We start from the raw sequence: 57,671 nt of genomic DNA on the forward strand, positions 1-57,671 counted from the left end.
GTCTTTCATGCGAGCTTTTGTCTCTGCATTCACAACGCGTGGTCCAGAAACATAATCTCCCCATTGCGCTGTATCAGAGATAGAGTAACGCATTCCTTCAAGTCCACCTTCATACATCAAGTCAACAATCAATTTAAGTTCATGCATACATTCAAAATAAGCAACTTCTGGTTGGTAACCAGCCTCTGTAAGAGTTTCAAATCCAGCTTTTACTAAGCTACTTACACCACCACAAAGGACAGCTTGCTCACCGAAAAGATCTGTTTCTGTTTCTTCCTGGAATGAAGTTTGTAGAATTCCAGCACGTCCCGCACCAATTCCTTTAGCGTATGCAAGAGCGGTTTCAGTTGCTTTACCAGTATAATCTTGATAAATACCATAAAGTGCAGGTACACCAGCACCTTCTTCAAAAGTACGACGAACAAGATGTCCAGGTCCTTTTGGCGCTACTAAGAATACATCTACATCTGCTGGAGGTACGACTTGATTAAAATGAACATTAAAACCATGTGCGAATACTAATGCATTACCAGCTTCTAAGTTTGCTTCAATACTTTCCTTATAAATAGTAGGTTGATTTTCATCAGGTAATAGAATCATAACAACGTCTGCTGCTTTAGTAGCTTCAGCGACTGTTTTAACTTCTACACCGTCTTCAACTGCTTTGTCCCATGATTTACCTTTGCGAAGACCAACAACAACATCAAAACCACTTTCTTTTAAGTTTAATGCATGTGCATGACCTTGAGAGCCATATCCAATAACTGCGATTTTTTTAGATTTTAGAACCTCTTCTTGAATATCGTTGTGATAAAGTACTTTTGCCATAATGAATACATCCTCTCAAATTTGTTTTATTTTTATATAGTAAATGTAAGATACATGTTACTTCTGTCTTTTAATGGAGCAATGAAAATGACGTATTTTCTTGTGCAACCTGTGGCTGTTGACCACGTTGGAATGCTGTTACGCCAGTACGAGCTAATTCTTTAATACCATAAGGTCGTAAGAGTTCAATTAACGCTTCAACCTTTTCTGGTTTACCAGTTACCTGAACAGATAATGTATCTTTACTTACATCAATAACAGTTGCACGGAAAGGTTCAATAATACCTTGTATTTCAGCACGTAGCTGGCTGTTACTAACGATTTTAATTAGTGCAAGCTCACGTGCAACAATGGCTTTATCTGTAATATCAGAAACCTTTAGCACGTCGATTTGTTTATTGAGTTGTTTTGTTACTTGTTCTAGTTTTTGATTATCTTCTACATCGACAACAAATGTTATTTTTGAAACTCCATCGACCTCAGTACGACCGACAGAAATACTTTCAATATTGAATTGTCGTTTTTGTAATAGTCCAGTAATTCGGTTTAAGACGCCACTACGATTCTGAACAGTGGCTGTTATAATTCGTTTCATGGTTTCACTCCTATCATTTCATGAATACCTTTGCCAGGTGCAATCATCGGATATACATTTTCTTGTTGTAAAACCCGACAATCAATTAGCACGGGTCCGTCATAAGCGATAAGTGCTGGTAACTTTTCTGCTAGTTCTTTTTGTGTATCTATTTTTACCCCTTTAATTTCATAAGCTTCAGCAAGCTTAACGAAATCAGGCTGGATGGCAAAAATCGATTCAGAATAACGTTTCTCATAAAATGATTCCTGCCATTGTCTAACCATTCCTAAAGCAGAATTATTAACAATGATGATTTTCACTGGCAAGCCACGTTCTTGTAAGATTGATAGTTCTTGTAGTGTCATTTGAAAACCACCGTCACCAACAATCGCTACTACTGTGTCTTTAGGGGCTGCTAATTGCGCTCCAATAGCTGCTGGAAAACCAAATCCCATTGTTCCAAGTCCACCGGAGGTAACCCAACGATTTGGTTGACTGAATTTGTAATATTGTGCTGACCACATTTGATGTTGACCAACGTCTGTTGTAACAATTGCATTGCCTTCAGTCGTTTTGTAAACTTGTTCAATTACCCATTGCCCAATCATTTCAGATTCAGGTTTGTTATACCAAAGTGGATAATCTTTCTTGTTTTCTTGAACATGATCCAACCATTCATCATAATCTGGTGATGTCTTAATCTGTGTAAGCATTTGTGTTAGTGCTAGTTTAGCATCAGCAACAATTGGAATATGCGTTGTGATGTTTTTACCAATTTCAGCAGGGTCAATGTCAATATGAGCAATGATCGCTGCTGGGGCAAAATGGTCTAGATTACCTGTTAGTCGGTCGTCAAAACGTGCGCCAATATTAATTAACAAGTCACTTTCATAAATTGCCTTATTTGCTGCATAAGTTCCGTGCATCCCAGCCATACCTAGAAATAAGGGATGTTCGCCAGGAAATGCACCTAATCCAAGTAGAGTAGAAACAACTGGAATTTGATGTTGTTCTACAAATGCTTTGATTTCTTCAGATGCTTTTGCGGTAGATATACCAGCACCAGTAAGGATAAGTGGCTTCTTGGCTACTTTTAATGCCTCACCCAATTTTTTTACTTGCATTGGGTTCGGTTTAATTGTTGGTTGATAGCCTGGTAAGTAAAAATCTGTTTCATAATGATCTTCACAAGGATTAGCTGCTAAATCTTTTGGAATATCAACTACAACAGGACCAGGACGACCAGTTGAAGCGATATGAAAAGCTTCTTTAACGATACGAGGTAAGTCCTTGATCGATCTTACTTGATAATTATACTTCGTAATAGGAGTAGTAATCCCCATAATATCAGCTTCCTGGAAAGCATCGGTACCAATGACACCTTGGTTAACTTGCCCTGTGAAAACTACCATTGGAAGTGAATCCATCATTGCATCGGCAATTCCTGTAACCAAGTTAGTCGCACCAGGACCAGAAGTAGCAATTACGACACCTGGTTTTCCTGATACACGTGCATACCCTTCGGCAGCGTGAATGGATCCTTGCTCATGTCGTGCTAGAATTTGATTAAATGATCCTTTAGCTCTATATAATGCGTCGAAAATTGGTAAGACAGCACCACCAGGATAACCAAATAATGTGTCTACACCAGCATCAATTAAAGATTCAACTAAAAGATCCGCCCCTGTTTTCGGTGTTTTGTTAGTTGCATTGACTTGTTCTTCCTGTTTCATTGTCATTTTCGCCATTTATAATCCCTCCTGCATATTTTAAAAGTGTTTTAATATAAAAGAAAAAAGACCTGTTTTCTCCAAATAAACTGCAGCTATATCAATTGCAGTATTACAAGGGAGAAAAGGTCTTTGCTTTTCACGGTACCACCCTGATTCACAACACTTTTACAAGTGTTGTCTCAATGAAGTAAGCTATAATAGCTTACTTCTTTTTTTTAACGAGTGAACTGTAATTCACCCGGCCAAATCTACTTAGGTTAACCCTGTTCAATATAGCACTCCGAGACGATGTCAGAATAAAATGTATTTCCGGGCTTCCAGCAACCCCGGCTCTCTGTAAATACAAGAACTTATTCCTTTGTTCTCTTCATCGATTTATTTATTTCATATCATTTAGCTTATCCTTCTTCATCCATTATACCATCAGTATTGTTAGATGTGACAAGTTTTGTTTAATTAGGTCAAGTGTAACATATTCTTTCATTTTGGTTAAGTTGTACGTCTGTTCGAAATTTTTAAAAAATTCTTTCAAAAGTTAGAATAAATAATTTATTTGGTTTTCGACAATCATACAACCATTTTGAGGTGAGGTCAACAGGTTTAGTGAAAATTTTCTGATATTTATAAAAAATGTGTGTTTTATTAAATAGAATAGTTAAGTAGTAATACCGATAAATCCTTGTTATCACTAATGTTGATGCACCTTTTATCATGTTGAATTGTAGATATTGCTTGTAAGAATATCTTACGAGAGCTACTTGTTAATTGTTAGTGTATTTTATTAAAAATAGGCAATTATCCATGGTATGATATGTAGTGAAGAGGAAGGAGAATGTTCATGAAACAATTAGCTATCATTCCTTGTGGTAAAAAAAAGATCTGGGATAGTGATTCTTCTCAAGGACCTACAGTCGTGAAAGATGCATATATTGGTGTGTTGCACCGGATGTGTGAACAATATGCAGAAATGTTTTGTAATCAATGGGTAGTGCTATCAGGCAAACACGGGTTAATGCTACCTTATGAGATAATCCTTGAAGATTATAACGTGACATTTGAAAAGAAGTATTCTGAGGAAGTTATTTCGATTAAAGAATTACAAGCTCAACTAATTGATAAAAAACTAGATACGTTTGATCAAATTATTTCCTTAACCGGTAAAAAGTATCAACCTATTATTGAAGAAACGTTTGGACCTGATCAGAATATTCGTTATCCATTATTGGGTACAAAGGGAATAGGAGAGATGCAACAGCGATTAAAATATGCGATTGAAAATAATAAAATCTTACATTAAAACTTAATGACAAAGGAAGTAGAATTCCTCTAACGAAATAAAGTATGATTTCTCTAATAAAATTAATTAGAGAATTCATACTTTTTCATTGCCTGAGGTTCATTTACTCGCTTGGAATTGAACTGGAAAAGATGATAAGCACAACAAAAAGAATAGGTATAAGAGAAAGGACAGTAGTAAAAGGGATGAATGGTGCTAGCATAGAACCAATACTTGCCCCAATTAATAGTACGAAAGAGTATAGGGCCACCGCAGTAGATTTAAATACAGCCGCATGTTTTCCTACAAGCAATACAACCATTGGGATAGTTAATGAAGTAGAGGCAATCATAAATAGGGAAGCAATTAAGATAGTAAAGACATTTAACGAAACAACAGCTGGAATAAATCCCACTACCATAATACCTAATTGAAACCGCAATACAGATTTCACACCCCACTTTTTAACGAAAAAACTAGAGAAAAACGCTGGTGAAATGCCAATTAAGCTTATGAAACGAAGGATTTGTGCAGAAAATGGGAATTTATGCGAGTCATTATATAAATGAATTTCAAATGAGCCATAAAATAACATAATAGTGAATAGTAAGAAGAAAGTAATCCGGTATACCTTTTTCAATGTATGATCACGAAAACATGCTAAAATTATAGGTTGGATTTTTTTAGTATTATCTGTTTGTACAGTATTGGATTGTTTGAGTGTAAGAAATAGACCAATAAAACAACTGAAATAAAAGCAAAAGAAGGCTATAAAAACAACGTGATACGAACTCAATTCAGTAAAGAATACAGCGGTCATTTGACCGAAAACACCTGCGAATAAAAAGCCAGTATTAATCATAGCGATGATAAATGTCTGAGAAGTATCTTTAAAATGCTTAAAGCAATAAGCAAAAGTTACAGGAGCAAAGCTTGCTGCCAGAAATCCTTGAAAAGTTCGTAAAATAATTAAACTAGTAAATGAATTACTAAAGCTAAGCAATAAGGTAACCCCTGCCAACAATGTCATTCCGGTTAACAAGATTTTTCGTAATGAAAAGTGATCAGCCAATAGACCAAAGAAAACTAGTCCTAGCGCATAAGGGATAACAAATAATGTGCTAGGCAGAGAGGCAAAGTGTAGGGACACATTAAATTTGTCTGCCAACAATGGTTGAAGCGGGATCATGAGATAAATACTACTTGCTATAAAAATAGAACAATAGATTAAAACAATCGCAGTAAAAGTAACTTTAGTCATCGAGCATCACCTCAAAATTAAATGGACTAATGTACTATATTAATCTGAAAATAAAGTGTGCCAGTATATAAGATATTTTTTCAGATAGGATAGTGTATTTAGAAAGCGAAGTAGGTAGATAAAAAAGTCGACGGACACTTAAGCAAAATAAATGTTCGACGACTTTTTCGGTGAATCTGGTTTCTTTTTCAATTATTATCTAAATTAATTATCCTGTATGCACGTCACCTTTTGGATAACGAATGTGTGTATTGTGGGGTCTTGCTAATAAAAATGCAAATGTTAATGGTCCTAAACGACCAATGAACATAAGTAAAATGAGTAGTTCTCGACCGATATCTGTTAAAGAACCGGTTAATCCCATTGATAATCCAACTGTTCCAAAAGCTGAAACAACTTCAAATAGAATTACTAGAAAGTCTGCCTTTTCCGTAATTGTTAAGGCTAGTGTGAAAATGAAAATGACTGCAAAGCCGATACTAATAATAGCCAAAGATCTTATAATTATATCTCTTGGAATAGTACGTTTAAATATAACAGGTCCTTCTTTAGTAGTTAAAAAAGCATAAGTGGATAACAGTACGACGATAATCGTTGTAAGTTTTACCCCACTAGCAGTAGAACCACTACCTCCTCCAATAAACATTAACATAATGGTATAGAGCAAGGAACCATCCTCCATTGAACCGATATCAATCGTATTAAATCCTGCAGTACGAGGTGCAACAGCTTGAAAATAAGAAGCAAGCACTTTATCAAAATGACTAAATGTACCAATTGTTAATGGATTATTATATTCGATAGCTAAAATTACGAATAAAGAAATCAAATTAATCGCAAATGTTCCAATTAGCATTAATTTCGTATGCAGGGTTAGGGGATGCCAATGCTTATTGACTTTTAGATCTGCAATAACGGTAAATCCAATCCCACCAATGATAAATAAAATGGTAATGACAATATTCACTACAGGATTAATTGCATGTCCCATTAAGTTATCAGTCCATGTTGAGAATCCAGCATTGTTAAATGCTGAAATACTATGAAAAATACTGTGAAACAAACCATCTGACCAACCATATTTAGGTACCCAATCTAGCGCAAGAATTAAAAAGCCAGAAGCTTCTACAATAACAACAAAGCTCATTAGTAATTTAACTAAACGAACGATTCCGCCAGGTGTGTCTTGGTTAAAACTCGAAGACAAGAATAGACGTTGTTTAAACGTAATTTTCCGACCGATTACTAGTAGTGTAAACATCGCAAATGTCATTAAACCAATTCCCCCAAATTGGATCATAATCATAATGACTGTTTGGCCAAATCGAGTAAAAACAGTTGCTGTATCGACAACAATTAGCCCTGTTACTGTAGTAGCAGATGTTGCTGTGAATAAAGCATCCAACCAGTTGATAGGAGCTGTGGTTGAAATGGGAAGTTTTAATGCTAATGTGCCTAATATAATCACTACTAAAAAACTAATGGCCAATACTTGGGGTGGTGAAAATGTTAAAAGTTTTGATTTTAGATTTTTCATGTTATACCTCATTATCAATTTTAAAATGTATTGTTGTACTTACATAGAAGTATTCTATCACTTTTTTTAATAAATGAAAGACACTTTTGCTAGTCTTTATATCAATTATATTAGAGAGGGCGATAAGATCATGCCGTTCCACAAAAGCTCCTTCAAGCAAATACTATAGTAGCGTTACTATCTACTAAATGTAACGCAAGGAGGTGATTCAAAGTGGACAAAGGTACGATTATACGAACACTTACTTTACTTGTTGCTTTAACGAACCAAGTACTCGTACTGTTTGGTAAATCGCCATTACCAATATCTGACGTAGTCTTGGAACAATTCCTTTCTACTTCCTTTACCATAATCTCATCTTTGGTTGCTTGGTTTGGAAACAATTATGTAACAAAAAAAGGAAAAGAACAAAAGGAATGTTTGAAACAACATGGACTATCGAAGTAATAAAGGAGGGAAATTGCTTGATGCCAGTTCTAATTATTGATCCAGGTCACGGTGGAGATGACCCGGGAGGCGGCTCAAATGATAAGTGGGTCGAAAAAGATCTCGTATTGCAAATATCATTATATCAATCGAAGAGATACAAGGAATTAGGTATCCCAGTAGAACTAACTAGAAATACAGACCAAACACTATCTCCTACTGGAAGGGTAAGAACGGTGAAAATGAGTGGTGCGCGTTATTGTCATTCTAATCATATTAACGCAGGAGGTGGGGACGGAGCTGAGTTCATTCATTCAATTTATAGCGATGGAAGAATGGCTAAAAGCTTAGCATCTAAATTAAAAAGTACAGGGCAAAATGTACGACGTATTTTCACTAGAACGTTACCGAATAGTAAAAGTAAAGACTACTATTTTATGCACAGAGAAACGGGAGAAGTAGAAACAATCATTATTGAATACGGATTCGCTGATTCACTAAAAGATGACCGTACCCAACTTGAAAAAAACTGGGAGATGTATGCAGAAGCAGTTGTGCAAGGCTTTTGTGAATTTGCAGGCTATGATTATTTTGCCCCTGATCAGCATGAAAAAATAGCACAAGATATACCTTGGTATATTGGTAAACGGCTTGAAAGTAAGGTAGATAATCTACGCTATTATAGAGAACCTTCTTGGGAAGACAGTGCCTGTGTAAATACAATCAATAAAGGAATTGGTTTTCCGGAAATTGCAGAGAAAGTAAATGTTGGAAAAGGTGCGCAATATAAAGTAATAAATTCTAAAGGCGAAATTTATTATATTACTGCGCATGAAAAGTATGTCCATGTTGAGTAAAGGACGCTGCGGCGTTCTTTTTTATTTTTTTACTAAAAAGTAGTAAGATAGAAGCATAATGAGTTTAGGGGTGATGGAATGGAAAAGGAATATAAGCAGGTTTGGAATTTAGACACCTTGTTTACTGGTGGCAGTAATTCTGAAGAATTCGCAAATTATATGAAGGAATTAGAGAAGCGTTTAGAAATGTTGAAGAATGATGTTGAGCAAACTCAAGGCAAAATGATTGATGGAGATACGTTAGAAAGAATAGTAGAACTAATCCGGTTATGTACGATGCAATTAGAGGAAATGTCTTCGTTTATTGGTTGTTTAACAGCAGAAAATACACAAGATAAATATGCCAAAATACTTGTAGGGAAAAGTAATAGTTATCAAGCGGTGTTTGATAAGATTTTGACGAATGTTGATAATATGCTTACTGAAATTCCAACAGAAAGATGGGTGTCTATCCTTGATAGTCCATCTATTAAACCAATTGCCTTTGTATTAGAAGAACGTAGACAAATAACAAAAGAGAAATTACCTGCTGAACAAGAAGCATTACTTGCAGATTTAGCAGTAGATGGTTATCAAGCTTGGGAAGAGATGTATGATGCAATTGTAGGTAAGATAACAATTGATTGGGAAGATAAAAATGAAGTGAAACAATTATCCGTAGGACAGGTAGAAAATAAGTTAAATGATAGTGACCGCGATGTACGCAAATCGGCATTCGATAAGCTAGAAGCGGCTTTTACTGAGGAAGCAGACCTTTTTACAGAAACATTAAACCATATGGCTGGATTTCGATTACAAACGTATGCGCATCGTGGTTGGACAGATGTATTAAAAGAACCATTAAGTTATAACCGAATGAGTCAGAAAACATTACATACAATGTGGCAAGCAATAAGTGAAAATAAATCGGTATTTTTCACCTATTTACAACGAAAAGCAGAACTATTAGGTGTGGAGAAATTAAATTGGTATGACCTGGAAGCTCCGATTACAAAAAATTCAAAAAAGGTTAGTTTTGATGAAGCTGCCGAGACTATTGTTGAACAGTTTTCTAAATTTAGTCCAAAGATGGCTCAATTTGCACAAATGGCCTTTGATCAGAGTTGGATTGAAGCGGAAGATCGTTCTGGAAAGAGACCTGGAGGATTTTGTACTAGTTTCCCAGATAGCAAAGAGACTCGGATCTTTATGACATATGCCGGTAATGCCACGAATGTTGCTACGCTTGCACATGAATTAGGACATGGCTACCATCAACATATAATGGATGATTTAGATGTTCTAAATCAAAGTTATGCGATGAATGTGGCGGAAACTGCTTCTACATTTGCAGAAATGATTGTAGCAGATGCTGCTGTAAAAAATGCAAAAAATAAAGAAGAAAAAATAGGCTTATTAGAAGATAAAATTCAACGAAGTGTAGCGTTCTTTATGAATATTCATGCTCGTTTCTTATTTGAAACAAGCTTTTATGATGAAAGGAAGCAAGGTTTTGTATCGACAGAACGTTTAAATGAATTGATGGAAGCAGCCCAAAAAGAAGCCTATGGAAATCAATTGGATGTGTATGATCCAACATTCTGGGCTTCAAAATTACATTTTCATATTACAGATGTGCCATTCTATAACTTCCCATATACATTCGGTTATCTTTTCAGCATGGGTATATATGCACGAGCATTAGAAGATACTGCTACATTTGAAACGTTTTACAATGAATTATTATATGATACGGGAAGAATGCGTGTAGAAGATTTAGCGATGAAACATTTACAAGTTGATTTAAAAGATCCAACATTTTGGGAAGAAGGTATTAATCTTTGTAAGCAAGATGTAGAAGAGTTTTTACAACTAACTCAAGAGTAACTCGAGGCTTTTATATCGTGAAAGACAGCAACAAATGGGGCAGGATTTGTTTTTGATTGAAAAGCTAACACTCCCTTATCTGTATGTAAATAAAGAAAATAGAAGTGTGTGGACAATGCTCGATAAGAGATGTCTAATACACTTTCTAACGCAATATAATTTTCAGTACTTTCAATAAAGGTGTGGTGTAGGTTAACTTTATGTGTTGTTTCTTGTGTAAATTGTTGATTGTTGACAATTTTACGTTCTGTCATGAAATAGGGATGAGAGATTACTTGTGTCATCAGACCACTCCTTTCTACTAATATTGTTTAGTATGCCATCTCTGAAAGAACTTATCAAAGAATCCGAATGATAAAAAAGAAGATTGAAGTCTTTTTGCTATCTTGACGAACACGACAACAATAAAAGAACCATAACTCTTATATAGCTTACAACTGCAATAAACTGTAACGTAACAATCCTTACGTCACAATTATCATCAACTGCGACATAACGTTTTGGTCTTACTCGCTACGTCAGCAAATGCTTTCCCTTTCCACGGGCACGGCCCATAGCCGTCAAGCTAAGCACTACGGTTTAAAGAACTAGAAAAATACGATACCCTAACGGATAAGGAAAATTTATTTGGAGGGAGTTTCGATGCGTTTCAAGAAAGAAATGGAGCCATTTATTCAAGGCATTCATCAGGTGTTATCAGTCTCTGAGGTGCGTCAATGGGCGCGTGAAATTGGCTTTGTTCAACGCCAAAACAAATTAAAGCCAGAGGATTTTCTAAGTATTTGTGCTTTTATGCAACAAACGGTTGGCTCTGAACGATTGAGTAAGTTATGTGCAACGATCACGCGCTTATCTGGCGCAGATATATCTAAACAAGCCTTACATCAACGTTTCAATGAGAAAAGTGTAGCCTTTCTCAAGGGGATTTTTTATCAACTAGCTGAACAACAAGCTCTTTTTACGCGTCCATTATATATAGATCATTTATTTTCTCGTATCCGTATTTTAGATGCCACTTCTTTTGGTGTACCTAAAAATGATCCAGATCACCCGGATGGTGCCAAAATCCAATTAGAATATGAACTATTTGAAGGGAAATTTCTGCATACATTCCTTTATGACCAAACAAAAAGCGACCAATACGCAGCACGTGAATTGGCAGATACAATTGAATCAGGAGATCTTATCTTGCGCGATTTGGGTTACTTTTCTGGCGAACATTTGAAGAAAATAGAGCGTGCAGGTGGCTTTTATATCTCACGTGTTCCTGCCAATATGACGTTTTGGACATGGGATGAAAAAGGGAAGATGATGGAAATCAAACCAGAAGAAGATGCAAAAAAATTGGAACCTGGAGAGGCGATAGATTATGGACACATTCAAATCGGAAAAAAAGGAAAAAACACACTTCAAACGCGTCTTGTCGTGCAACAATTAACCGAGGAACAGAAAATGAAAAGAGAGGGGTATTTACAAAAGAGAAGACGGAAAGGGGGTCACACCCAATCCGCCACCAAAAAAAATCAAATCCAAATCCTTGCCACCAATATAACATCGGATCAAGTAGATATGCAAGGGTTATACCCAATCTATTCCTTACGTTGGCAAGTGGAAATTCTATTTAAAACATGGAAATCATTATTTCATATCGACAAGGTGCGCGCAATGAATCCTGAACGGTTTGCGTGCCATTTATATGGTACGCTAATTCATATTCTTCTATCATCTATGATTGCTTTTCAATGTCGTTATTACCTCTATCAGAAGCATCAGATCGAAGGCAGTGAGTTCAAATGTATCGACCATGTGAAAAGCGCCATTGAAGAGGATCAAGGCCAAGCGTTGTATCATAGCACTTCCTTTATTACATTGATAAAGAACATCTATCAAAATGTCTACAGGCATGGAAGGAAAGATCATCGTTATCAACATAAGAGTCCTTTTGACATTCTATATCTTACGTATGAACAAACCTTCCAAGCAGTATAGGCTTACGGTATACATTTTTTTAAAATAGTAAAGTGGCTTATTATTACACATACATCTAATTGGAAAATAATTCAACTTTATGTTAGAAGTTAGTTGCGTAATGTTTGTTTTTTCTATAGTTTATCCTTAGCTTGACGGCTATGGGGCACGGCCTCAGCTAACTTAGTAAAGCAAAGAACGCTTTACTAAGTGGATCTTCGGCTCGCGCTGTTCCCGTAGGAGTGTCAAGCATTTGCTTCCTTCGCTAGTTAGTGGAACTATTTTTAAGCGTAAGACAGAATCAATCGAAACATTTTCAAGAGACTAATGATTAATGTGTTTATTTGTAGTTCATAAAATATTTAAAGACAAAACTAGCGGAGCAATTGAAATGGGTGAGACTCCAGTGGGAACAGCACGGGCTGAAGATCCACTCGGAAAGCGGTTTTTGCTTATCCGAGTTAGCTGAAGCCGTGCCCACGGAAAGCGATCCCATTTCAATTGTGGAGCGAGTAAGGAATCTATGTCACAGTTTCTCTCTACTGCGAGGTTTAATAGCATTGGAGAAGAGTCATAAGAATTAAGTGGAGGGGATATAATGAAGGCTTATATACATCAAGAAGATAAACTTTTGGTTGGTACCATTGATGAACCGGAACCAACGCAAGGACAAGTGAAGGTTAAATTAAAAGTAGCAGGATTAAATCATCGGGATTTACAAATACCCAACAGAAGAGGGACAAACAAAGAGCCACTTATTTTAGGTTCTGACGGTGCAGGTATAATTGAGGCTGTCGGGCAAGGCGTGACAAAATTTTCGGTTGGTGACGAAGTCGTTATTAATCCGGGAATTGGCTGGATAACGAATAGTGACGCACCTCCAGAAGGTTTTGGAATTGTTGGAATGCCTAATCATGGTACATTTGCGGAGAAATATGTAGTAGATGCAACATACGTAGAAAAAAAGCCGAGCTATTTAACGTGGGAAGAAGCTGGTGTATTGGTATTACCCGCCTTAACAGGTTTTCGAGCATTATTTACTAAAGGAAAATTGAAGGCAAGCGACACGATCTTCTTTCCTGGAGCTGGCAGTGGTGTAGCAACTTATAATATTCAGTTTGCAAAAGCCGTAGGAGCAAGAGTCATTGTCTCTTCACGTTCACAAGAAAAAAGAGAAAAAGCACGAGCATTAGGTGCTGATGTTGTAATAGATACGAATGAAGATTGGAAGAATGCTTTAGAAGGGGAAACGATCGATTTAGTGATAGAAAGTGTTGGAGAAGCTACGTTCAACCGTTCATTAGGTGTATTGAAAAAAGGGGGCAGAATGGTAACCTTTGGTGCTACAACAGAGGACCAAGTAACCATCGATATTCGAAAATTCTTTTATGGACAATATCAGTTGTTTGGATCAACAATGGGTAGTAGAGAAGAGTTGCATGATATGCTAGTATTTATGGAAGAAAATCTTATTCGTCCCGTAGTTGATCGTGTTTATGATCTTGATGATGCAGAAGATGCATTTACCTATCTAAGAAAAGGAAAACAATTTGGTAAAGTTGGTTTACAAATCGGTAATTAAAAAAGAAAGCACAAGTTCATCGTGTTTTGGCCCAAAAAGCTAGAGAGAAAAATGCTTTTTTGGGTCAAACACAAGAGCTTGTGTTTTATTATCCTTTCGGTTTAAAGCAGATTGCGCCAATCACGCCGAATATAATCGCAGCGGAAATACCTGAACTAGTTATTTCAAACATACCAGTAACGACACCAATTAATCCATGTTTTTCAGCTCCATCCATTGCGCCATGAACTAAGGAGTTACCAAAGCTAGTGATTGGTACAGATGCACCTGCCCCCGCAAAATCAATTAATGGTTCATACAATCCAAAACCATTTAAAACAGCTCCTGCTACCACTAAGGTAGTTAATGTATGTCCAGGTGTTAGCTTAAAAACATCAAACATAATCTGACCAATGACACAAATGATACCTCCTACTAAAAACGACCATAAAAAAACTATTTTTAAGCACCTCCATTCTCAATTGATACGGCATGTGCGATGCAAGGTATCGATTGTTTTTGTTGTACGGAAAGAGGGGAGAGTAATGCGCCGGTCGCAACAACTAATAATTTGTTTATTTTTTTAGTTTTTAATTGGTTAATAAGATGTCCAAATGTAACTACAGCAGAACAACCTGCACCGCTTCCACCAGCAAAAACTTTCTGATCATCCTTGTAAATTAACAAGCCGCAATCATTAAACGTTTTTTCGTCTAATGTAACACCTTTTTCTTTAGCGAGATCAATCGCGATTTCTCTGCCGATTTCTGCTAGATCGCCTGTTACAATCATGTCATAGTATGTTGGGTCAATACCACGTTCTTTTAAATGGGTAACAAGGGTATCAACGGCAGCCGGTGCCATAGCTCCACCCATATTAAATGGATCAGATAACCCCATATCAAAAACTTTACCAATTGTAGCACTTGTAACGCGCGGCCCTTCACCTGATCTACTAAGCAAGGCAACACCCGCGCCTGTTACAGTCCATTGAGCTGTCGGTGGTTTTTGTCCACCATATTCTGTAGGATACCTGAATTGTTTTTCAACAGCAGCATTATGACTACCAGCACCTGCCAATACATAGTTGGCTCCATTTGAATTTACTAAGTATGCACCCAAAGCCAATGCTTCCATTGATGTCGCACAAGCATTAAAAAGTCCAAGAAAAGGAATTTGCAGGGTGTTAGCAGCGAAATTTGTAGGAGTCATTTGATTGATCAAGTCGCCACCTAACAGAAATTGTACATCTTCTTTTGTAATGTTTGATTTTTTAATTGCTTGTTGACAGGCTTCTTCCATAAGTAATTGATGTGCTTGTTCGAAAGACTTCTTCTCTAACCATAAATCTGAGTGTAATAGGTCAAAATCAGTTGCCATTTTTCCTTTTGCTTCAAAAGGTCCACCAACAGTTCCAGTAGAAACAATCACAGGAGCCTGATCAAAAATCCATGTTTGCTTTCCGTTAAGCATTAGATAAGCCCCCATTGAATAAGGAGTGTTTTAATGATTGCAATAACAAAAGCAGAGAAAACACCAAAAACGATAACTGGACCTGCGAGTTTGAACATATTGGCACCAACACCCAATACGAATCCCTCGGTACGATGTTCAATAGCAGCAGAAATGACAGCATTACCAAAACCAGTGACTGGAACTGCTGTACCAGCCCCTGCATATTGAGCAATATGGTCGTAAACACCTAATCCTGTCAATAACATAGTAATGAAGATTAACGTAGCTACAGTAGGGTTTCCAACCGTTTGTTCTGTAAAATTAAAATAATACATATAAAAAAATGAAATTGCTTGTCCTATCGTACAGATAAAGCCCCCAATAAAAAAAGAAATTAAGCAATTTTTAAGAAGTGGACGTTTTATTTCTTTCTCATCTGCTAACTTTTGATATTTTTTTTGATTTGTTGTTAGTTTTGTTGTTGACATTAAAAAGTTCCTCTCTAAGCAGTATCATTTTTCAGCTTTTTAATTTTATTAAATCGTTTATCAAATTCTTCAATTGAAAGTTGACCATTTCGTAAATCTGTTAGTAGTTGGTTTATTTCCATAAAAATTTTTTGGTCAGATGAAACGAGTATCGTGAAATTCGGCTTTACTTTTTCAATTTCTTTTCTTATTTCTTGCTCAATCTCTTGTTCGTTAAATTGTTGGAAAGTAGTAGCTTTAATAGCTATTAAGATATCTTCATGGTTTTTTAGACTTACTACATCTTCAACAGAATCAAATGCAGCTAAGATCTTGTCATTTATCACATGCGTATCAGATTGATCTACTAAGCCTCCTTCATGCTTAACTTGTTGCATATTCGTATCTGTTTGATTATTAATTAACGGTGGATTTGCATCTTCTTGATTACATCCACTTAAAAAAGGGAAGAGACTAAAAGACACAATAATCCAAATAACTTTTATTTTTGACATATGATCACCTTTATTCGCGTATTATAAAATTTGTTAAGTAACTCTGTGGGTTTAGTTTGTATAAAAATAATTTAGTTATACGATAAAAAAATATATTGATATGTAAATAGCTGAAATAAGTGATATAATAAATAATTCAGAATAATTTCCATGATTTTGAAACCTTTTATTGTTGAATTTCGTCATAATATATATAGAAAAATTTTGAGAGGAGGGAGTTTGATGATAAAGCGTCTAGTTATTATGGCTATAATTTTATTGGCTTTTGGGTCTACGACGGTTATTTGGCTGGATAGTACAAAGACAACGACATTAGCAGAAACAGTCTCAATTGATCAAAAAGAAAATGACTTTATTTTACATATGCGAATAGAGAATAGTGATGAAGGATTTCGGATTTTACATTCATTAGAATATGTTGGCGCAGAGCAAGTTACGATTGAACATCGAACTCCGCTAACATCTATTTCGATTAATACGGATACGAGTGATTTTACAGGAAGTCCTGTTAGCAAAATATTAGAACCAGGGGATATATATCGACCACATAAGAGCGCTATTATAGAGGAATCGCTTGAGGAAGGAACACATAAGGTATATATGAATTGTCAATTTTATTACAAGGAAGAGCAAATAAATATTAAAATTGAAAAAGATATTGAATTCCAATAAAAAAAAGCCTGCTCAGGCTTTTTTTTATTGGAAAAACTATCTTTTATTGAATCCCTTTTCCTTAACATAGGTTGAAATTCTAGCTCGTTTTGGTGTAGAAAGTGCATGTTTCATTTGGTCTGTCCAGCTATCATTTCGTTGATTGGTGGTCCGATTCTGATAATAATCAGAAATTTTCTCATCAAATTTCTGTAAATAATTTGCTTCATCATTAGTTGAAATATATTGGTTTTCAAAATAAAATGCAGGTTTAGCTAACCTTGGTTTTTGATCTGGTTGTGCATCTGGATAACCAATTGCCATACCGAATAAAGGAACTACATGTTCAGGAAGTTGAAATAACGCGTCTACCTTGTCAATATCATTACGAATACTTCCAATGTAACAAATACCTAATCCCATTGATTCTGCTGCAATTGCGGCATTTTGAGCCGCTAATGTTGCGTCAATCGTTGCTACTAAGAAATGTTCGGTATTTTCTAAATTAACGCGCATATTTTCGTATTCTTCTGCTGATGTGTTTCTAATATGGCGATGAAAATCAGCACAGAATAGTAGAAAGTGACCATTTTTTTCGATGTAAGGCTGATTTGATATACTTGCTAACTGTGCCTTTTTATCCTGATCAGTCACGCCTATAATAGAATAAGCCATTAAATAACTCGATGTTGAGGCATAACTCGCAGCTTCTAAAATGATATCCAATTCTTCTTGTGTCAAGGTTTTATCTTTAAAACTTCTAATCGAACGGTGATTTAATAATGTCTCGAGTGTTTCATTCACTTTAGTCTACATCCTTTCTTATTCCACAATAATATTTAAAATAATCTGGTCTGTCGTTTTATCGGATTCTATCCACGCATTGAGTTCTTCGATAGTTGGTTCTTCGACGGCTGGTATATCCGCTACAATAGTTTCATTATCTTGCCACGTGATGTTTTCTAAAGGCCACTTAAAAGAAGAGAATAGAAGATCTCTATCATTTGTCATACCAAGTGGTGTAAAGGTCTCTACATCAATAATGATCAACTTACTTGTTTGCCAATCATTTTCAGCATTTTGACGATCGAATACAAATAACAGTTTGGATGCATCAGGTGATGGGATAATATCAGAAACAGTTGCTAAATCAGCTAATAGAAGAGAACTACCTTGACCTGATTTATCTAATAGTAAATAAGAACCAATGTTATCATGCAGAGAAAATGAAAGTAAATACAAAGAGTCCTTGGTTGAAATGTCTATTTTTTTCAATTTCATATTCTCAAGAGCTTGTTGTCGATCTTGAATTTGAGCAAGATAATTATCTAGAATAGGTACTTGACTTAATTCAATCATGATTTGCTCATTTTCAATATTGAACTCAATCATTGTATGTTCTTCTGTTTCATTTTCATCTTCATCTTGTTCAACTAATGTTGGACTTTCTTCTTCATTCCCATCCATATCTTTTTGTACAATAGCGGGTGAGCTATCGGAACAACCAGCAAGAAAAATAAAAATTAGTAGTATCCAACCAATGTAATGTTTAATCAACTTCATCGCGCTCCTTCAAACGACATTCTTTTGTACCTAATCAGATACTTCTTCTTTATTTAGTTCAATTATCTTTAATTGATCATTTTCATATCCCACAGTAAATGTATACGTCCTTGTTTCTGGTTCGTTTTCAGAATCAACGTGAACCACTTCAACATCTGTAATGATTTCAACTTGGTTATCATCCTCAAGATAGGTTGTTTTGCTTTCACTTACTTCTAATGAAATGTGGTAAATATAAGACTTTCTGAAGTCGGTATAGCCTGTTTCGGTTTGCAGGCTACTACCTAATAATGTGTAGGCGTTTATATAATCATGAATTTTAATGCTTTCAAAAAAATAGCTAATTAGATAATCTGCATCTTCTTGCATTTGTGTCGGATCACTATTGATATTATAAGAAGCTACTGGATAAATTAATTCTTCATCACTGACAGAACGAGACCACTCTGTAACATCCTCAATAACATTTCCTATAGGTATACTAAATGCAATTTCACTTTCATCGATACCAGCAGAGTTTATCCCAACTACTTCACCAGTTGATCGATTAATTAATGGTCCACCACTATTTCCATGAGTAATATTGGCTGAAATTTGATAAACATTATCATAGGAAAACGTATCAATTTCAAAGGAGCGATCTATACCAGAGATAATCCCAATTGAAACAGAGTTTTGAAAACCTAACGGGCTTCCTACAGCAATAATTTCATCTCCAATACCTAATTTTTCTGAAGATGCGATATCAACAGGTGTCTGATTAATTAATTGAGGCACTCTAATAACAGCAATATCTTTTTTATCTCCCATCTTAACAATAGCTGCTTTATAAGTTTCAGCATTTGACATGGTTACTGTAATAGATTCGGCATCCTCAATAACATGTGCATTCGTAATAATGTCTCCGTTTGAATTATATAAAAAACCAGAGCCTGTTTTTTCACTTGATGCTGTTTCAACACTAATTTGAACGACGTTTTTTTGTGCTTCATGAATAATGGATTGTAAATCTTTTTGATCGGTCGTGTTAGTTAAACTTGCAACGTTACTATCCTGTTCAACAGTTTTTGATGACCAATTAGTATAAAGGTTGAAACAGATAATAGCACTTGAAATGACAATGATAACGCTAAGTATTATGGTAATGGAAAGTGTGTTTTTTTTCATCTCGCTACCCCTCAAGTAATTAATCAATGAACCACTTTATGGTTTCAATTTTTACATCAAATGCATTATCTTTATCCATTAAATCGTAATGTGTGTGATCAAATTTTCCGACTTCATCTGGATACAATGTTTCAGGATAAACATAGATTTCATTTGTTTCCATTATATTATCTTCTTTATCTATAATGTTATATGTTATAGCAATACTGTTAATAGGTATTGTTGCAACACTCTTGATTTCACCAAAGATAATAATGTTACCTTGATCATCTTCGCCTAATTCAGCATTCGTTAGTTCCACAGCATCATTATTGTTTAGATCACGTTCTGCTTCAACAGCAGTGAGTGCTTGTTCGATTCTTTTTTCTTGCGCAGTTTCAAATGCTGTCTTTTCTTTTTCGATTGTTGTTTTTAAGCTTGATAATTTTTCAGAATCAGGTGCGTACTGTAAGCCGCTTGCAACAATAGAACGAGCTTCGGTAAATTGATTCTCTTGTAAAAGCTGATTCGCTGTTGTAGAAGAGTAGGCGATAATTTGTTCTCTAATAGACGCGGCTATTTCAATTGCTTCAGGATCCTGTATGCCTTCTGCTTCCCATAAAGTAGTTTGTAACGTTTGAATACTTGGTTCATCCTCGAGTTTCTTTTTTACTTTTTCCAGTTGAATCTCTTTACGTGATGTATCTAATTGATCTGTTAGTTGAATGACTGCTTCCCCGCTATAACTACTTAATTCTTTCTTACCCTGATTTATCTCAATTAAAGCATCTTGGTAGCTGTTTTCTTCTTTATTTTCAATTGTATCTTTTAATGTTAAGGCAAGCTCAGTAAATTTCTGTAGTTCTTGTGCTGCAGGAAAGTTGCTATTATGATCAAGTGCTGTTTCTATTTCAACAAGTGCTTCTTGATAATCTTCGTCTAACAAATAGTTTTCTGCTTTTTCATATGCTGCGTTTGCTTGTTTTGTTTGAGATTGCAAATAAAAATAGTAGCTTGTACAACCTATAGTACTTAGTAAAGCTACAATTATAGGAATATAAATGAAACGAAAGTACCTTTTGGACGGTATTTCTCTGGAATCAATGTCTGCTGGTAGTTTTTCACCACATTGAATACAAAATAACTCATCCGTTTTTGTTATACTGCCACAATATGGACAATAAGCCATGTATTAACACCTACCTCTAGTGGTTATATTACTTTTCTATCATTCTACCATTTTCCATTCAAAATTGGGATTGATAACAATAGTTGAGTGTCCAATAATTTCATTTCTTTTAACAAAGCCTAATCCATTACGACTATCTTTACTTAATTGGCGATTATCCCCCATAACAAAATAACTTTCATCTGGAATAGTAACAGGACCAAAATCTTCAGTTGTAAAGCTTTTTGCATCTGTTAAAAAAGTTTGTTGATAAAGTACATCATTAATATATAACTTTTCGTCTCGTATTTCGATGGTTTCATTTGGTAGACCAATGATTCGCTTGATATAATCTTGCAAGGGATAATCAATTATAACAACATCACCGCGCTCAGGTTCAGTAAATAAATAAGCTGCTTTGTTATATATAATCTGTTCGCCATTTTCCAAAGTCGGATGCATGCTATCTCCTTCAATGATAGAAGTAGAAAAAATAAAGGAACTTAAAAAAATGGCAAGAATAACAGTTATGAAAATAAATTTTATAAAGTTTTTCCAATTTATTTTAGCGCTATAGTGCATGAGGGACGTCCTTTCTCTAAGAAGTAATAAAACCTTTTGAATTATCCCTAATTCATAAAACTATGAATAATAGCAATAATAGTGTACCATAATTAGTAATAGAATGTACGTTTGGTTAACTTGTACATTTTATTTTGCTAAAAGAGATTTTAAATGGCGCCATTAATGTTAATCTAATTCTAATATGTTAAACTATTCAAAGACATAGTTGGGTATGGGGGGTAGCTTCGCATGGATAAGGATCAGTCATATTATTTACTCACTCAGATAGAAATGCTTCGTAAAAGAATGATCGAGATTGCCATACTAGAGGGCTTTACTAGTGAGGAATCACTTCTGTTAAGTCGTGAACTAGACAGGCTATTGAACCAATATGAAGAATCAAAAGAGAAAGTTATTTAAAAGAAGGCAAAGCAGAAGAAGTTGTTCATTTCTTCCTGCTTTGCCTTCTTTCTTTGTTGAACAATTATGAACGGTTGTTTCGGGATAAGAACGTTTCAAAACGGTCTAATCCTTTTTCGAGTGTTTCCATACTATAAGCGTAGGAAAGACGTAAATACCCCTCACCATATTGGCTAAATGCATCACCTGGAACAAGCGCTAAACCAACTTCATCAACCATTTTTAAAGCGAAATCAAATGATGTCATTTTTGTATTGATTCTTGGAAAGAAATAAAATGCGCCGTCAGGTTTTATCACGTCAATTCCCATAGATAAAAACCTTTCATAGACATAGTTTCTTCTATTCAAATATGCCTCTTTCATTTTTTTTGGATCTTGTTGGCCATTTTTAAATGCTTCTAATGCTGCATGTTGGCTAATAGAAGTAGCGCAAGAAACATTATATTGATGAACCTTAAGGATGTGCTTTGCAATCCATTCTGGTGCAAGTAAATAACCAATACGCCAACCTGTCATGGCATGTGACTTTGATAAGCCGTTAATAACAATTGTTTTATTCTTAACTTGGTTCAGTCGCGCAATCGAAAAGTGTGCTTCTTCATATGTTAGTGAACTATATATTTCATCCGCAATGACAAAGATATCTTTTTTTTCTAAGACATTAGCAATAGCCGTTAACTCCTCTTGCGTCAATGTCACGCCTGTTGGATTAGAAGGGTAGGGAAGAATCACACATTTAGTCTTGTCTGTTATGTGCGCTGCTAAATTTGCAGCAGTTAATTTAAAATTATCCTCACGTGTGTCCATATGTACAACTTTAGCACCTGCTAATCGAATAAGTGGTTCATAACCTGGATAAACGGGAGCAGGTAATAAGACCTCGTCGCCTGGTTGAAGAATCGTTCGTAATGTAATATCAATTGCTTGAGATGCTCCCACAGTAACGATAATTTCAGTCATTGGATTATATAATAACTGATCATGCTGTTTAACATGATTTGCAATTGCTTGTCTGAGAGGGAGGATACCAGCATTATGTGTATAGGTCGTTTGATTATCATTAATTGCTTCAATTGCTGCTGTTTTAATGTGCTCAGGTGTTGTGAAATCGGGTTGACCAATTGTTAAAGAAAGGATATCTTCTTTATCACCGACCATATTAAAGAATTTTCGAATACCTGAAATCTCAATATCTAAGACATTTTTGTTTAATAAATGATCCACGGTTGTTCCTCCTTGAAAATTGTCGCATAATTTAGACTTATTTGAATTGAAAAATATTTTCAATCAGTTATAATGATATGTAAGCGGTTCATTAATTTAAAAACAAACAAAATATCAATATAAGGAGTGATGATCTTGCGTACAAGAAAAGTTAACTTTGAAGAGCTTGTTAATCAGAATAAGCAAGACCTATTAAATGACAAAATAGCCATGAAAAAGCTTGAAGAAAGTTTAGATAATAAACAAGCAAGTCCTTCACCAAAACCAAAAAGACAGTATGCAAATTGATCATACCATAATTCATGTAAAGTAAACAAAACATCTAGCAATTTTCATGCTTTTATTCTATCTATGTTGGATTCTATGTTTATTTCAAAAAAACTAACTTTAGCAAATAGCTTTTGCAGTCTAGCAAAGGCTATTTGCTTTTCCTAATATTAGAATTGGAATCAAATGATTTAACTAAATTACCAGTTTATTGTATAATGATGTGATATACAATATATCGAAACTTTGTAACTAGTCAATAGAAAAGGAGATGCATGCATTGGGTCAAACAGGTTTAATATTAGAAGGTGGCGGAATGAGGGGAGCATATACCGCTGGTGTGCTTGCTTTTTTTCATGATGCGGAATTGCAGTTTCCATATGTAGTTGGTACATCAGCTGGCGCTTGTGTAGCAACCTCCTATCTTTCTAATCAGAGAGATCGAAATTATGAAGTATTTGTTAAATATGCCAGCCATCCTGAATATATTTCATACAAACGCTTACTAACCAAAAGACAACTATTTGGAATGGACTTTATCTTTGACACTGTCCCTAATCAATTAGTTCCATATGATTATGAGGCTTTTAATAAGCAAACGACGAAGCTTGTCATAGGAGCAACAGATATTTATTCTGGCAAACCAGTTTATTATGATAGTTTTGAGAATAAGAAGGAGTTATTAAAAATTGTACGAGCATCAAGTTCACTTCCTTTCATTGCTTCTAGTATTTCGCATAACGGGCTAGAATTAATGGATGGTGGTATAAGTGACCCAATACCAATTATGCAATCTATTGAAGCTGGAAATCAGAAACATGTAGTCGTACTAACAAGGAATGAAGGTTATGTTAAAAAGGAAATGAAATTCAAACGCTTAGTTCAAAGAAAATATAAAGCGTATCCCGGATTAGTAACTGCATTGTTAAAACGTCATGAGAAATATAACCAAACAATAGATTTGTTACACGAATTGGAGAAAAAGCAAGAGATTTTTATTATTCGACCTAAATTACCGTTAGTAGTTAGTAGAATTGAAAGGAACATGCAAAAGTTAGATGCTCTATACAATCAAGGATATGAGGAAGCGAAACAATTAGGAGGAAAACTACAAATTTTTTTGAACCAATAACAAAAATTCTTCTTACATAAGTATAAATGAATGTTGAGTAGGAAAAACTAGTTTGTAATAGTCATAGTAGAAGTTATACGGAGGCTCTTATTGAAATGGGCTTCTTTATTAACAACTTTCTTTACTAGAAAGGGGAATATGCTAGTGCAAACAATGTTTCTTATCGTTTATAGTATTGGGTTTAGTTGGTTCAAAAAAAGCCAATTGACATCTTTTGGGTTACAAGAACAACAAGTGGATTTTTTAATAGGTTTAGTTTGTATCGTAGTATTGTATCTAATTTTGCATCCTTCATTAAAACTATTAATGGAATTAAAGTGGAAGTTCTTGTTAACGTATATTGTAACGATTCTTCTCTTTATCAATGTTATGCTGTTTTCGTATCTATATCTTGGAATAAGGCAGGGGAGTATGGCGTTTAATTTTTCTATGTTACATTATATATTATTTGACATCATTGCTTTAGGGGTTATCTTAGGCATTACGGTGTTAACAAATAGAGCAGTTTTTTATTTTAAGCAGCACAAGTCAAATTCTAATTAACATATGCCGCTTATGTATGTTATCTCTCTCTTCTATTTTTGAAATATGATTGGTTCCAACGACCCAATGAGGAAGGTGTATAATAGGCTGAGCAGGTTTTTTCTTCCACAGGGTAGGGTATTTCTAAAAAACCATATAATACTTTTTTTGCTTGGGTGAGAGACAACTTTGTTTTCGGATTTCGATAATTTTGATCAATATTACCCAAATGTTCTACTTCTTTGAAATCTTGTTTATTTGGAGGAATGTGGAAATAATAGCTTCCTACCTTTACTAGTAGAGTAGAATGTTGACGACTTAATTTGGGGCGGTCTGAAAAATGAAGACCGATTTTTTCTGCGTTTTTATTTTCCAATAACTTTGTAATTGTTTTCTTTTTCAAGTTATATAAGTCACTAGGATTTAAAGCTGTTTTTGCGTGGCGATTGATAATGAATAGAGCTTTAGCAATTTCTTCAATATTCGTAGACTTCTCTTTCTTCACTACTGTACCTCCTTTCTATGTCTACTTTGTTTAGTAGATTCCTATTTGTCAACTATTTTAACATTTTCTTAACAAAAAAACTATATCTACTAATCAAAATAATTTTTATTTTAGTTACTGAATGAGTAGGCAGTATGAAATCAATTGGTCTCCTTATTTTATTTATGGTAAACTGTACTTGTATGTTAATTTTTAACGTGAACATATTCTTTCAACTGCTCGTTAAAGGGAGTGGATAAAATGAATACTGTTAAACAACTACCGTTATTAGATATTACTGCTGAGTCTTTGATGATCTCATCAGAAAAAGTAGCACACGTACAATTGAATAATCCATTAGAACATGCGTTATTAATATTAGTTAAATCAGGATATTCCGCTGTACCAGTTTTAGATACCTCTTACAAGTTTAAAGGAACAATTGGAAAAAACCTCATTTTAAATCATATTCTAGGTTTAGAGCGTTTTGAAATGGAAAGATTATCTGAAGTTGAAGTACAAGAAGTGATGAATCAAGAAATTCCATGTGTAAAAAAACAAGATAATTTTTTAAATTGTTTAAAAGCTGTAATCGATCATCCTTTTGTTTGTGTAGTAGACGAAGAGGGGTTTTTTGACGGTATCTTAACTAGAAGAGCGATATTGAAGCAGTTGAATAAGTACATTCACGTGAACAAACCGCTATTTACAAAAGTAATAGACGATAAGTAATAAAGTAGTTTACAGAGAAATCATTGTAGTTGACCTGTATTCGAACTTGAAATGATTAATACTTGTCAGCTACATATGCTATCTGATAAAGTAAAGAAAAATTATGTTGGAGGTAGAAAAATGAAGAAGATGGATGCAAATGAAATAATTTCATTTATTTCGAATAGTAAAAAGGCAACACCAGTTAAAGTTTATGTGAAAGGTACAAAATTAAACAAAATTGAGTTTTCAAATGAAATTCAAGCGTTTGTACAAGACGAAACAGGTGTTTTGTTTGGGGAATGGAAAGTAATTAAAGAAGCTTTGCATACATATAAAGATCAAATCGTTGACTATGTAATAGAAAATGATCGAAGAAATTCAGCTATTCCACTGTTAGATTTAAAAGGCATTAACGCACGTATTGAGCCAGGAGCTATCATTCGTGATCAGGTTGAAATTGGTGACGGTGCCGTTATCATGATGGGTGCTAGTATTAATATTGGTTCTGTTATTGGAGAAGGAACAATGATTGACATGAATGCTACCTTAGGTGGCCGCGCAACTGTAGGAAAGAATTGCCACATCGGTGCTGGAGCTGTCTTAGCTGGTGTTATTGAACCACCATCAGCGAAACCTGTTGTAGTGGAGGATGGCGTTTTAATTGGTGCAAATGCAGTTGTTCTTGAAGGTGTAACAATTGGAGAAGGCGCGGTTGTTGCAGCAGGAGCTATTGTAGTATCTGATGTTGAACCGAATACAGTAGTAGCTGGAACCCCTGCTAAAATGATTAAAAAGATTGATGATAAAACGAAATCTAAAACAGAAATTATGCAAGCACTTCGTAAATTAGACGAAGAATAAACGACTAGTAAAAAGTAGGTGAGTATACTCTCCTACTTTTTTTTACATCATTTAGTAATAGAAGAACGAGGGGTGAACGTAATGGAACGTGAAAAATTACGAAATATTAGAAGGGAATTACATCAAATTCCTGAATTAGGTTTTCAAGAATTTAAAACACAGTCTTATTTGCTAGAAAAGATAAAATCATTACCGCAAGATTCTTTGATAATAGAAACTTGGAAAACAGGAATACTAGTTAAAGTAAAAGGAACGAAATCCGTTAAAACAATCGCATATCGAACAGACATAGACGGTTTACCGATTAAGGAAGAAACTGGATTATCATTTTCATCTCACCATGAGGGGAAGATGCATGCGTGCGGCCATGATTTGCATATGACGATTGCATTTGGTGTTTTAACGGAATTAGTAAATAAACCTCCCGAAAATGACATTGTGCTAATTTTTCAACCTGCAGAAGAGGGACCAGGTGGCGCGCTACCAATGCTTGAATCAGAAATTTTTCAGTCTTTCTATCCAGATATTATAACCGCATTACATATTGCGCCAGAATTACCTGTAGGGACAGTTTCTACTCGATCAGGACTTTTATTTGCAAACACGAGTGAACTGTTTATTGACTTTAAAGGTAAGGGAGGACATGCAGCATATCCACATTTAACAAATGACATGGTGGTTGCTGCTAGTAATTTTGTTTCACAATTACAGCAAATAGTAGCAAGGAGATTAGATCCTTTAGAAAGTGCTGTTGTTACAGTTGGAAAAATAACGAGTGGTACGGTACAGAATGTTATTGCTGAAAATGCTAGATTAGAAGGTACAATTCGAACAGCCAATGCTAGTATAATTGCAGAGATTAAGCAAGCAATTGAAGAAATGGCAAAAGGTTTTGAACGAAGCCATCATTGTGAAATTTCGATAGATTATGGATCTAATTATTATCAAGTTTATAATACGGAAAGATATGTTGATAAATTCAAACAAATAATTTCCGATACTTCGGCAATTTGGAAGGAAGCTAATCCTGCTATGACAGGAGAAGACTTTGGTTACTTCTTACGTGATATTCCAGGATTTATGTTTTGGTTAGGTGTTAGCTCACCTTTTGGGTTGCATCATAGTAAACTAAATCCAAATGAAGATGCACTAGTAACTGGAATAGAAGTAGTTGAAGCTACTTTACGTCAACTATAATCCTCTTTTTTTGTATAAATAGCTGTTCTTTCGCACAAACTACCTTTTGAAAACAGAATTGGAGGCAGATAGTGTGAAACGTGTAGGTGTTGAAGGTACATTATCAGATGTAAAAGGGGCTTTGCAAGATAAAGGCTATGAGGTTATTGAATTAAAGCAAGAGGAAGACTTAGGGGATTGTGGGTGTTGTGTTATATCAGGCCAAGATAAAGATGTAATGGGAATGGCAACAACGAATTATACGGGTTCTGTAATTAATGCCCACGGTATGAACGCTGAGGAGATTTGTCAGCAAGTTGATGAGAAAATGACATAATAGAAAAAAGCGGGTGCCAAATAATGGCTTACCCGCTTTTCGTTATTTACTTGAATCTTTTGTAATATTAACTTGATGTGGAAATGGAATTTCGATATCAGCTTTATCAAACTCTTCCTTAATGCGTTTTCTGATATCTCTCTCTGCAGCAAATTGCTCCATATTTTCAGTTCTACCTAAGAGACGTAAAACAACATCAGATGAACCGAAGCTTTGAACTCCTAGTACGTCTGGACCTTCAACAAAACGTGCGTCCTGTTGAAACTCATCACAAATACTTTGAAGAACACTCATCGCATGGTCAATATTGTCATCGTAACTTATGCCAATATCAACTAAGGCTCGCATGGTGCCACGAGAATGATTACTAATTCCCTCTAATTGTCTGTTTGGAATAAAGTTTAACGTACCATCAAAACTTCTAATTTTAGTTGTACGTAAGCCTACCTCTTCAACAATACCACTGTATCCTGCTGTCGATACATATTCGTCTACTTCAATTTGCTTTTCTAGTAAAATAAAAAAACCAGTTACAATATCACTTACGAGACCCTGAGCACCAAAACCAATTGCAAGGCCAATTATACCTGCACCCGCAATTAATGGAGCTAGATCAAGACCAAATATACCGAATAACATTGCAATGAATACAAATAGTAAAATGTATGTATAAACATTTTGTATAAGCTTTTCTAATGTTTTAGTTCGAGCTGGTGATATATTCTCTCTCTTACCTGCTTTTTCTAGGGTGCTAGCAATAACCTTTCGACCTATTGGTGCGGCAATTGCAAAAGCAATGAATAAAAATAGGATTTTTAATGCACTAGCAATTAGTGGATAGGTAGTATTAAATGCACTGAAATCAATGCCAAACATGTTCATCATGAATTCTCCTTTCTTATTTAACTATTACAGAATAAAGAAATATACAGTAATAATCAAATAATACCCTTTTTCGACAAAATTTAAGCATAGCAATTTGTATTTTTGTTAAAGCTGTTACTAGACTAGGATGATAATTTTAAATTTTCATTATTATTGACTAATTTTTTTCTGATCTTTATACTTAAATAAAGTATGTGAAAATATTAACAAAATATATAGTTGGAGGGATTAGTATGGCTGAACGTATGGTTGCAAAACAGGCTCCTCGTTTTGAAATGGAAGCAGTACTGGCAAATAAAGAATTTAAAAAGATATCTTTAGAAGCGATTATGAAAGAGGATAAATGGACAGTGTTATTCTTTTATCCAATGGACTTTACACATGTTTGTCCAACAGAAATTACTGCGTTATCTGACCGTTATGATGAATTTGAAGATTTAGATGCAGAAGTAATTGGCGTATCAACTGATACTGTGCATACACATTTAGCTTGGATTAATACACCACGCGATGCTAATGGGCTAGGAGATCTTGCTTATCCATTAGCAGCTGATACGAATCATAAGGTTTCAGGAGAGTACGGTGTATTAGTAGAAGAGGAAGGTGTAGCACTTCGTGGATTGTTTATTATTAATCCAGAAGGTGAGTTGCAATATCAAGTCGTAAACCATAATAATATAGGGCGGGATGTTGATGAAACATTACGTGTGCTTCAAGCATTACAAACTGGTGGCTTATGTCCAGCTAATTGGAAGCCAGGTCAAGAGACACTATAAAAAAATTTGTTTTATTAATAATGGGTGCACAGAAAGGGTTATGTTAAATGAGATTAAGAACACCAATGCCAGAATTAGATGGTGCAACCGAGTGGTTGAATGGAGAATTTAAAAAGGACGATCTTATTGGCAATAAACCAACGCTGTTTCACTTTTGGTCAGTTAGTTGTGGTTTATGTAAAGAAGCAATGCCAAATGTTAATGAATTTCGTGATGAGTATAAAGACGACCTTAATGTCGTCGCTGTCCATATACCACGTTCTGAAAAAGATTTAGATTTAGAGCAAATTAAAGAAGTTGCTGCAGAACACGATATTACGCAGCCGATTTTTGTGGACAATAAACATGTACTAACAGATGCCTTTGAGAATAAATATGTACCAGCATATTATGTTTTCGATGACGAAGGCAACCTCCGCCATTTTCAAGCTGGTGGTGGGGGAATGAAAATGCTCCGTAAACGTGTGAATCGTGTGTTAGGAACGACAGAGAAATAGAAATAGCTGTTAAAGGATCCTTTGTGTGAAATAATGCATACAAAGGATCTTTTATTTTCGATTGGAATAAAGCATTTCAGTCTTAAGACTGATTTTTTAGTTTTTTAAAAGAAATAATGCAAAAGGGTGGTAATTTATTTCGGAAACCGATATATTTATAATTACGAAAAAAGAAAAAGAGGAGGGAAAATACATTGGAAACGTTTAAAAAGTTACAGCAATATTATATGCCATTTAAAAAGTACTTTCTTATGTCTTTATTTTTTGTTGTTATCGTAACAGGAATCACAGTACTTTACCCAATTATATTACAGATAACGATTGATAATGTTGTTCTTGAGGAACAATATGGTCTTATACCTTATTTAGCGGGTGGATTTATCCTTGTGATGATTATTAAAGGGATAGCAAATTTCATACAACAATACTTAGGAGATCTATTCGGTGTCTCTTCTGTTTATAGATTGCGAGATGGTTTGTATACAAAGTTACAGCGTCTTTCATTTACTTATTATGACAATGCACGAACAGGTGACTTAATGTCACGCCTCACAATGGATGTAGAAGGTTTTAAATTCTTCCTTGCTGCTGGATTAAAGGAACTAATCCGCATTATATTGTTAATTGTAATTAGTTTATCTGTTATGTTTTACTATTCGATTCCATTAGCACTTGTAACAATGGCGGCCATGCCATTCTTGGCTGTGGTTGTATATAAATTTGATAAGAAGGTACACCCAGCTTTTCGTGCCATCCGTAAATCATTAGGTCGTTTAAATACGCGTATTCAGGAAAACGTGAGTGGAATTAATACAGTTAAATCTCTATCAAAAGAGGATTTTGAAATAGAACGATTTACTGTCAATAACCAGGAATACAGAGCAAAGAATATTAAAACATCAAATATTTGGGCTAAATATTTCCCGTTCATGGAGTTAATTGGTAACATTTGTATGGTTGCCTTACTGATTTTCGGAGGATATTTAGTGATTGATGGTAACCTTTCAATAGGTAAACTAATCGCTTTCTTTAGCCTAGTAAACTACATTTTAGGACCATTAATGCAATTAGGCTTTATCGTTAACCAATTTTCTCAAGCAAAAGCATCAGGAGAAAGGTTGTTAGAAATATTGGAAGCTGAAGAGGATGTGCAAGAAAAAGATCATGCACTTATTCCAGATACAATAAAAGGTCATGTGACGTTTGAAAATGTCACATTTAAATATGTGGAAGGTGATGAAGTAGCACTGAAAAATATCTCATTTGATGCACCACCTGGAAAAGTGATTGGACTTATCGGTGCAACAGGTTCTGGAAAAACGAGTATCACCCAATTAATGACACGTTTTTACGAACCACAAGCAGGTAACGTCTTAATTGATAATAAACCTTCAAGCGACTATAATATCAAGTCATTACGCAAACATATTGGATTTGTCTTACAAGAGTCGTTCTTATTCTCTACATCGATTAGAGATAACATAGCATACGGTAATCCAACAGCAAGTATAGATGATATTATTGCAGCGGCTAAACGTGCGCAGGCACATTCATTTATAATGGAAATGCCCAATGGTTATGAAACGATGCTTGGAGAAAGAGGGATGGGGTTATCTGGTGGTCAGAAACAGCGTATTGCAATAGCTAGGGCGATTTTAATTGATCCAAGTATTCTTATTTTGGATGATGCAACGTCTGCTGTAGATATGGAAACTGAATTTAGGATTCAAAAAGCGCTAAACGAAGTTATGAAAGGTAGAACAACATTCATTATTGCCCACAGGATATCTTCATTGAAACATGCAGATGAAATTCTTGTTTTAGAAAATGGCGAAATTGTTGAACGAGGAACACATGACCAGTTATTAGATAATGCTGGACCATACCAACGAATATATGACATTCAATATCAAGATAAACAAGCGATTATGAATACAGTTAAATAAAAAGGGGGGATAACTTTGGCAAAACAAGAAAAAGTAAAACAACAAAGTCCACATTTAAAGCGGTTCTATTATCCACTTGATCAAGCTGTGGAAAAACCGTTTAATTGGAAACAAATGACACGATTATTATTCTATATAAAACCGTATACGAAATCGTTACTACCAGGTGCTATTATAGCAATGTTTATCACGACAATGATTCGTCTAGCAGTCCCAATATTAATAGGTAAAGTAGTAATTGATGTAGCGATAGCTAATCAAGATCCAACACTGTTAACCTATTTAGTTATTCTAATCTCGATTTTGTATGTGATTAGTTATATTGGAAACCATTTTAGAATTAAATGGGTCAATGTATTAGGACAAAACGTTATTCATGATCTCCGTAAACAATTGTTTTCACACGTACAACGTTTATCTCATAACTTTTTTGATAAACGTTCAGCTGGATCGATTTTGGTTCGCATCCTAAATGATGTAAATTCATTACAAGAACTGTTTACCAACGGAATAATTAACTTATTGATGGATGTCTTTATGTTAGTAGGTATAATCGTGATTTTATTTGTATTAAGCCCGCAGCTTACATTAGCTGTCTTAGTCATCTTGCCAATCATGTTCTATATCTCTACTAAATTAAGAAGAAATATCCGTAAGTCATGGCAAGAGGTGCGTATACAGAAGTCCCGTTTAAATTCACATTTAAATGAAAGTATGCAAGGTATACGTATTACACAATCCTTTTCACAAGAAAAGGAAAACACAGAGTACTTTAATGGTGTGAATGAAGATAATTATGAAGTTGAACGAATCGCGATGAAAAAGAGTGCTTATTTTGGCCCTTTTGTAGAGATGAGTAATGCAATTGGAACTGTTATTTTAATTTCATTTGGTGCACATTTAATTATTACTGGTACGATTGAGATTGGTGACTTTGTATCCTTCGCCATTTTCTTAGGTATGTTTTGGGAACCAATTTCTCGTCTTGGTCAAATATATAATCAATTATTAGTTGCGATGGCATCATCTGAACGTATTTTTGAGTTTTTAGATGAACAGCCTAATGTCTTTGAAAAACCAGACGCAAAAGAATTTACTGACATGAAAGGGCATATTGAATTTGATCATGTTGAATTCTCTTATGATGATGATCGGGTTGCATTACATGAAATTTCATTAGAAATGAAAGTCGGTCAAACAGTAGCACTTGTAGGGCATACTGGTTCTGGTAAATCAACCATTGCAAACTTGATTAGTCGTTTTTATGATCCAACAAAAGGTATAGTTAAAATAGATGGAAATGACTTAAAAGATATGAAAGTTGGTAATTTACGAGATAATATTAGTGTTGTTTTACAAGATACATTTATTTTTTCTGGTTCTATTATGGAAAACATACGTTTTGGAAGACCAAATGCGACAGATGAAGAAGTGATCGATGCCGCAAAAGTGGTAGGAGCCAATGATTTTATTTTAGGTTTATCAGAAGGATATCAAACTGAAGTAGAAGAGAGAGGGAACATTCTATCTGCAGGTGAGAGACAATTGCTATCGTTTGCTAGAGCCTTATTAGCTAATCCACGAATATTGATTTTAGATGAAGCAACAGCAAGTATTGACACAGAAACAGAAGTGCGTATCCAACATGCGCTTAAGAAGTTATTACATGGGCGTACCGCTATTATGATCGCCCACCGTTTGTCAACAATTCGAGAAGCGGATAATATTATTGTGTTAGAAAACGGAAGGATTTTAGAACAAGGTAATCATTCCGAATTAATGCAAAAACAAGGTGAATATTTTGGTTTAGTTAAATCACAATTTGAAATGTTAGACGCATTATAAAATCTATAAATAAAGAGGCTGGGACAAAACTCAGATAAACAATAAAAAGTTGCATCTTCCAACGGTAGTTGGAAGATGCAACTTTTTTATAAAATCGAAAATTTTAGTAAGTAAAAAAGGATACCTTCTGATAAAATTAAAGTACCACACAATAACAATCGGAGGTATCCTTATGTTTAAAGATTATAACATGAATCAAGTAATTTTGCCGTTAGATTTTGAAATGAAATTGCAAGAAAATGATATTGCCTATACGATCCATGACTTAGTAGACCAAATACCAGATAAAGCATTTTCTTTTTTCTTACATGAAACAGGTTGTCCTGCTTATCATCCGCGAATGATGATGAAGGTTATTTTATGTGCTTACACGCAATCTGTTTTCTCTGGGAGAAAAATTGAAGGATTGCTGAAAGATAGTGTCCGTATGATGTGGTTAGCGCAAGGCTATGAGCCAAGCTATCGCACGATTAACCGTTTTCGAGTCAATGAAGAAGTACAAGAACTGTTACGCCAATGTTTTGTACAATTTCGATGCCAACTGGTGAAAGAAGAGCTGATTGACCAGGAAGCGATCTTTATTGATGGCACCAAAATAGAAGCAAATGCCAATAAATTTACGTTTGTTTGGCGAAAAGCGATTGAAAAATACAGTGCGAATTTGGTGGAGAAATCAAATCAACTGTACGATGAATTATTGGCAAACGAAATTATTCCAGAAATAGAACGCGAAAGTACGGAAGAACTATCCACTAAAGAACTCGAAAAAGTAGTTGAGAAACTAGAGAAGACCGTTGAAGGATACGACAAACAGATCGAAGAAAGTAAAGATGTCAGCAAACGGAAGCAGCTTCGCTCTGCAAGGAAAACACCAAAAAAATACCGCAAACAGTTTAAAGATTACGTAGCACGCAAACAAAAATACGAAAAGGATAGGCTTATATTTGAAGCGCGCAATAGTTATTCAAAGACAGACCATGATGCCACCTTTATGCGCATGAAAGACGATTATATGAATAATGGCCAATTAAAAGCAGGTTACAATGTACAAATTGCGACCGAAGGACAATATACACTCGCATATGACGTATTTCCCAATCCAACTGATGTACGCACATTCACTCCTTTTCTAGATAAAATCGAGGAAAGCTTCTTTGAACTTCCCACATATATCGTAGCTGATGCAGGGTATGGAAGTGAACAGAATTATGAAGATGTCCGCATTAATCGGGAGCGCATCCCGCTGATTACCTACAATATGTATCGAAAAGAGAAGACAAAGAAATATAAGCAAGACCCTTTTAACACAATGAACTGGGCGTATGATGAAGCGAGTGATTCTTTCCGTTGTCCAAATGATAAAAAAGTGGCTTTCCAGTATCTATCTAATCGAACAGGTAAAGATAACTTCACCCGATCCTTTAAAGTCTATGAATGTGAAGACTGTTCGGATTGTCCGTTGCGTTCCCACTGTACAAAAGCAAAGGAAGGAAATAATCGAAAAATTTATTATAATGAAAAATGGGAACAACAAAAAGCATACACAAAACAGCAGCTTTCAGAAAAAGAAACCGGTAAAATCTATGGCAAACGAAAAATAGATGTAGAACCAGTCTTCGGATTTTTGAAGGCTAATTTGCGTTTCACTCGTATGTCAGTAAGAGGCAAGAAGAAAGTGGAAAATGAATTAGGATTTGCATTCATGGCGGTGAACTTGAGAAAGTACACGGCTAAGCATGCGCATGGTCCAACAAATCCTGAAAATAATCCAACAAAAAAAGATTCCGACCATCTTCCTAAGATGATCGGAATCTTTTTCGTTATTTTGGCTAGTTATGTCCCAGCCTCTTTTTCGTAAAACTTTAGTGTTTTTAACTTTGTTAACAGAATTTAAAAGTAATAACTAAACTTTTTTACCAAAAAATAATACCTATTCTTTGACTGTTATAATTTTAGAGTGTATCTGCTATATTCCTTGCCATCCTTAACTCGTTCTAACACAACGCTTTCTTTAGGCACTTCTTATTGAATTGCAATTGTTGGAGTTCCATATGTTGACGCAGCAACAACCTATCCAACGGAATTTCCATCAACTTCGACGTAAACTGCCATGTTGATTTCCACTTCGGACAGTCGCTTTCCGCGGGCAAGTCTTTTCGATGGGTCGAGTAATCGCAGACCCAACGCTTCAACTTCCTCGGAAGCAAAAAGCGCTTCCTGTGGGATTTTCAGCTGTTGCTTTTCCCGCAGGAGTCGACTGTCCTACGCTACAATCAATCAGCATAATATGACCAGCAGACGAGGTATTACTCTTAACACCTATCAAGCGAAGGAATCCATTTGCTGACGAAGCGGGTAAGAAAACACTGACGATTGCTATTAATTGTCTCATCGAAACTATTTGCTAACGTGATGAGTCAGGTAAAGAATCACCGTCGCAGTTTATATCAAGTGCGTCAGATGAATCGCCGTGATGATTACGAGATTAGAGTACGAAAGTCAACTTCAACTTTGTATTGCAAGATTTCTCAAGTTTACCGAGACTTAAATAATGATTTCGGGCTGTTAATGTAGAGTAATACCTTATCGTTAAGCACGTTAGGTTTCAATATATAAGATATTGTTAATAGCAACAAATCTTTTAGAAATAAGCTATTTTTTAAAAATGATACGCTTTATCTCTTATAAATATGATAAACTATGCTCAGTAAGGTGTACGAGGAGGAAAAGTCATGAAAAGAGAGTTTGCAGTTATAGGGTTAGGCCGTTTTGGCGGTAGTATATGTCGAGAATTAAGTGAAGAAGGCATGGACGTATTAGCAATTGATACCCAAGAAGATAAAGTGAATGAATTTAAAGATATTGCGTCACACGCAGTAATCGCTGATTCAACTGATGAAAAAGTGTTAAAAGAATTAGGCGTTCGCAATATTGATCATGTAATTGTGGCAATAGGAGATAATATTCAAGCGAGCATCTTAACAACGTTAATGCTAAAAGAATTAGGTATAAAAAAAATAACGGTAAAAGCACAAAATGATTACCATGAAAAAGTACTAAAGAAAATTGGTGCGGATCAAGTTGTTCACCCCGAAAGAGATATGGGAAAGAGAATTGCGCATAGTATTATCTCTAACAACATCTTGGACCATTTAGAATTATCAGATGATCATAGCATTGTCGAGGTAAAGGCTGGTACAAAGATGATCGGTAAAACTTTAGTAGAGTTAGATGTACGAGCTAATTATGGGTGCAATATTGTCGCAATTAAGCAAGAAAAGACGAATGATATCAATGTCTCGCCAATGGCATCGGAAATTATTGAGAATGGAGATATCTTAATAGTAATAGGGGCAGATAAAGACATATCTCGTTTTGAAAAACACTTAGTAGTTGATGATGAATAAATAAACAAAGAAAAAAACCGTGCATAGACGGTTTTTTTCTTTGTTTTCTTATCGTTTAACGCTACTTTTATTATACTTCCATAATAATTGGTAGAATCATTGGACGACGTTTGGTTTTTTCAAATAAGAATGGTGCGATTGTATCTGTTATTTCATTTTTGATTTCTGACCATTGTGTCGTTTTTCTTTCCATCACTTTATCTAGGTGAGTAGAAACAATTTTTTGTGCCTCATTGATTAAGTCTTCTGACTCTCTCATATAGACAAAACCTCTTGAAATAATGTCAGGTCCAGAAGCAATTTTAAATTCCTTCATATTGATACTAACTACAACAATTACAAGACCTTCTTCTGAAAGAATTCGGCGATCACGTAATACTATATTACCAATATCACCAATACCGCTTCCATCAACATAAACAGAACCAGAAGGAATCTTACCTGCAACTGCAGCTTTTTCTTTACCTAGTGCTAAAACATCACCAATGTCCATAATAAAACAGTTATTTGGTTCAACATCACATGCAACTGCATGTTTTGCGTGTTCCTTTAACATACGATATTCACCGTGAATAGGCATGAAAAACTTAGGACGTAATAATCTTAGCATTAGCTTTTGTTCTTCCTGTCCACCATGTCCGGATGTATGAATATCATTCAATGGACCATGGATAACATCTGCTCCAGCGTGTGAAAGCATATTAATCATTCTATTGATACTAACCGTATTTCCAGGGATTGGAGAAGAAGAAAATACGACTGTATCACCAGGAATTGTCTGGATTTGTCGGTGTGTTCCTTTAGCGATTCTTGAAAGAGCTGCCATTGGTTCACCTTGTGAGCCTGTACAAAGAATAGTCACTTCATTGGCAGGTAATCGATTAATTTGATGTGATTCAATAAATGCTTCATCAGGTGCATTTATATAACCAAGTTCTCTGCCAATTGCTATCGATGATTCCATACTTCTTCCGAAGATAGCTACTTTACGATTGTGTTTTACAGCACCTTCAATCATTTGCTGTAGTCTGTATATATTTGATGCAAATGTAGCAAATATGATGCGACCGTCAACACGAGTAAAGATATCATTAATACTATCTCCAACTACTCGTTCAGACATTGTAAATCCAGGAACTTCACTATTTGTACTGTCAGACAATAAGCAAAGTACGCCTTCTTTACCAACCTCAGCCATTTTAGCTATGTTTGCAGGTTCCCCAACAGGTGTAAAATCAAATTTAAAGTCACCAGTGTGTACAATATTACCTGGTGGTGTTTTTACTACAATTCCATAAGAATCAGGTATACTATGCGTTGTTCTGAAAAATGTTACAGATGTTTTTCTGAATTTGATTATATCGTCTTCTTCAAATGCATGAAGCTTTGCATTTCTTAAAAGACCATGTTCATCTAATTTATTTTTAATTAACCCTAGTGCAAGTTTACCAGCATAAATTGGTATGTTAATTTCTCTTAATAAGTAAGGGATTCCTCCGATGTGGTCTTCGTGACCATGCGTAACGAATAAGCCCTTAATTTTATCTTGATTTTGCACGAGGTAAGTGTAATCAGGAATGACATAGTCAATTCCTAGCAATTCATCTTCAGGAAACTTAATTCCAGCGTCGATTAATATTATTTCATCCTGAAACTGAATGCCGTATGTGTTTTTACCGATTTCACCAAGTCCACCTAGTGAAAAGACTGCTGATTGATCATTTTTTACGAATTTCATAATTTATCTATTCTCCACTTCGAAATGCTCAGAAAGTTTTTCATATTCTAAATGAGCACCGTTTAATGGCTGGATAAATTCGATATTAATTTTGCGAGTCGCTAACTCTTCTCTTACTTGTCTCTCAGATTCTGCTTCATAATAGAGACTTGTCGTTCTTTCCCTTACAGGAATTTCATTGTGAATTTCTTGATATAATACTTTGAAAATCATTCGATCTCTCCTTCATTCTTCTTCTTTTTTATTTTTATATTGCTTATATTTAAATAGCAATTTTCCTAATGAATTCATTGTACCTGATGTATTGGAATGCTTTACTTACCGACAGTTATTCTTTGAAAGCATTTGGAACTCGATTTTGACCTAATAACTTCTTCCATCGTTTTCTAAGCTTTTCTCTCAGTCGCTTTAACATTTGACTGTACAGCTCCTTTCGATTAGTTAAAGAAAAGCATAAACGTCCGACCGATCCAATCCCTCTATTACTAGTATAGTACGGAATTGCTCGTTTGGAAACAGAAACGTACTAAACTATTACAAAAATTATGAAATAATGGTGTAATTAGTAGTTATTTTTTGCTTGAATAGCTAATCTTATACGAAAGGAGTGTGTATATATTAAAAAAACAAGTTATTCTACATCACAGGCTTTTGCATTATCTGGTTTTAAGAAAGGGTTGTTCTCATTAATATAGTCATAAAACATAATGCCATTTAAATGGTCAATTTCATGCTGTAGGACAACAGCGGCATAACCACGTAATCTCAGTTTAATTGGATCGCCGGCTAAGTTAATAGCTTTTACTGTGATACGTGCATATCTAGGAACATAGCCTTGGACTTCTCGATCGACGGACAAACAACCTTCACCGCTTGATAAAAAAGTTTTCTCGACAGAATGACTAACAATTTTCGGATTGAATAAACCCTCACTATAGAAATTGCCATCAAAATCCTCAAAATGAATGGCAATCATTCTTTTAGATAGACCAATTTGTGGTGCGGCTATTCCGACACCAGGTCTTAATTGATATTTTTCAGCGATCTCTTGATCTTGACTATTTTTAAGAAAATCTAACATTTCGTGCAGTGTCGCGCTATCTTGCTCGGTTGCCGGTAATGCTACTTCTTTTGCAACTTCTTCCAAAATAGGATTACCTTCACGCACAATATCATCCATGGTAATCAACTGGTTCACTCTCCTTATCGGTGTTTTTACTGTTACATAGTGTAACATAACTATTAAATATAATGATATTATATTATTTTTGCAAAAGATATGAGAACTTTTCTAAAATAGTATAAGAAATGTAAAACGTTATGTTATAATATTTTCATAAATGTCAAAAAATATAATAAAAGGCATCAAGATTAAGGAGGCAGCATTTTGAAATTAAAGGTTTTACTTATAGGTTTAGTAAGTATCTCATTATTAGCAGCATGTTCTGGTGAATCCACGACAGAAGAAATGTATGGACATTTAGAGGAAGCGGTGGAACTAGAGAACGAATTTGTTTCCCAACAACAGCCGTTAAATGAACTAGAGGAACAAGAACAAGCAATCTATCAAGAAATTACAACATTAGGAATGGATGATATGGAACAAATCATTTCACTCGCTGATGAAGCATTACAATCAATTGAAGAAAGAAAAGAATTACTTGTTGCTGAGAAAGAGAGTATTGATGCAAGTAAGGAAGAGTTTGATAAAATTGAACCGTTAATATCTGACATAGAAGATGAGACTGTCCAAACAAACGCTAATGAAATGTATGAAATAATGGAAGAAAGATATCAAGCATACATAAACTTACATGATACATATGTTGTATCATTAGAGAATGATCAAGCATTATATGAATTATTGAAACAAGAAGAGCTAGAAGAAGATGCAGTAACAGAGCAAATCGATAAAGTAAATGCGCAGTACGAGAAAGTAATTGAAGCAAATAATACGTTTAGTGAAACAACAGATGCGTTTAATGAAAGTAAGAAGACATTTTACGAATCTACTGACTTAAACGTAACATATGAGTAAACAAAAAAACTTCTCAATTTTGGGAAGTTTTTTTGTTTTTATAATTTCTATTGAAAAAATAGTAATACAGTTAAACGAAAAAAATGAAACAGCTACTTTACGGTAATACTGTTACAGTGTCTTAATCTGTCTATTTTTATACTTTTAAGTTTAAAAAAATTAAATAAAACGAATCAAAGTGTTTGACCATGGTAATAGAATGAGCTAAACTTATAAAAGAATCTAAATTGTACTAATCATGATACGTAATAGCTATGTAACAGTTTTCTACATAGAAATAATTTTAGATTAAAAAAAGTTACTATAGGGTATTGTATAAACAAGTACAATTATGTTCAGTATCTGTACACTCTATATAGGAATAGTGCAGAAAAAATTGAAGGAATAGAAAGGAAGAGGTGATTACTTTGAAACGTACACTTGAAAATGCTGAAAATGAATTTCAAACGTTTCAAATTCTGAATGAAGAAGGCGAAGTAGTTAATGAGAAAGATATGCCAGAACTTTCAGATGATGAATTAAAAGAATTAATGACTAGAATGGTTTATACGAGAATTTTGGACCAACGTTCAATCGCCTTGAATCGTCAAGGACGTCTTGGATTTTACGCACCAACTGCAGGACAAGAGGCTTCTCAGTTAGGAACGCAGTTTGCTTTAGAACAAGAAGACTTTATCTTACCAGCATATCGCGATGTACCGCAATTGATCTGGCAAGGACTTCCACTTTATCAAGCATTTTTATTCTCAAGAGGCCATTATCATGGTAACCAAATGCCTGAAGGTGTAAACGCGTTAAGCCCACAAATTATTATTGGTGCGCAATATACACAAGCAGCAGGAGTTGCTATGGGTATGAAGAAGCGTGGTAAAAAGAACATAGCTATTACTTATACTGGTGATGGTGGTACTTCACAAGGTGATTTCTATGAAGGAATGAACTTTGCTGGTGCATTTAAAGCTCCTGCAATCTTTGTTGTTCAAAATAACCGTTTTGCTATCTCAGTACCTGTTGATAAACAAACAGCTGCTAAAACATTAGCTCAGAAAGCTGTTGCTGCTGGTATTGAAGGTATTCAAGTAGATGGTATGGACGTATTAGCTGTTTATGCTGCAACTAAAGATGCTCGTGAACGAGCAGTAAATGGTGAAGGTCCAACATTAATTGAAACTCTAACATACCGTTATGGTGCACACACAATGGCTGGTGATGATCCGACACGTTACCGTACGGATGAACTTAATACGGAATGGGAGAAAAAAGACCCAATCGTTCGTTTCCGTAAATACCTAGAAGGTAAAGGTTTATGGTCTGAAGAACAAGAAAATGAAGTAACTGAAAGAGCAAAAGAAGAAATTAAAGCAGCAATTAAAAAAGCTGACGAACAACCAAAACAAAAAGTAACAGACTTAATCTCAAATATGTATGAAAAACTTCCTGCACACTTAGAAGAGCAAATGGAAGAATATAAAGCAAAGGAGTCGAAGTAAATCATGGCTCAAATGACGATGATTCAAGCAATAACTGATGCATTGCGCACAGAATTAAAAAATGATGAAAACGTATTAGTATTTGGAGAAGACGTTGGTCAAAACGGCGGTGTATTCCGTGCTACTGAAGGACTACAAGATGAATTCGGTGAAGAGCGTGTATTCGATACTCCTCTAGCAGAATCTGCAATTGCAGGTATTTCAATCGGTTTAGCAACACAAGGTTACCGTCCTGTACCTGAGATTCAATTCTTTGGCTTTGTTTATGAAGCAATGGATGCAATTAATGGTCAAATGGCTCGTTTACGTTATCGTACTGGTAACACAATGAATGCACCAATCACAATTCGCGCACCATTTGGTGGCGGTGTGCACACACCTGAATTGCACGCAGATTCGTTAGAAGGTTTAATTGCACAACAACCAGGTATGAAAGTAGTAATCCCTTCAAATCCATACGATGCAAAAGGATTATTAATTTCTGCAATTCGCGACAATGACCCAGTTGTATATTTAGAGCATATGAAACTATATCGTTCATTCCGTGAAGAGGTTCCAGAAGAAGAGTATACTGTTGAACTTGGTAAAGCTAATGTTAAACGTGAAGGTACAGATGTAACATTAGTAGCATATGGAGCAATGGTTCAAGCTTCTTTAAAAGCTGCTGAAGAGTTAGAGAAAAACGGCATCCAAGCGGAAGTAATTGATCTACGTACTGTTATGCCTTTAGATATGGAAACAATTATTGAGTCAGTTAAGAAAACAAATCGTGTTGTTGTTGTTCAAGAAGCACAGCGTCAAGCTGGTATGGCATCACACATCGTTACTGAAATACAAGAACGTGCAATCTTACATTTAGAAGCACCAATTTTACGTGTAGCGGCACCAGATACAGTTTATGCATTTACGCAAGCTGAAGAAGTATGGTTGCCAAATTATGAAGATATTGTTGAAAAAGTAAACAAAGTAATGAACTTTTAAAATAAAGACTGATGGGAGGTAACAAGAATGGCATATGAATTTAAATTACCAGATATTGGTGAAGGAATCCATGAAGGTGAAATCGTTAAATGGTTTGTAAAAGCCGGAGACGAACTTAAAGAAGATGATGTACTTTGCGAAGTGCAAAATGATAAAGCAGTAGTTGAAATACCATCACCAGTAGAAGGTACTGTAAAAGAAGTACACTTTGACGAAGGAACGGTAGCAACAGTAGGCCAAACAATTATCACCATTGATGCGGAAGGTTATGAAGATCAAGGTGGAAATGAAGAAGCTGAAGAAGCTACTAAAGAAACACAATCTGAATCTACTACAAGTGGAGATAAGGGTGCATATGAATTTAAATTACCAGACATTGGTGAGGGCATCCACGAAGGTGAAATTGTTAAATGGTTTGTAAAAGCCGGAGACGAACTTAAAGAAGATGATGTGCTTTGCGAAGTGCAAAATGATAAAGCAGTAGTTGAAATACCGTCACCAGTAGAAGGTACTGTAAAAGAAGTACACTTTGATGAAGGAACGGTAGCAACAGTAGGTCAAACAATTATTACGATTGATGCTGTTGGATATGAAGGAGAAACGACTTCAGAAGAGCCTGCTAAAGAAGAAAAGAAAACAGAAAAGCAAGCACCAAAGTCTAACTCTAATTCTAAGGAAGTAGATAAAGACCGTCGTATAATTGCTATGCCTTCTGTTCGTAAATATGCTCGTGATAATGACGTATCTATTTCTAGTGTAGCAGGATCTGGTAAAAATGATCGTATCCTAAAAGAAGATATTGATGCTTTCTTAAATGGTGATCAAGTAGCAGAAACTACTACGGAAACGAAATCATCTGATCAAGGTTCAACTGTTATCAAAGATGAGAAAAAAGCGAAATCATCTGCAGCTAGCAAACAAACCGTTCCAGAAGGTAACTTCCCTGAAACGCGTGAAAAGATGACTGCAATTCGTAAATCTATTGCAAAAGCAATGGTTAATTCTAAACACAAAGCTCCTCATGTTACATTACATGATGAAATTGATGTTACTGAACTTGTTGCACATAGAAAGAAATTCAAAACTATTGCAGCTGAAAAAGATATTAAATTAACGTATCTACCATATGTTGTAAAAGCATTAGTATCTGCATTGAAGATGTATCCAATGTTGAATGCATCTATTGATGATGATACACAAGAAATTATTCACAAGCATTACTATAATATCGGTATTGCGGCAGACACTGAAAAAGGTTTACTTGTGCCAGTAGTTAAAAACGCTGACCATAAATCAATCTTTGCAATTTCACAAGAAATTAATGAATTAGGTCAAAAAGCAAAAGATGGTAAACTTTCACCAGACGAAATGAAAGGTGCATCATCTACAATATCAAATATTGGTTCTGCAGGTGGACAGTGGTTTACACCAGTTATTAACTACCCAGAAGCAGGTATCTTAGGTATTGGACGTATTGCTGAAAAACCAGTTGTTAAAGACGGTGAAATTGTTATTGCACCAGTCATAGCATTATCATTAAGCTTTGATCACCGTATCGTTGATGGTGCTACAGCTCAAATGGCAATGAACCAAGTGAAACGTTTACTAAACGATCCACAATTAATTATGATGGAGGCGTAAATTATGGTAGTAGGAGATTTTCCGATTGATTTAGACACACTAGTAGTTGGCGCTGGTCCTGGTGGATATGTTGCAGCAATTCGTGCAGCACAAACTGGACAAAAAGTAGCCATCGTTGATAAAGGTACACTTGGAGGGGTTTGTTTAAACGTTGGGTGTATCCCATCTAAAGCATTAATCCAAGCTGGCCATCGTTTTGAAGAAGCACACGGAGCAGATGAAATGGGTATTAAAGCCGAGAATGTTACCGTTGATTTTTCAAAAGTACAAGAGTGGAAACAAAGCGTTGTTGATAAACTTACTGGTGGAGTTGAAGGTTTATTAAAAGGAAATAAAGTTGAAATTATAAAAGGTGAAGTATACTTTGTTGATAAAAATTCAGTAAAAGTAATGGACGAGAAGAACTCTCAAAGTTACACATTTAAAAATTGTATTATTGCAACTGGTTCAACACCAATTGAAATTCCGACTTTCAAATTTTCAGAACGTGTTATTGATTCTACAGGTGCATTAAACTTAAAAGAAATCCCTAAAAAACTAGTTGTCGTTGGTGGCGGTTATGTTGGTACTGAATTAGGAACTGCTTATGCTAACTTTGGTACAGAAGTTACTATTTTAGAAGGTGCTGACGAGATACTTGGCGGATTTGAAAAGCAAATGTCATCTTTAGTTAAGCGTCATTTGAAAAAGAAAAACGTTACAATTGTTACGAAAGCAATGGCTAAAGGTGCTGAGGTTACCGATAACGGTGTTAAAGTTACCTATGAAGCAAAAGGTAAAGAAGAAACAGTGGAAGCAGATTACGTGCTAGTAACAGTAGGGCGTAAACCTAATACTGCTGAAATTGGTTTAGAACAAGTTGGAATCGAAACAGATGACAGAGGTTTAATCAAAATTGATAAACAATGTCGTACGAACATTGATAACATCTATGCAATTGGCGATATCGTAGCAGGACCTCCATTAGCTCATAAAGCTTCTTATGAAGGAAAAGTTGCAGCAGAAGCAATTGCAGGAGAAAAATCAGAAATCGATTACAATGGTATTCCAGCTGTTGTATTCTCTGAACCTGAATTAGCTACTGTAGGATATGACGAACAAAGTGCAAAAGATGCAGGATTTGATGTTATCGGATCTAAATTCCCATTTGCTGCTAATGGTCGTGCATTATCACTTGGTAGTGGTGAAGGATTTGTTAAACTTGTTACAAGAAAAGAAGATGGCCTAGTATTAGGTGCTCAAATCGCGGGTGCTAATGCAAGTGACATGATTTCTGAACTTGGTTTAGCGATTGAAGCAGGAATGACAGCTGAAGATCTAGCTATGACAATTCACGCACATCCAACACTTGGAGAAATTACTATGGAAGCTGCAGAAGTAGCTATGGGTACACCAATCCATATTGTAAAATAAAGATTAAATGAAAAGCCTATGTTTGGATATCCAAACATAGGCTTTTTCTATGACAATGGTGGCTAATCAAAATTAACTATGAGAAATTTCTTTTGAAAAGGAAGATATTTGTCAGATTTTCCAGTATAATAGTAAATATACATACGACACCAGGAGGGAAACTATGAAACATAAGCTATTCGTACTACTCATTGGAGCAATTCTTTTATTGGTCGGCTGTAATAATGAAAATACAGACGAGAATACGCAAGAAGAAAGTAATGATGAGACACAAACAAACGAAAAAAATCAAGAAGAACAAATAGAAGAAGATGTAGAAGAAACAGATACAGAAACAGAAGAAGATGAAGTAGTTGAAGAAGAACCAGAGTCTGTTGAAGTAGAGTATCAAATTAATTCAGATACTTGGAGTGTAGAACCTCTAAATGATGCTAATGAGGATGTGGTTTTATTAACTATTGATGATGCACCAGATGGTAATGCATTAGAAATGGCAAAAACATTAGTGAAGCTTGATGCGAAAGCAATCTTTTTTGTGAATGGACACTTTCTTGATACGGATGAAGAAAAGGCAGTTTTAAAAGAAATTTATGAAATGGGCTTTCCAATCGGTAATCATACGTATACACATCAAAATTTGAAAGAGGTTAGTGAAGAAGAACAACGTGAAGAAATTGTCAGCTTAAATGATCTAGTTGAAGAGATCATTGGTGAACGTCCGCAATTTTTCCGTGCACCACATGGAGCTAATACTGATTACTCGACACAGCTTGCGGAAGAAGAGGGCATGGTTGTGATGAATTGGACATATGGTTATGATTATTTTACACCATATCAGGATGCTGATAAACTAGCAACCGCGATGATTACAGGAGAAGGGCCAGAAGTCGATATTTCCTATTCATTACTTAAACCAGGTGCGAACCTGTTAATGCATGATCGTGATTGGACTGCGGCAGCATTAGAAGAGATTGTAACTGGTCTCCGTGATAAAGGGTATGAAATGGTAGATCCAGCAGCAATACAAAAAGTGGATGCGAGCTAGAATTTATAAGATTAGATAAAAAACGACGAACAAATGGCATCTATCCATCTGCTCGTCGTTTTTTAAAACCCTTTTCGCGAACATCGTTACTCAATATTCGTACTTGAGAGAAACTGCGACGTAGATTTCTTACTCACTCCACAATTGAAATGGGATCGCTTTCCGTGGGCACGGCTTCAGCTAACTCGGATAAGCAAAAACCGCTTTCCGAGTGGATCTTCAGCCCGCGCTGTTCCCACTGGAGTCTCACCCATTTCAATTGCTCCGCTAGTTTTGTTTATAAATAAGTAAAGCGTTTCCTATTGCATACTGAATTAAAACGTCAGCAACTATATTAGTAAGTGAAAAATATATCAGTTTTCAATCTTCAATGTCAAAAACGTTATAACGTTTTGAAATTAGTTGCTCTAATCAGTGAAAGAAGCAAATGGGTGACACTCTAGTGGGAACAGCACAAGCCGAAGATCCACTAGGTAAAGTGTTTTTCTTTACCTAGTTAGCTGAGGCTGTGCCCACAGAAAGGGAGACCATTTGCTTCTGTAGCGGGTATTATGTCGCAGTTGATGACAATTTTGACGCAAGGTATGTTACGTCAGAGTTTATAAAAATTTAGTAATAAACAGTCTGTTCTTAATATTAATTAGCGTTCCTTCGTTGTACGTGCATGTTTTTATGTTATTGGTTTCATTTCTTTAATGACATGGATCGTTTGAAGTGTATCATCTTCTAAACCTTGGACAGGTAAACCTGCAGCTAAATTTTGTTTAATATATTCTAAATTTTCTTCGGTAATAATCTCTCCTGGAATAAAGATAGGAATGCCAGGTGGATAAACCATAATGGATTCCGCACTAGTTCTTCCAGCAGCTGCTTCTAATGGAACAGTCTCTGATTCAGCATAAAACGCATCACGTGGCGTTATACTTAACAGGGGAATAGCAGGAATGGTAACATCTATTAGATTGTCTGTAGACGACTTTTGATGCGATTTTTCTAGGTGCTGCAATGCCTGTACTAATAAACTTGTTTCTTTACTCGAATCGCCAGGTGTAATGATGCAAAGTATATTGTACATATCAGATAATTCAACTTCGATATTATACTGTTTTCGTAACCATACCTCAACATCATAACCTGTAATACCAAGTTGTTTTACAGAAATAATTAATTTCGTTGGATCATAACCAAATGTTGCTTCACTACCTAACATTTCTTTACCAGCACACAAAAGGTGTGGAATTTTATTTATCTCTTTTCGAGTTGTTTCTGCTAGTAGTAATGTTTCATCTAATAATTGTTTCCCATTGATAGCTAATTGTTTACGGGCAACATCAAGTGAAGCAAGTAATATATAGGATGTTGATGTTGTTGTTAACATCGATAAAACACTTTGTACACGAGAATGTGAAACTAATCCCTCTTTTAAATTCAGAACAGAACTTTGGGTTAGGGAGCCACCAAGTTTATGAACACTCGTTGCAGCTAAATCTGCACCAGCTTGCATCGCAGAGAGTGGTAACTCATCGTGAAAATGAATATGCACGCCGTGCGCTTCATCAACTAGTACGGGTATCTTATGACTGTGGGCGATTTCAACAATACGTTGTAAATCAGCTGCAATCCCAAAATAAGTCGGGTTAATCACAAAAACCCCTTTAGCATCTGGATGTGCTTCGAGTGCTCTATTTACAGATTCAGGTGTAATCCCATGGGCAATTCCAAGTTTATTATCTAACTCTGGATGAACAAAGATTGGAATAGCACCAGCGAAAATAAGTGCAGTTGTTACGGATTTGTGAATGTTACGTGGTACAATAATTTTATCACCAGGGCCACAGACGCTTAGAACCATAGCCATAATTGCTCCACTTGTCCCTTGTACGGAGAAGAAAGTATAATCGGCACCAAATGCTTGTGCAGCTAAATCTTGTGCTTGTTTAATCATTCCTTGTGGATGGTGCAAGTCATCTAATGGTTCGATATTTATTAAGTCGATTGATAGTGCATTTTCTCCTATAAAGGATCGAAAAGTTGGATCCATTCCTACTCCCTTTTTATGACCTGGTATGTGAAATGGAATAGGATTATTTTCAGCATGTTTTTTTAATCCTGTAAATAAAGGTGTTTCATGTTGTGCTTGCATAAAGGCTACCTCTCTTTGTAAAATATAAATGATAGTGATAGAAAACAAATGAATTATAGCAAATTAAAATGTGAATTACTAGTTAGCGATTCACTATGCATAGAAGAAAGGACGGTTATAATATGTCATATAGTTATCCAATAGATCCATCATGGAGTACAACAGATGTAATCGATGTCGTAAACTTTATATCAATTGTTGAGAAAGCACATGAAGATGGTGTTAAACGTGAGGACATTATGTTAGCTTATACAAAGTTTAAACAAATAGTTCCATCTATGAGCGAAGAAAAACAAATTGATAAAAAATTTGAAAAGGATACAGGTTACTCAATTTATCGTGCAATCAAGCAAGCTAAATCCGCAAAAAAAGGTGAACGCGTTAAAATGTAAATAAAATTACTGTTTTTGTATAGCCTAGGTTATACAAAAACAGTAATAACATGTAGACCTTAAATCGTGTCTAAACTGGAGCGATAAAAAGGTATTAATGTATCAATTGTTTCTTTTATATGGTCGATTAGTTCCTTGCCATTCATATCAATAGCTTCTGTAGGGGAAATATGACGGCCAACTAAAAACTCAGCTTTTTTTACATCACGAAACCGTTCTAGATTGGTTTCAGTTAATTCCTTGATCGAAAAAGCATCCTTTTTCATATGATCAAGTGAGACAACGAAATCCTTAGGGAGCTCTTGTAATTCATCCAATTGTTTTATAAACTGTTTTGCTATCTTTTCTTTATATGGTAGTTCATAAATGAACGCGAGCCATATGAAAATATGGTCATCAAACAAGCCAACTTGAAAATGAGGGAGCATTTTATAACCGCGTTTACTATGTGCAACAGCTAGCCATGTATCATTTGGTGGGTTAACAGAACGACGTGCATGTCTTGCAATATGTAAGAACATTTCGTTCCCTAACGTAGCAGATAAATGTGTAGCTAATTCTGTTCCTATAATTTCGAATTTTGGTTGAATCCGTTGTTGGATGGCCTCCATTCTATTTTCTAAACCATCAATTTGGAATGTGTCAAAGTCTTTTTGTTCAAATCCATTAAACGTCATAGTTATTCACCTTTCTACTTCTTTAATAGCTTCTATTTTACCATAAACCAACATGATCTTGCATTATTTACGTTGGAAAGATGCATACATATCAATTTTCTGCTACTATAAACGAAAAGCAACTCTTGAAATGGAGGCTAAAAATATGGATATTACGAATAGAGATCAAATATATCAGTTTGCAAAAGAATGGGTACTAGAAGCCGGTGAGCATATTCGAAATGTAATTGACGAACCATTAACCATTGATACAAAGTCAAATCCAAATGACCTTGTAACACAAATGGATCGAAATACGGAAGAATATTTTGCGAAAAAGATTAAAGGCACTTTCCCGGCACATAAATTACTGTCAGAAGAAGGTTTTGGTGATAATTTAGAAACATTGGATGGAACGGTGTGGATTATTGATCCCATTGATGGCACAATGAATTTCGTTCACCAAAAAAGAAATTTCGCTATTTCAGTTGGAATCTACCAAGATGGTGTTGGTGAAATTGCGTTTATTTATAATGTGATGGAAGATATTCTATATCATGCAAAAAAAGGACAAGGTGCATTTAAGGATATCGTAAAGTTACCGAAACTAGATGAAAAGGTGACGTTAGATCAAAGTATTTTGTTAATTAATAGTTTATGGAGTGGAGAAAATAAACGAATTAACCACGAAAAAATTCAAGATCTTGTTAGAAAAGTCAGAGGAACACGTTCATATGGATCAGCAGCTCTAGAATTTGCTGGAATTGCTGAAGGCGTACTAGATGGATACATTTCCATGAAGTTATATCCTTGGGATTTTGCAGCTGGTGTTATTTTAATCGAAGAAGTTGGTGGTACAACATCGCAGGCTAATGGTAAAGCTTTAAATTTCCTAACAGAAAATACTGTTTTCTCAGGGAACTTCCAAATAGCTAAGGAGATTATAGACAATTACATAGAACTAAAATAGCGAAAAAAGAAGATCCCATTATCTCCTATTACTGGAGGAAGGGATCTTCTTTTTTACGTTCTTGATAAAACTTGAACTTTCCTGTTGCAAGTCTTTTTTTTGTTTTTTCTCCAATGCGATCGGAACAGCTTGGACATAAATATAAATGTTTCCGACGGTTTCTTAATCGTTTTGCTAGAGGAGAGTCAGGATCGATCGTATCAATTGAATCACATATTGGACATTTAACTTGCATCTTACCACACCTCTATTAAATATATATCGTATTTGCTTATTTACTTAAATCATATGGGATTAACCCTTAATTAATAGTTTATCACAGTTTTACTTATATAATAAGTTTTTATGTAACAAAATCTTTATTATACCTTTGTTTGAGATTTTGAAATAAAGGGTAAAATTGTATAGATAGTGTATAAAAGAAGGGTTGGTTATTAATGAAGAAAACAATAGTATATAGTATTGTTGGTCTATTAGCGACTTACTTTATGACAAATAAAAGAATACGAAGAGTACTGGAGTCAAATATGGAAAAAGAAGCAGCTTTTTTTCCAATTGAAGAAGCAGGAGAACCAGAGACAGATAACCCAGAAAATGCAAATATGGTTGATGAGGGTTCGCAATTTGGCGTGAAATACTATAATAACTTACAAGAAGAATAGACAAATTTGTCTATTCTTCTTGATTAAGATGGTTATTTGATTGTTCTTCTTGAATATCTTCTAATTCTTTTTCTTCATTTTCTGGAATTGACTGTTTATTAGAGTCTTTTTCACCTTGATTTGTGTTTTCAGGTGGTAACTCTGGCATATATCGGCCTACAATGGCAGATAATTCTTCCATAACTCCACTTACTGGATCACCAGACTGTACACTACGGGCCATGGCTTTAATTCGTTCTGTAGCATCTGCATCCGCAATAACCATTGCAGTCTTTCCATAAGGATCGTCATGTAATGCTTCTGTAACAGCGTATTTGATAGATCCAACTCTTGTCCGATCTATTTCTTTATCTACGTCTATTCCAACTACCGCATAAGGACCAGCAATAATTGCCGTTGCTTCATTAACATCAGGTACATTATTTGCTAAATTTGCTAAATGTTTTGCGATTTCTTGATTTGATCCATCCTCATTTTGTGATACTTCAGAATCTTTTACATGTAGGACATGATCCTCGTTTCCTTGATTAGCTAAATTCTCTTCTTCTTCTTGCCCCTGACAACCTGCAAGGATAAAAAATATGGATAAAAAGATCATCGTATATTTTATCAAATATATCTTCCTCCTTATAATTTGTGATATGTTTGTACATTTTCTTGTGCTTATTTTTCGTTAAAAATAGAAAGTTATACAGTTTAACGATTATTAATTTAGCTTTGAGAAGATACGCAACATATTTATATACAAAAAATTCTATGTAAATCGTCGGAATCATCTTGCTTTTTAGGATTATTAACGCTAATATAAATGAAAGAAGTTCTTTAACGGAGGGGATTGAGTGATACCTGAAGTAATCGTAAGTAAAGCAGAAAAAGCCTATGTACTTTTACAAGAAGACGCAGATAAAATCCTGAAGCTTATAAGAGTTCAAATGGATAATTTAACAATGCCTCAATGTCCACTATACGAGGAAGTGTTAGACACACATATGTTTGGCCTTTCGAGAGAGATTGATTTTGCGGTTCGTTTAAACTTAATCTCAGAAGAAGAAGGTAAACAACTTTTGGAAAGTTTAGAAAGACAATTGAATTTGTTACACGAAGCTGCACAACAATCGATGTAGTTGTGTCTCTCTGTCTTAGATAAAGCCTTTGCCAATGGCAAGGTTTTTTTACTTTTTAACACATATTTTTGGTGAAGGAGTAAGGTAATGAAGCAAAAATGGAAAATGTTTGACTTTACACTAGCTTTTACGCCATTAATTCTCGCTATTTTTGGTATTATAATGATATATAGTTCAAGTATGGTTATTGCAGTAATGGACGGTAAGGCACCTAGTTATTATATGCTCAAACAGTTGCAATGGTTTATTATCGGTTTAGTTTTTTTCATTTTCTGTAGTTTTTTTAACTATCGTCATTATCAAAAGGTAATGAAATTCATTATAATAGGTCTAATTTTAATGTTAGTAGTGGTTCTTTTTGAAGATCCGGTGAAAGGAGCACGATCATGGCTTTATATTGGTCCATTTTCAGTACAACCTGCTGAATTTGTGAAATTAGGATTAATTATGTATTTAGCTTCTGTATATGCTAAAAAACAAAGTTATCTAAATAATTTCACTGCAGGTGTGTTGCCTCCACTTGTGATGACTGGTATTTTATTAGGCTTGATTTTTTTTCAACCAGATATAGGAACAGCAGCAATTATTTTTTTAATCGCTTGTTCTGTTATCTTTAGTGCAGGAATTAAACTTAGACATCTATCCTTATTATTTGTGTTTGGTGCAGTCTTTATTGTCTTTGTAGGTTCTGATATGTTGACTACTGAGCGTCTTTCAAGATTTACAGGTGCATACCAACCTTTTACTAACCCTGAAGATGGTGGTTATCAGCTGATCCAATCGTATATTGCAATTGGAACAGGTGGATTGGACGGGTTAGGTTTAGGACAAAGCGTACAGAAACTTGGTTATTTAACAGAAGGATATAATGATTTTATTATGGCTGTAATAGCAGAAGAACTTGGTTTTATAGGTGTTATTATTGTAATCGGTTTGTTAGCTATTATTGTCTTAAGAGGTTTATTTATCGCAAAAATTTGTCAAGATAGTTTTGGTTCCTTATTAGCTATTGGAATTTCCTCCATGGTTGGGATCCAAGCATTTATTAATTTAGGTGCAATAAGTGGACTGTTGCCAATTACAGGAGTAACATTACCATTTGTTAGTTATGGAGGATCATCTTTATTAGTATTAATGATCTCAATGGGTATCTTAAATAATGTCGCACGTCACGTAAAAAAATCATTATCTGATTCTGCCTCAGGACACATTAATGATCAACAAGAAACAAAGGATAGGAGAATACGCCCTGTTCGTGCGTATAATAGTTAATTATTAATTATGAAAGTCCCAACTAGTAAAAAGCTGGGGCTTTTAATTTGTGAACTTTTTGTGCCAAAATGTATAAAAACCTTGCAAATTTAACTTTTCTTTGCTAAAAATAATAACGTATGAAGATAGAATGTATATTTATTTAAAAACAGAAAATTGATTACTTATAAATTTTTGAGTGACAAAAGGGATGTGAAATACAATGGATAAGGCAGAAACACCATCACGTAAGATGTTAACGAATACTGCTGAAAGTGGAAAAAAAAGTATCGCATCCGATTTAAAGGCATTGTTAAAAACAGGAATTATTCAATCGAATGTCATGACAGCTTTTGCAGGCTTTTGGGTTGCATTATACTATAACAATATGCAAGTGCATACACACTGGTTATCATTAGCATTGATGTTAATAGGCACTGCTTTGGTTATTGGTGGAGGCTGTGTGTTAAATAATTATTATGACCGTGATATTGATCCAGTGATGTCGCGTACGAAAAAACGCCCAACAGTAACTGGAACGATCCCATTATCTGTTATATTAGCTTTAGGTATAGGGCTATCAATCATGGGTATTGTTGTTTTGTTATTTATTACGTGGCAAGCAGCATTAGTAGCTGCATTCGGTTGGTTCGCTTATGTTGTCTTATATACAATGTGGTCTAAAAGAAGATATACATTAAACACAGCAATAGGTAGTCTTTCTGGCGCTGTTCCTCCGTTAATAGGTTGGGCGGCTGTAGATCCAAACCTTTCTTTAGCTGCCTGGGCATTATTCGGTATTATGTTTGTTTGGCAGACACCGCACTTCCTAGCGCTAGCAATGAAAAAAACGGAAGAATATAGGGCGGCTAATATTCCAATGTTACCTGTCATTTATGGATTTAAGGTTACTAAACGGCAGATTATTATGTATATTATTTGTTTACTACCTCTTCCATTCCTTCTCAGTGAACTTGGTACAGTATTTATAATTTTGGCTAGTGTGTTAAATATTATTTGGCTTACATTAGCATTAAATGGATTTAAAAAGATGGATGATTTAAAATGGGCGAATCGCTTATTTGTTTATTCTCTATTTTATTTAATGATTCTATGCATTAGTATGGTGGTTTTAACGCTACCATCTGTTATATAAGAGAAAAGTAAAGCAAGAAGAGAGGAAATCGTTGCATGCCATTTTTACCTACACTAAGCACAGCTTTTATTATTTTAAGTGCAATACTTGTTGCAATTGGCTGGCTCTTAATCGTTAAGAAGAAATACAAGGCACATAAATACACGATGATAAGTGCGGCTATAAGTGCATTATTATTTTTTATTATCTATGCATCTCGAACAGTTTTTGTAGGCAACACTAGTTTTGGTGGTCCTGATGATCTGAAGATTTATTATACGATATATTTGGTTTTTCATATTATTTTAGCAACAACAGGTGCGGTTTTTGGAATTGTAACACTTACCCTTGCTTTTAAACGGAATATTATAAAACATCGTAAGTTGGGACCAATAACGAGTATTATTTGGTTCTTTGTAGCTATAACTGGTACTATAGTGTATGCACTCTTATACGTATTTTATGAGAGTGGCGAGACAACTAGTATGATTAAAGCAATACTTGGATTTTAATCAATAAAAAGAGGCTGATTTTTAAAATCAGCCTCTTTTAAATTTTAAATTTTAATTTGATAATCCCAGCTTCTTTTGCTGAATTAAAAGCGATAACAAACAGTGGACCTATTATAAAACCAAGCAAACCAATTAATTGAAGACCAATATACATGGCAATCAATGTTGCCAATGGTGATAAACCGATATGTCTCCCCATTACCTTGGGTTCCACGGTTCTCCGAATAATTAAAAGAACAATAGCGAGCACAGCTAGTTGTGATCCAAGTACGATGTCACCGGTTATATACATATACAACGACCACGGTCCTAAAACTGCAATTGATCCAATGATTGGGATGAAATCAATAACCCAAATAATAAGTGACATAATTAACGCGTATTCCGGGAAAATAAATAGTAGGCCTAGCAACGATATGACAAAAATAACTGTGCTAACTAGAAACTGTGCTTTCAGAAAGCCTAAGACAACATAAGATAATCGTGCACTCATAAACCGAGCTTTCTCTGCTGTATCTGCAGTGAGATAATAATAAGATTTTGATTTCAAAAGTGGTAATTCGATCA

At 35.0% G+C, this 57,671-nt stretch carries 60 protein-coding genes (2 of these 60 cut by a window edge); 34 read left to right on the plus strand and 26 right to left on the minus strand.

What is annotated here, in order from left to right; translation table 11 throughout:
* From ilvC to ilvB, 3 genes are all read right to left on the minus strand, one after another.
* Positions 1 to 828: the 5' portion of a ketol-acid reductoisomerase gene (gene ilvC, locus DM447_RS07780; RefSeq protein WP_112180678.1), read on the minus strand. Its footprint begins 204 nt before the window's first position; 828 of the gene's 1,032 nt are visible here — the first part of the coding sequence; its start codon is at positions 826 to 828; its stop codon lies beyond the left edge, outside the window.
* Between the two features lie 70 nt (positions 829 to 898).
* Positions 899 to 1,423, minus strand: a complete 525-nt coding sequence (ilvN, locus tag DM447_RS07785) for an acetolactate synthase small subunit (RefSeq protein ID WP_112180679.1) — start codon at positions 1,421 to 1,423, stop codon at positions 899 to 901.
* A complete protein-coding gene (ilvB, locus tag DM447_RS07790) occupies positions 1,420 to 3,153 on the minus strand; it encodes a biosynthetic-type acetolactate synthase large subunit (RefSeq protein ID WP_369974621.1) in 1,734 nt (577 codons plus the stop codon). The genes ilvN and ilvB overlap by 4 nt, the downstream gene beginning before the upstream one ends.
* Positions 3,154 to 3,976: 823 nt before the next feature.
* On the opposite strand from ilvB, the gene DM447_RS07795 reads away from it, so the two are divergent.
* Entirely contained in the window at positions 3,977 to 4,435 is a 459-nt protein-coding gene (locus tag DM447_RS07795; RefSeq protein ID WP_112180680.1) for a DUF6884 domain-containing protein, read from the plus strand.
* A 103-nt stretch (positions 4,436 to 4,538) separates the two neighbouring features.
* Here DM447_RS07795 and DM447_RS07800 read toward each other — a convergent pair whose 3' ends face one another.
* Both DM447_RS07800 and DM447_RS07805 read right to left on the minus strand, forming a co-directional pair.
* Positions 4,539 to 5,675: an MFS transporter gene (locus tag DM447_RS07800; protein ID WP_112180681.1), complete on the minus strand. Its 1,137-nt coding sequence runs from the start codon at positions 5,673 to 5,675 to the stop codon at positions 4,539 to 4,541.
* A 208-nt stretch (positions 5,676 to 5,883) separates the two neighbouring features.
* A complete protein-coding gene (locus DM447_RS07805; RefSeq protein WP_112180682.1) occupies positions 5,884 to 7,212 on the minus strand; it encodes a TrkH family potassium uptake protein in 1,329 nt (442 codons plus the stop codon).
* A 213-nt stretch (positions 7,213 to 7,425) separates the two neighbouring features.
* On the opposite strand from DM447_RS07805, the gene DM447_RS07810 reads away from it, so the two are divergent.
* The 3 genes from DM447_RS07810 to DM447_RS07820 all read left to right on the plus strand — a co-directional run bounded on the left by DM447_RS07810 (position 7,426) and on the right by DM447_RS07820 (position 10,361).
* Positions 7,426 to 7,659, plus strand: coding sequence for a phage holin (locus DM447_RS07810; protein WP_112180683.1), 234 nt, complete (start codon positions 7,426 to 7,428; stop codon positions 7,657 to 7,659).
* A 20-nt stretch (positions 7,660 to 7,679) separates the two neighbouring features.
* The gene (locus DM447_RS18655) at positions 7,680 to 8,495 is read left to right on the plus strand and encodes an N-acetylmuramoyl-L-alanine amidase (RefSeq protein ID WP_269813795.1); all 816 of its coding nucleotides are present in this window, start codon (positions 7,680 to 7,682) and stop codon (positions 8,493 to 8,495) included.
* Positions 8,496 to 8,573: 78 nt separating this feature from the next.
* Complete coding sequence (locus DM447_RS07820) at positions 8,574 to 10,361, plus strand: M3 family oligoendopeptidase (RefSeq protein WP_112180684.1); 1,788 nt, start codon at positions 8,574 to 8,576, stop codon at positions 10,359 to 10,361.
* Here the strand turns inward: DM447_RS07820 and DM447_RS07825 are convergent.
* Positions 10,352 to 10,645, minus strand: a complete 294-nt coding sequence (locus DM447_RS07825) for a hypothetical protein (protein WP_112180685.1) — start codon at positions 10,643 to 10,645, stop codon at positions 10,352 to 10,354. The genes DM447_RS07820 and DM447_RS07825 overlap by 10 nt on opposite strands.
* Before the next feature lie 358 nt (positions 10,646 to 11,003).
* On the opposite strand from DM447_RS07825, the gene DM447_RS07830 reads away from it, so the two are divergent.
* Together DM447_RS07830 and DM447_RS07835 are read left to right on the plus strand one after the other, a co-directional pair.
* On the plus strand, positions 11,004 to 12,350 hold the full coding sequence (locus tag DM447_RS07830) for an IS4 family transposase (RefSeq protein ID WP_112180187.1): 1,347 nt from the start codon (positions 11,004 to 11,006) through the stop codon (positions 12,348 to 12,350).
* Positions 12,351 to 12,927: 577 nt separating this feature from the next.
* Positions 12,928 to 13,911, plus strand: a complete 984-nt coding sequence (locus tag DM447_RS07835; RefSeq protein ID WP_112180686.1) for a zinc-binding dehydrogenase — start codon at positions 12,928 to 12,930, stop codon at positions 13,909 to 13,911.
* 88 nt (positions 13,912 to 13,999) lie between these two features.
* Here the strand turns inward: DM447_RS07835 and spoVAE are convergent, their stop codons facing one another.
* Genes spoVAE through DM447_RS07855 form a run of 4 tightly spaced genes read right to left on the minus strand, consistent with a single transcriptional unit; the run spans position 14,000 to position 16,327 of the window.
* The gene (gene spoVAE / locus DM447_RS07840) at positions 14,000 to 14,293 is read right to left on the minus strand and encodes a stage V sporulation protein AE (RefSeq protein WP_369974620.1); all 294 of its coding nucleotides are present in this window, start codon (positions 14,291 to 14,293) and stop codon (positions 14,000 to 14,002) included.
* A 59-nt stretch (positions 14,294 to 14,352) separates the two neighbouring features.
* Positions 14,353 to 15,363 (minus strand): stage V sporulation protein AD, encoded by a 1,011-nt coding sequence (gene spoVAD / locus DM447_RS07845; protein WP_112180688.1) that lies wholly within the window; start codon positions 15,361 to 15,363, stop codon positions 14,353 to 14,355.
* Entirely contained in the window at positions 15,363 to 15,833 is a 471-nt protein-coding gene (spoVAC, locus tag DM447_RS07850; RefSeq protein ID WP_112180689.1) for a stage V sporulation protein AC, read from the minus strand. Before spoVAC ends, spoVAD begins: the two co-directional genes overlap by 1 nt.
* 14 nt (positions 15,834 to 15,847) lie before the next feature.
* Positions 15,848 to 16,327 carry a YhcN/YlaJ family sporulation lipoprotein gene (locus DM447_RS07855; protein WP_112180690.1) on the minus strand — a complete coding sequence of 160 codons (480 nt, stop codon included), beginning with the start codon at positions 16,325 to 16,327 and terminating at the stop codon, positions 15,848 to 15,850.
* Positions 16,328 to 16,549: 222 nt separating this feature from the next.
* Here DM447_RS07855 and DM447_RS07860 point away from each other — a divergent pair, with 222 nt between their 5' ends.
* The gene (locus DM447_RS07860) at positions 16,550 to 16,999 is read left to right on the plus strand and encodes a hypothetical protein (protein ID WP_112180691.1); all 450 of its coding nucleotides are present in this window, start codon (positions 16,550 to 16,552) and stop codon (positions 16,997 to 16,999) included.
* 36 nt (positions 17,000 to 17,035) lie between these two features.
* On the opposite strand, the gene nfsA is transcribed toward DM447_RS07860, so the two are convergent.
* The 5 genes from nfsA to lepB are packed head-to-tail and all read right to left on the minus strand — an operon-like array spanning position 17,036 to position 21,437.
* Entirely contained in the window at positions 17,036 to 17,782 is a 747-nt protein-coding gene (gene nfsA, locus DM447_RS07865) for an oxygen-insensitive NADPH nitroreductase (RefSeq protein ID WP_112180692.1), read from the minus strand.
* An 18-nt stretch (positions 17,783 to 17,800) separates the two neighbouring features.
* The gene (locus tag DM447_RS07870; protein ID WP_157967298.1) at positions 17,801 to 18,535 is read right to left on the minus strand and encodes a hypothetical protein; all 735 of its coding nucleotides are present in this window, start codon (positions 18,533 to 18,535) and stop codon (positions 17,801 to 17,803) included.
* A gap of 36 nt (positions 18,536 to 18,571) precedes the next feature.
* Entirely contained in the window at positions 18,572 to 19,708 is a 1,137-nt protein-coding gene (locus tag DM447_RS07875; RefSeq protein WP_112180694.1) for a S1C family serine protease, read from the minus strand.
* Between the two features lie 19 nt (positions 19,709 to 19,727).
* A complete protein-coding gene (locus DM447_RS07880; RefSeq protein WP_112180695.1) occupies positions 19,728 to 20,876 on the minus strand; it encodes a zinc ribbon domain-containing protein in 1,149 nt (382 codons plus the stop codon).
* 39 nt (positions 20,877 to 20,915) lie between these two features.
* Complete coding sequence (lepB, locus tag DM447_RS07885) at positions 20,916 to 21,437, minus strand: signal peptidase I (RefSeq protein ID WP_112180696.1); 522 nt, start codon at positions 21,435 to 21,437, stop codon at positions 20,916 to 20,918.
* 231 nt (positions 21,438 to 21,668) lie between these two features.
* Here lepB and DM447_RS07890 point away from each other — a divergent pair, with 231 nt between their 5' ends.
* A complete protein-coding gene (locus DM447_RS07890; protein WP_112180697.1) occupies positions 21,669 to 21,839 on the plus strand; it encodes an aspartyl-phosphate phosphatase Spo0E family protein in 171 nt (56 codons plus the stop codon).
* Between the two features lie 64 nt (positions 21,840 to 21,903).
* Here DM447_RS07890 and DM447_RS07895 read toward each other — a convergent pair whose 3' ends face one another.
* A complete protein-coding gene (locus DM447_RS07895) occupies positions 21,904 to 23,064 on the minus strand; it encodes an aminotransferase A (protein WP_112180698.1) in 1,161 nt (386 codons plus the stop codon).
* Positions 23,065 to 23,199: 135 nt separating this feature from the next.
* Between DM447_RS07895 and DM447_RS07900 the strand changes: the two genes are divergently transcribed.
* The 3 genes from DM447_RS07900 to DM447_RS07910 all read left to right on the plus strand — a co-directional run bounded on the left by DM447_RS07900 (position 23,200) and on the right by DM447_RS07910 (position 25,006).
* On the plus strand, positions 23,200 to 23,352 hold the full coding sequence (locus tag DM447_RS07900) for an FbpB family small basic protein (RefSeq protein ID WP_369974619.1): 153 nt from the start codon (positions 23,200 to 23,202) through the stop codon (positions 23,350 to 23,352).
* Between the two features lie 250 nt (positions 23,353 to 23,602).
* On the plus strand, positions 23,603 to 24,463 hold the full coding sequence (locus DM447_RS07905) for a patatin-like phospholipase family protein (protein WP_112180699.1): 861 nt from the start codon (positions 23,603 to 23,605) through the stop codon (positions 24,461 to 24,463).
* Between the two features lie 144 nt (positions 24,464 to 24,607).
* Positions 24,608 to 25,006: a hypothetical protein gene (locus DM447_RS07910; protein ID WP_157967299.1), complete on the plus strand. Its 399-nt coding sequence runs from the start codon at positions 24,608 to 24,610 to the stop codon at positions 25,004 to 25,006.
* 19 nt (positions 25,007 to 25,025) lie between these two features.
* Here the strand turns inward: DM447_RS07910 and DM447_RS07915 are convergent, their stop codons facing one another.
* Entirely contained in the window at positions 25,026 to 25,490 is a 465-nt protein-coding gene (locus DM447_RS07915; RefSeq protein ID WP_112180701.1) for a YkyB family protein, read from the minus strand.
* A 240-nt stretch (positions 25,491 to 25,730) separates the two neighbouring features.
* Here DM447_RS07915 and cbpB point away from each other — a divergent pair, with 240 nt between their 5' ends.
* From cbpB to DM447_RS07935, 4 genes are all read left to right on the plus strand, one after another.
* Complete coding sequence (gene cbpB / locus DM447_RS07920) at positions 25,731 to 26,201, plus strand: cyclic-di-AMP-binding protein CbpB (RefSeq protein ID WP_112180702.1); 471 nt, start codon at positions 25,731 to 25,733, stop codon at positions 26,199 to 26,201.
* Between the two features lie 120 nt (positions 26,202 to 26,321).
* On the plus strand, positions 26,322 to 27,044 hold the full coding sequence (gene dapD, locus DM447_RS07925) for a 2,3,4,5-tetrahydropyridine-2,6-dicarboxylate N-acetyltransferase (protein ID WP_112180703.1): 723 nt from the start codon (positions 26,322 to 26,324) through the stop codon (positions 27,042 to 27,044).
* A gap of 81 nt (positions 27,045 to 27,125) precedes the next feature.
* The gene (locus DM447_RS07930) at positions 27,126 to 28,241 is read left to right on the plus strand and encodes an N-acetyldiaminopimelate deacetylase (RefSeq protein WP_112180704.1); all 1,116 of its coding nucleotides are present in this window, start codon (positions 27,126 to 27,128) and stop codon (positions 28,239 to 28,241) included.
* Between the two features lie 73 nt (positions 28,242 to 28,314).
* Entirely contained in the window at positions 28,315 to 28,557 is a 243-nt protein-coding gene (locus DM447_RS07935) for a YkuS family protein (RefSeq protein WP_112180705.1), read from the plus strand.
* A 42-nt stretch (positions 28,558 to 28,599) separates the two neighbouring features.
* On the opposite strand, the gene DM447_RS07940 is transcribed toward DM447_RS07935, so the two are convergent.
* The gene (locus DM447_RS07940) at positions 28,600 to 29,439 is read right to left on the minus strand and encodes a mechanosensitive ion channel family protein (RefSeq protein WP_112180706.1); all 840 of its coding nucleotides are present in this window, start codon (positions 29,437 to 29,439) and stop codon (positions 28,600 to 28,602) included.
* Positions 29,440 to 29,675: 236 nt separating this feature from the next.
* Between DM447_RS07940 and DM447_RS07945 the strand changes: the two genes are divergently transcribed.
* The 6 genes from DM447_RS07945 (at position 29,676) to DM447_RS07970 (ending at position 37,913) form a co-directional block, all read left to right on the plus strand.
* Positions 29,676 to 30,218: a peroxiredoxin gene (locus DM447_RS07945; RefSeq protein WP_112180707.1), complete on the plus strand. Its 543-nt coding sequence runs from the start codon at positions 29,676 to 29,678 to the stop codon at positions 30,216 to 30,218.
* A gap of 47 nt (positions 30,219 to 30,265) precedes the next feature.
* Positions 30,266 to 30,715, plus strand: a complete 450-nt coding sequence (locus DM447_RS07950; protein WP_112180708.1) for a TlpA family protein disulfide reductase — start codon at positions 30,266 to 30,268, stop codon at positions 30,713 to 30,715.
* Positions 30,716 to 30,909: 194 nt separating this feature from the next.
* Positions 30,910 to 32,661, plus strand: coding sequence for an ABC transporter ATP-binding protein (locus DM447_RS07955; protein WP_112180709.1), 1,752 nt, complete (start codon positions 30,910 to 30,912; stop codon positions 32,659 to 32,661).
* A gap of 15 nt (positions 32,662 to 32,676) precedes the next feature.
* Entirely contained in the window at positions 32,677 to 34,506 is a 1,830-nt protein-coding gene (locus DM447_RS07960; RefSeq protein WP_112180710.1) for an ABC transporter ATP-binding protein, read from the plus strand.
* Between the two features lie 172 nt (positions 34,507 to 34,678).
* Complete coding sequence (locus DM447_RS07965) at positions 34,679 to 36,364, plus strand: IS1182 family transposase (protein ID WP_112180711.1); 1,686 nt, start codon at positions 34,679 to 34,681, stop codon at positions 36,362 to 36,364.
* 874 nt (positions 36,365 to 37,238) lie between these two features.
* The gene (locus DM447_RS07970; protein ID WP_112180712.1) at positions 37,239 to 37,913 is read left to right on the plus strand and encodes a potassium channel family protein; all 675 of its coding nucleotides are present in this window, start codon (positions 37,239 to 37,241) and stop codon (positions 37,911 to 37,913) included.
* 70 nt (positions 37,914 to 37,983) lie between these two features.
* Here DM447_RS07970 and rnjA read toward each other — a convergent pair whose 3' ends face one another.
* The 3 genes from rnjA to def all read right to left on the minus strand — a co-directional run bounded on the left by rnjA (position 37,984) and on the right by def (position 40,840).
* Complete coding sequence (rnjA, locus tag DM447_RS07975; RefSeq protein ID WP_112180713.1) at positions 37,984 to 39,651, minus strand: ribonuclease J1; 1,668 nt, start codon at positions 39,649 to 39,651, stop codon at positions 37,984 to 37,986.
* 3 nt (positions 39,652 to 39,654) lie between these two features.
* Complete coding sequence (locus DM447_RS07980; RefSeq protein WP_112180714.1) at positions 39,655 to 39,864, minus strand: DNA-dependent RNA polymerase subunit epsilon; 210 nt, start codon at positions 39,862 to 39,864, stop codon at positions 39,655 to 39,657.
* 418 nt (positions 39,865 to 40,282) lie between these two features.
* A complete protein-coding gene (gene def / locus DM447_RS07985; protein ID WP_112180715.1) occupies positions 40,283 to 40,840 on the minus strand; it encodes a peptide deformylase in 558 nt (185 codons plus the stop codon).
* Between the two features lie 198 nt (positions 40,841 to 41,038).
* Here def and DM447_RS07990 point away from each other — a divergent pair, with 198 nt between their 5' ends.
* From DM447_RS07990 to DM447_RS08015, 6 genes are all read left to right on the plus strand, one after another.
* A complete protein-coding gene (locus DM447_RS07990) occupies positions 41,039 to 41,689 on the plus strand; it encodes a YkyA family protein (RefSeq protein ID WP_112180716.1) in 651 nt (216 codons plus the stop codon).
* A gap of 407 nt (positions 41,690 to 42,096) precedes the next feature.
* Positions 42,097 to 43,179 (plus strand): pyruvate dehydrogenase (acetyl-transferring) E1 component subunit alpha, encoded by a 1,083-nt coding sequence (pdhA, locus tag DM447_RS07995; protein WP_112180717.1) that lies wholly within the window; start codon positions 42,097 to 42,099, stop codon positions 43,177 to 43,179.
* Between the two features lie 3 nt (positions 43,180 to 43,182).
* Positions 43,183 to 44,160: an alpha-ketoacid dehydrogenase subunit beta gene (locus DM447_RS08000; protein ID WP_112180718.1), complete on the plus strand. Its 978-nt coding sequence runs from the start codon at positions 43,183 to 43,185 to the stop codon at positions 44,158 to 44,160.
* A 27-nt stretch (positions 44,161 to 44,187) separates the two neighbouring features.
* Positions 44,188 to 45,801: a dihydrolipoyllysine-residue acetyltransferase gene (locus tag DM447_RS08005; RefSeq protein ID WP_112180719.1), complete on the plus strand. Its 1,614-nt coding sequence runs from the start codon at positions 44,188 to 44,190 to the stop codon at positions 45,799 to 45,801.
* A gap of 3 nt (positions 45,802 to 45,804) precedes the next feature.
* A complete protein-coding gene (gene lpdA / locus DM447_RS08010; protein ID WP_112180720.1) occupies positions 45,805 to 47,214 on the plus strand; it encodes a dihydrolipoyl dehydrogenase in 1,410 nt (469 codons plus the stop codon).
* Positions 47,215 to 47,377: 163 nt separating this feature from the next.
* Entirely contained in the window at positions 47,378 to 48,259 is an 882-nt protein-coding gene (locus DM447_RS08015; RefSeq protein WP_112180721.1) for a polysaccharide deacetylase family protein, read from the plus strand.
* Between the two features lie 670 nt (positions 48,260 to 48,929).
* Here the strand turns inward: DM447_RS08015 and DM447_RS08020 are convergent.
* Positions 48,930 to 50,402 (minus strand): aminotransferase class I/II-fold pyridoxal phosphate-dependent enzyme, encoded by a 1,473-nt coding sequence (locus DM447_RS08020; protein WP_112180722.1) that lies wholly within the window; start codon positions 50,400 to 50,402, stop codon positions 48,930 to 48,932.
* A gap of 122 nt (positions 50,403 to 50,524) precedes the next feature.
* Here DM447_RS08020 and DM447_RS08025 point away from each other — a divergent pair, with 122 nt between their 5' ends.
* Positions 50,525 to 50,794, plus strand: a complete 270-nt coding sequence (locus tag DM447_RS08025; protein ID WP_112180723.1) for a UPF0223 family protein — start codon at positions 50,525 to 50,527, stop codon at positions 50,792 to 50,794.
* A gap of 59 nt (positions 50,795 to 50,853) precedes the next feature.
* Here the strand turns inward: DM447_RS08025 and DM447_RS08030 are convergent, their stop codons facing one another.
* Positions 50,854 to 51,471: a YktB family protein gene (locus DM447_RS08030; RefSeq protein ID WP_112180724.1), complete on the minus strand. Its 618-nt coding sequence runs from the start codon at positions 51,469 to 51,471 to the stop codon at positions 50,854 to 50,856.
* Positions 51,472 to 51,616: 145 nt separating this feature from the next.
* Between DM447_RS08030 and DM447_RS08035 the strand changes: the two genes are divergently transcribed.
* Positions 51,617 to 52,420: an inositol monophosphatase family protein gene (locus tag DM447_RS08035; protein WP_112180725.1), complete on the plus strand. Its 804-nt coding sequence runs from the start codon at positions 51,617 to 51,619 to the stop codon at positions 52,418 to 52,420.
* A gap of 28 nt (positions 52,421 to 52,448) precedes the next feature.
* Here DM447_RS08035 and DM447_RS08040 read toward each other — a convergent pair whose 3' ends face one another.
* Positions 52,449 to 52,655 (minus strand): YlaI family protein, encoded by a 207-nt coding sequence (locus DM447_RS08040; protein ID WP_112180726.1) that lies wholly within the window; start codon positions 52,653 to 52,655, stop codon positions 52,449 to 52,451.
* Positions 52,656 to 52,857: 202 nt separating this feature from the next.
* Here DM447_RS08040 and DM447_RS08045 point away from each other — a divergent pair, with 202 nt between their 5' ends.
* A complete protein-coding gene (locus tag DM447_RS08045; protein ID WP_112180727.1) occupies positions 52,858 to 53,082 on the plus strand; it encodes a hypothetical protein in 225 nt (74 codons plus the stop codon).
* A 10-nt stretch (positions 53,083 to 53,092) separates the two neighbouring features.
* Here DM447_RS08045 and DM447_RS08050 read toward each other — a convergent pair whose 3' ends face one another.
* Entirely contained in the window at positions 53,093 to 53,695 is a 603-nt protein-coding gene (locus DM447_RS08050; RefSeq protein ID WP_232827952.1) for a YhcN/YlaJ family sporulation lipoprotein, read from the minus strand.
* 226 nt (positions 53,696 to 53,921) lie between these two features.
* Between DM447_RS08050 and DM447_RS08055 the strand changes: the two genes are divergently transcribed.
* The 4 genes from DM447_RS08055 (at position 53,922) to DM447_RS08070 (ending at position 57,104) form a co-directional block, all read left to right on the plus strand.
* Positions 53,922 to 54,206, plus strand: a complete 285-nt coding sequence (locus DM447_RS08055) for an Fpa/YlaN family protein (RefSeq protein WP_112180728.1) — start codon at positions 53,922 to 53,924, stop codon at positions 54,204 to 54,206.
* Positions 54,207 to 54,293: 87 nt separating this feature from the next.
* Positions 54,294 to 55,478 (plus strand): putative lipid II flippase FtsW, encoded by a 1,185-nt coding sequence (ftsW, locus tag DM447_RS08060; protein WP_112180729.1) that lies wholly within the window; start codon positions 54,294 to 54,296, stop codon positions 55,476 to 55,478.
* Between the two features lie 202 nt (positions 55,479 to 55,680).
* Positions 55,681 to 56,613 (plus strand): heme o synthase, encoded by a 933-nt coding sequence (cyoE, locus tag DM447_RS08065; protein ID WP_112180730.1) that lies wholly within the window; start codon positions 55,681 to 55,683, stop codon positions 56,611 to 56,613.
* Positions 56,614 to 56,648: 35 nt separating this feature from the next.
* Positions 56,649 to 57,104: a DUF420 domain-containing protein gene (locus tag DM447_RS08070; protein ID WP_112180731.1), complete on the plus strand. Its 456-nt coding sequence runs from the start codon at positions 56,649 to 56,651 to the stop codon at positions 57,102 to 57,104.
* A 37-nt stretch (positions 57,105 to 57,141) separates the two neighbouring features.
* Here the strand turns inward: DM447_RS08070 and ytvI are convergent, their stop codons facing one another.
* Positions 57,142 to 57,671, minus strand: partial view of a sporulation integral membrane protein YtvI gene (ytvI, locus tag DM447_RS08075; protein ID WP_112180732.1) — the 3' portion only. 529 nt of this gene lie beyond the right edge of the window; 530 of the gene's 1,059 nt are visible here — the last part of the coding sequence; its start codon lies off the right edge, out of view — the gene reads right to left on this strand; it ends in the stop codon at positions 57,142 to 57,144.

The organism is Paraliobacillus zengyii (genome assembly GCF_003268595.1).
Lineage (GTDB): Bacteria > Bacillota > Bacilli > Bacillales > Amphibacillaceae > Paraliobacillus_A > Paraliobacillus_A zengyii.

Coding starts and splice junctions, on each gene's coding strand:
- DM447_RS07820 (WP_112180684.1), top strand. CDS start 8,574: ATGGAAAAGGAATATAAGCAGGTTTGGAATTTAGACACCTTGTTTACT.
- rnjA (WP_112180713.1), bottom strand. CDS start 39,651: ATGAAATTCGTAAAAAATGATCAATCAGCAGTCTTTTCACTAGGTGGA.
- DM447_RS07950 (WP_112180708.1), top strand. CDS start 30,266: ATGAGATTAAGAACACCAATGCCAGAATTAGATGGTGCAACCGAGTGG.
- DM447_RS18655 (WP_269813795.1), top strand. CDS start 7,680: ATGCCAGTTCTAATTATTGATCCAGGTCACGGTGGAGATGACCCGGGA.
- DM447_RS08005 (WP_112180719.1), top strand. CDS start 44,188: ATGGCATATGAATTTAAATTACCAGATATTGGTGAAGGAATCCATGAA.
- spoVAE (WP_369974620.1), bottom strand. CDS start 14,293: ATGTTTGATGTTTTTAAGCTAACACCTGGACATACATTAACTACCTTA.
- spoVAD (WP_112180688.1), bottom strand. CDS start 15,363: ATGCTTAACGGAAAGCAAACATGGATTTTTGATCAGGCTCCTGTGATT.
- DM447_RS07830 (WP_112180187.1), top strand. CDS start 11,004: ATGCGTTTCAAGAAAGAAATGGAGCCATTTATTCAAGGCATTCATCAG.
- DM447_RS07795 (WP_112180680.1), top strand. CDS start 3,977: ATGAAACAATTAGCTATCATTCCTTGTGGTAAAAAAAAGATCTGGGAT.
- ftsW (WP_112180729.1), top strand. CDS start 54,294: ATGAAGCAAAAATGGAAAATGTTTGACTTTACACTAGCTTTTACGCCA.
- DM447_RS07875 (WP_112180694.1), bottom strand. CDS start 19,708: ATGAAAAAAAACACACTTTCCATTACCATAATACTTAGCGTTATCATT.
- DM447_RS07835 (WP_112180686.1), top strand. CDS start 12,928: ATGAAGGCTTATATACATCAAGAAGATAAACTTTTGGTTGGTACCATT.
- lepB (WP_112180696.1), bottom strand. CDS start 21,437: ATGCACTATAGCGCTAAAATAAATTGGAAAAACTTTATAAAATTTATT.
- cyoE (WP_112180730.1), top strand. CDS start 55,681: ATGGATAAGGCAGAAACACCATCACGTAAGATGTTAACGAATACTGCT.
- DM447_RS07965 (WP_112180711.1), top strand. CDS start 34,679: ATGTTTAAAGATTATAACATGAATCAAGTAATTTTGCCGTTAGATTTT.
- DM447_RS07940 (WP_112180706.1), bottom strand. CDS start 29,439: ATGAACATGTTTGGCATTGATTTCAGTGCATTTAATACTACCTATCCA.
- DM447_RS08045 (WP_112180727.1), top strand. CDS start 52,858: ATGAAGAAAACAATAGTATATAGTATTGTTGGTCTATTAGCGACTTAC.
- DM447_RS07970 (WP_112180712.1), top strand. CDS start 37,239: ATGAAAAGAGAGTTTGCAGTTATAGGGTTAGGCCGTTTTGGCGGTAGT.
- lpdA (WP_112180720.1), top strand. CDS start 45,805: ATGGTAGTAGGAGATTTTCCGATTGATTTAGACACACTAGTAGTTGGC.
- DM447_RS07930 (WP_112180704.1), top strand. CDS start 27,126: ATGGAACGTGAAAAATTACGAAATATTAGAAGGGAATTACATCAAATT.
- DM447_RS08035 (WP_112180725.1), top strand. CDS start 51,617: ATGGATATTACGAATAGAGATCAAATATATCAGTTTGCAAAAGAATGG.
- DM447_RS07805 (WP_112180682.1), bottom strand. CDS start 7,212: ATGAAAAATCTAAAATCAAAACTTTTAACATTTTCACCACCCCAAGTA.
- DM447_RS08025 (WP_112180723.1), top strand. CDS start 50,525: ATGTCATATAGTTATCCAATAGATCCATCATGGAGTACAACAGATGTA.
- DM447_RS08020 (WP_112180722.1), bottom strand. CDS start 50,402: ATGCAAGCACAACATGAAACACCTTTATTTACAGGATTAAAAAAACAT.
- DM447_RS08015 (WP_112180721.1), top strand. CDS start 47,378: ATGAAACATAAGCTATTCGTACTACTCATTGGAGCAATTCTTTTATTG.
- DM447_RS07980 (WP_112180714.1), bottom strand. CDS start 39,864: ATGATTTTCAAAGTATTATATCAAGAAATTCACAATGAAATTCCTGTA.
- cbpB (WP_112180702.1), top strand. CDS start 25,731: ATGAATACTGTTAAACAACTACCGTTATTAGATATTACTGCTGAGTCT.
- DM447_RS07825 (WP_112180685.1), bottom strand. CDS start 10,645: ATGACACAAGTAATCTCTCATCCCTATTTCATGACAGAACGTAAAATT.
- DM447_RS07890 (WP_112180697.1), top strand. CDS start 21,669: ATGGATAAGGATCAGTCATATTATTTACTCACTCAGATAGAAATGCTT.
- DM447_RS08070 (WP_112180731.1), top strand. CDS start 56,649: ATGCCATTTTTACCTACACTAAGCACAGCTTTTATTATTTTAAGTGCA.
- spoVAC (WP_112180689.1), bottom strand. CDS start 15,833: ATGTCAACAACAAAACTAACAACAAATCAAAAAAAATATCAAAAGTTA.
- dapD (WP_112180703.1), top strand. CDS start 26,322: ATGAAGAAGATGGATGCAAATGAAATAATTTCATTTATTTCGAATAGT.
- DM447_RS08040 (WP_112180726.1), bottom strand. CDS start 52,655: ATGCAAGTTAAATGTCCAATATGTGATTCAATTGATACGATCGATCCT.
- ilvB (WP_369974621.1), bottom strand. CDS start 3,153: ATGGCGAAAATGACAATGAAACAGGAAGAACAAGTCAATGCAACTAAC.
- DM447_RS07800 (WP_112180681.1), bottom strand. CDS start 5,675: ATGACTAAAGTTACTTTTACTGCGATTGTTTTAATCTATTGTTCTATT.
- ilvN (WP_112180679.1), bottom strand. CDS start 1,423: ATGAAACGAATTATAACAGCCACTGTTCAGAATCGTAGTGGCGTCTTA.
- DM447_RS08030 (WP_112180724.1), bottom strand. CDS start 51,471: ATGACGTTTAATGGATTTGAACAAAAAGACTTTGACACATTCCAAATT.
- DM447_RS07905 (WP_112180699.1), top strand. CDS start 23,603: ATGCATGCATTGGGTCAAACAGGTTTAATATTAGAAGGTGGCGGAATG.
- DM447_RS07880 (WP_112180695.1), bottom strand. CDS start 20,876: ATGGCTTATTGTCCATATTGTGGCAGTATAACAAAAACGGATGAGTTA.
- DM447_RS07855 (WP_112180690.1), bottom strand. CDS start 16,327: ATGTCAAAAATAAAAGTTATTTGGATTATTGTGTCTTTTAGTCTCTTC.
- DM447_RS08000 (WP_112180718.1), top strand. CDS start 43,183: ATGGCTCAAATGACGATGATTCAAGCAATAACTGATGCATTGCGCACA.
- DM447_RS07945 (WP_112180707.1), top strand. CDS start 29,676: ATGGCTGAACGTATGGTTGCAAAACAGGCTCCTCGTTTTGAAATGGAA.
- DM447_RS07860 (WP_112180691.1), top strand. CDS start 16,550: ATGATAAAGCGTCTAGTTATTATGGCTATAATTTTATTGGCTTTTGGG.